Origin of the sequence: Labilithrix sp. (assembly GCA_019637155.1) — a bacterium.
Classification (GTDB): domain Bacteria; phylum Myxococcota_A; class Polyangia; order Polyangiales; family Polyangiaceae; genus Labilithrix.
Genome location: JAHBWE010000002.1, coordinates 169340 through 226654 on the forward strand (window position 1 = coordinate 169340; position 57315 = coordinate 226654).

51 protein-coding genes (2 of these 51 only partly in view) are annotated in these 57315 nt (G+C 71.0%); 17 read left to right on the forward strand and 34 right to left on the reverse strand.

Annotation, left to right across the window (positions count from 1 at the left end):
- The 3 genes from KF837_04555 to KF837_04565 form a co-directional block, all read left to right on the forward strand.
- Window positions 1-837, forward strand: partial view of an AraC family transcriptional regulator gene (locus KF837_04555; protein MBX3226556.1) — the 3' portion only. It extends 81 nt beyond the left edge of the window; 837 of the gene's 918 nt are visible here — the last part of the coding sequence; its start codon lies off the left edge, out of view; it ends in the stop codon at window positions 835-837.
- A gap of 24 nt (window positions 838-861) precedes the next feature.
- The gene (locus tag KF837_04560; GenBank protein ID MBX3226557.1) at window positions 862-1308 is read left to right on the forward strand and encodes a hypothetical protein; all 447 of its coding nucleotides are present in this window, start codon (window positions 862-864) and stop codon (window positions 1306-1308) included.
- A gap of 752 nt (window positions 1309-2060) precedes the next feature.
- On the forward strand, window positions 2061-2507 hold the full coding sequence (locus tag KF837_04565) for an ATP-binding protein (protein MBX3226558.1): 447 nt from the start codon (window positions 2061-2063) through the stop codon (window positions 2505-2507).
- A gap of 184 nt (window positions 2508-2691) precedes the next feature.
- On the opposite strand, the gene KF837_04570 is transcribed toward KF837_04565, so the two are convergent.
- Genes KF837_04570 through acs form a run of 8 tightly spaced genes read right to left on the reverse strand, consistent with a single transcriptional unit; the run spans window position 2692 to window position 12880 of the window.
- Complete coding sequence (locus KF837_04570; protein ID MBX3226559.1) at window positions 2692-4440, reverse strand: hypothetical protein; 1749 nt, start codon at window positions 4438-4440, stop codon at window positions 2692-2694.
- On the reverse strand, window positions 4437-5483 hold the full coding sequence (locus KF837_04575) for a hypothetical protein (protein ID MBX3226560.1): 1047 nt from the start codon (window positions 5481-5483) through the stop codon (window positions 4437-4439). Before KF837_04575 ends, KF837_04570 begins: the two co-directional genes overlap by 4 nt.
- Complete coding sequence (locus KF837_04580) at window positions 5480-7315, reverse strand: hypothetical protein (protein ID MBX3226561.1); 1836 nt, start codon at window positions 7313-7315, stop codon at window positions 5480-5482. The genes KF837_04575 and KF837_04580 overlap by 4 nt, the downstream gene beginning before the upstream one ends.
- Window positions 7312-8190, reverse strand: coding sequence for a hypothetical protein (locus KF837_04585; GenBank protein ID MBX3226562.1), 879 nt, complete (start codon window positions 8188-8190; stop codon window positions 7312-7314). The genes KF837_04580 and KF837_04585 overlap by 4 nt, the downstream gene beginning before the upstream one ends.
- A 9-nt stretch (window positions 8191-8199) precedes the next feature.
- Window positions 8200-8808: a hypothetical protein gene (locus tag KF837_04590; protein ID MBX3226563.1), complete on the reverse strand. Its 609-nt coding sequence runs from the start codon at window positions 8806-8808 to the stop codon at window positions 8200-8202.
- Window positions 8809-10137, reverse strand: a complete 1329-nt coding sequence (locus KF837_04595) for an NAD(P)-binding domain-containing protein (GenBank protein MBX3226564.1) — start codon at window positions 10135-10137, stop codon at window positions 8809-8811. It lies immediately after the preceding gene.
- 2 nt (window positions 10138-10139) lie between these two features.
- Window positions 10140-10889, reverse strand: coding sequence for a hypothetical protein (locus KF837_04600; protein MBX3226565.1), 750 nt, complete (start codon window positions 10887-10889; stop codon window positions 10140-10142).
- Between the two features lie 14 nt (window positions 10890-10903).
- Window positions 10904-12880, reverse strand: a complete 1977-nt coding sequence (gene acs / locus KF837_04605) for an acetate--CoA ligase (GenBank protein MBX3226566.1) — start codon at window positions 12878-12880, stop codon at window positions 10904-10906.
- 125 nt (window positions 12881-13005) lie between these two features.
- Here acs and KF837_04610 point away from each other — a divergent pair, with 125 nt between their 5' ends.
- From KF837_04610 to KF837_04620, 3 genes are read left to right on the forward strand one after another with little or no spacing between them, the layout of a single operon-like run.
- Window positions 13006-14277, forward strand: a complete 1272-nt coding sequence (locus KF837_04610; GenBank protein ID MBX3226567.1) for an SGNH/GDSL hydrolase family protein — start codon at window positions 13006-13008, stop codon at window positions 14275-14277.
- 27 nt (window positions 14278-14304) lie between these two features.
- A complete protein-coding gene (locus KF837_04615) occupies window positions 14305-14979 on the forward strand; it encodes a DUF2490 domain-containing protein (protein ID MBX3226568.1) in 675 nt (224 codons plus the stop codon).
- Between the two features lie 45 nt (window positions 14980-15024).
- Window positions 15025-15888: a hypothetical protein gene (locus tag KF837_04620; protein ID MBX3226569.1), complete on the forward strand. Its 864-nt coding sequence runs from the start codon at window positions 15025-15027 to the stop codon at window positions 15886-15888.
- Here the strand turns inward: KF837_04620 and KF837_04625 are convergent, their stop codons facing one another.
- The 3 genes from KF837_04625 to KF837_04635 form a co-directional block, all read right to left on the reverse strand.
- Window positions 15889-17583, reverse strand: a complete 1695-nt coding sequence (locus KF837_04625; GenBank protein ID MBX3226570.1) for a hypothetical protein — start codon at window positions 17581-17583, stop codon at window positions 15889-15891.
- 288 nt (window positions 17584-17871) lie between these two features.
- Complete coding sequence (locus tag KF837_04630; protein ID MBX3226571.1) at window positions 17872-18540, reverse strand: Uma2 family endonuclease; 669 nt, start codon at window positions 18538-18540, stop codon at window positions 17872-17874.
- Between the two features lie 19 nt (window positions 18541-18559).
- On the reverse strand, window positions 18560-19168 hold the full coding sequence (locus KF837_04635) for a hypothetical protein (GenBank protein MBX3226572.1): 609 nt from the start codon (window positions 19166-19168) through the stop codon (window positions 18560-18562).
- Between the two features lie 147 nt (window positions 19169-19315).
- Here KF837_04635 and hrpA point away from each other — a divergent pair, with 147 nt between their 5' ends.
- Window positions 19316-22963: an ATP-dependent RNA helicase HrpA gene (hrpA, locus tag KF837_04640; protein MBX3226573.1), complete on the forward strand. Its 3648-nt coding sequence runs from the start codon at window positions 19316-19318 to the stop codon at window positions 22961-22963.
- Window positions 22964-22996: 33 nt separating this feature from the next.
- Here the strand turns inward: hrpA and KF837_04645 are convergent, their stop codons facing one another.
- The 3 genes from KF837_04645 to KF837_04655 form a co-directional block, all read right to left on the reverse strand.
- Entirely contained in the window at window positions 22997-24190 is a 1194-nt protein-coding gene (locus KF837_04645; GenBank protein MBX3226574.1) for a hypothetical protein, read from the reverse strand.
- A 453-nt stretch (window positions 24191-24643) separates the two neighbouring features.
- The gene (locus KF837_04650) at window positions 24644-25444 is read right to left on the reverse strand and encodes a hypothetical protein (GenBank protein MBX3226575.1); all 801 of its coding nucleotides are present in this window, start codon (window positions 25442-25444) and stop codon (window positions 24644-24646) included.
- Window positions 25445-25457: 13 nt separating this feature from the next.
- Window positions 25458-27428 (reverse strand): hypothetical protein, encoded by a 1971-nt coding sequence (locus KF837_04655; GenBank protein ID MBX3226576.1) that lies wholly within the window; start codon window positions 27426-27428, stop codon window positions 25458-25460.
- A gap of 99 nt (window positions 27429-27527) precedes the next feature.
- Between KF837_04655 and KF837_04660 the strand changes: the two genes are divergently transcribed.
- Complete coding sequence (locus KF837_04660) at window positions 27528-28811, forward strand: DUF1704 domain-containing protein (protein ID MBX3226577.1); 1284 nt, start codon at window positions 27528-27530, stop codon at window positions 28809-28811.
- Here KF837_04660 and KF837_04665 read toward each other — a convergent pair.
- A complete protein-coding gene (locus KF837_04665; protein ID MBX3226578.1) occupies window positions 28808-29098 on the reverse strand; it encodes a DUF4333 domain-containing protein in 291 nt (96 codons plus the stop codon). The genes KF837_04660 and KF837_04665 overlap by 4 nt on opposite strands.
- A 98-nt stretch (window positions 29099-29196) precedes the next feature.
- Here KF837_04665 and KF837_04670 point away from each other — a divergent pair, with 98 nt between their 5' ends.
- Window positions 29197-30123 (forward strand): hypothetical protein, encoded by a 927-nt coding sequence (locus tag KF837_04670; protein MBX3226579.1) that lies wholly within the window; start codon window positions 29197-29199, stop codon window positions 30121-30123.
- Here the strand turns inward: KF837_04670 and KF837_04675 are convergent, their stop codons facing one another.
- Together KF837_04675 and KF837_04680 are read right to left on the reverse strand one after the other, a co-directional pair.
- Window positions 30124-30435: a DUF4333 domain-containing protein gene (locus KF837_04675; GenBank protein MBX3226580.1), complete on the reverse strand. Its 312-nt coding sequence runs from the start codon at window positions 30433-30435 to the stop codon at window positions 30124-30126.
- A complete protein-coding gene (locus KF837_04680; protein MBX3226581.1) occupies window positions 30432-31763 on the reverse strand; it encodes a hypothetical protein in 1332 nt (443 codons plus the stop codon). Before KF837_04680 ends, KF837_04675 begins: the two co-directional genes overlap by 4 nt.
- Window positions 31764-31786: 23 nt before the next feature.
- Between KF837_04680 and KF837_04685 the strand changes: the two genes are divergently transcribed.
- Window positions 31787-32449, forward strand: a complete 663-nt coding sequence (locus tag KF837_04685) for a ferritin-like domain-containing protein (GenBank protein MBX3226582.1) — start codon at window positions 31787-31789, stop codon at window positions 32447-32449.
- A gap of 18 nt (window positions 32450-32467) precedes the next feature.
- Here the strand turns inward: KF837_04685 and KF837_04690 are convergent, their stop codons facing one another.
- Window positions 32468-34297 carry a phosphoenolpyruvate carboxykinase (GTP) gene (locus KF837_04690; GenBank protein MBX3226583.1) on the reverse strand — a complete coding sequence of 610 codons (1830 nt, stop codon included), beginning with the start codon at window positions 34295-34297 and terminating at the stop codon, window positions 32468-32470.
- A gap of 156 nt (window positions 34298-34453) precedes the next feature.
- Between KF837_04690 and KF837_04695 the strand changes: the two genes are divergently transcribed.
- Window positions 34454-35161 (forward strand): enoyl-CoA hydratase/isomerase family protein, encoded by a 708-nt coding sequence (locus tag KF837_04695; protein ID MBX3226584.1) that lies wholly within the window; start codon window positions 34454-34456, stop codon window positions 35159-35161.
- A gap of 143 nt (window positions 35162-35304) precedes the next feature.
- On the opposite strand, the gene KF837_04700 is transcribed toward KF837_04695, so the two are convergent.
- The 4 genes from KF837_04700 to KF837_04715 all read right to left on the reverse strand — a co-directional run bounded on the left by KF837_04700 (window position 35305) and on the right by KF837_04715 (window position 39717).
- Window positions 35305-35760 (reverse strand): family 14 glycosylhydrolase, encoded by a 456-nt coding sequence (locus tag KF837_04700; GenBank protein ID MBX3226585.1) that lies wholly within the window; start codon window positions 35758-35760, stop codon window positions 35305-35307.
- A 107-nt stretch (window positions 35761-35867) separates the two neighbouring features.
- Complete coding sequence (locus tag KF837_04705) at window positions 35868-37523, reverse strand: transglutaminase domain-containing protein (GenBank protein ID MBX3226586.1); 1656 nt, start codon at window positions 37521-37523, stop codon at window positions 35868-35870.
- Window positions 37520-38785 carry a DUF58 domain-containing protein gene (locus KF837_04710; protein ID MBX3226587.1) on the reverse strand — a complete coding sequence of 422 codons (1266 nt, stop codon included), beginning with the start codon at window positions 38783-38785 and terminating at the stop codon, window positions 37520-37522. The genes KF837_04705 and KF837_04710 overlap by 4 nt, the downstream gene beginning before the upstream one ends.
- Window positions 38782-39717 carry a MoxR family ATPase gene (locus KF837_04715; GenBank protein MBX3226588.1) on the reverse strand — a complete coding sequence of 312 codons (936 nt, stop codon included), beginning with the start codon at window positions 39715-39717 and terminating at the stop codon, window positions 38782-38784. Before KF837_04715 ends, KF837_04710 begins: the two co-directional genes overlap by 4 nt.
- A 126-nt stretch (window positions 39718-39843) precedes the next feature.
- Between KF837_04715 and KF837_04720 the strand changes: the two genes are divergently transcribed.
- From KF837_04720 to KF837_04730, 3 genes are all read left to right on the forward strand, one after another.
- Window positions 39844-41340, forward strand: coding sequence for a hypothetical protein (locus KF837_04720; protein MBX3226589.1), 1497 nt, complete (start codon window positions 39844-39846; stop codon window positions 41338-41340).
- Between the two features lie 72 nt (window positions 41341-41412).
- Window positions 41413-42153: a hypothetical protein gene (locus KF837_04725; GenBank protein ID MBX3226590.1), complete on the forward strand. Its 741-nt coding sequence runs from the start codon at window positions 41413-41415 to the stop codon at window positions 42151-42153.
- 69 nt (window positions 42154-42222) lie between these two features.
- Entirely contained in the window at window positions 42223-43140 is a 918-nt protein-coding gene (locus KF837_04730; GenBank protein ID MBX3226591.1) for a DMT family transporter, read from the forward strand.
- On the opposite strand, the gene KF837_04735 is transcribed toward KF837_04730, so the two are convergent.
- Entirely contained in the window at window positions 43119-43994 is an 876-nt protein-coding gene (locus tag KF837_04735) for a hypothetical protein (GenBank protein ID MBX3226592.1), read from the reverse strand. The two genes, KF837_04730 and KF837_04735, sit on opposite strands and share 22 nt — an antisense overlap.
- 59 nt (window positions 43995-44053) lie before the next feature.
- Window positions 44054-45058 (reverse strand): NAD-dependent isocitrate dehydrogenase, encoded by a 1005-nt coding sequence (locus tag KF837_04740; protein MBX3226593.1) that lies wholly within the window; start codon window positions 45056-45058, stop codon window positions 44054-44056.
- A 77-nt stretch (window positions 45059-45135) separates the two neighbouring features.
- Between KF837_04740 and KF837_04745 the strand changes: the two genes are divergently transcribed.
- Window positions 45136-45948 (forward strand): alpha/beta hydrolase, encoded by an 813-nt coding sequence (locus KF837_04745; GenBank protein ID MBX3226594.1) that lies wholly within the window; start codon window positions 45136-45138, stop codon window positions 45946-45948.
- On the opposite strand, the gene KF837_04750 is transcribed toward KF837_04745, so the two are convergent.
- Entirely contained in the window at window positions 45925-46473 is a 549-nt protein-coding gene (locus KF837_04750; protein ID MBX3226595.1) for a hypothetical protein, read from the reverse strand. The two genes, KF837_04745 and KF837_04750, sit on opposite strands and share 24 nt — an antisense overlap.
- 106 nt (window positions 46474-46579) lie before the next feature.
- Between KF837_04750 and KF837_04755 the strand changes: the two genes are divergently transcribed.
- Window positions 46580-48283, forward strand: coding sequence for an NAD-binding protein (locus KF837_04755; GenBank protein MBX3226596.1), 1704 nt, complete (start codon window positions 46580-46582; stop codon window positions 48281-48283).
- Between the two features lie 193 nt (window positions 48284-48476).
- On the opposite strand, the gene KF837_04760 is transcribed toward KF837_04755, so the two are convergent.
- The gene (locus KF837_04760) at window positions 48477-51236 is read right to left on the reverse strand and encodes a DEAD/DEAH box helicase (GenBank protein ID MBX3226597.1); all 2760 of its coding nucleotides are present in this window, start codon (window positions 51234-51236) and stop codon (window positions 48477-48479) included.
- 159 nt (window positions 51237-51395) lie between these two features.
- Here KF837_04760 and KF837_04765 point away from each other — a divergent pair, with 159 nt between their 5' ends.
- Entirely contained in the window at window positions 51396-51974 is a 579-nt protein-coding gene (locus tag KF837_04765; GenBank protein MBX3226598.1) for a Uma2 family endonuclease, read from the forward strand.
- 8 nt (window positions 51975-51982) lie between these two features.
- Here KF837_04765 and KF837_04770 read toward each other — a convergent pair whose 3' ends face one another.
- From KF837_04770 to KF837_04805, 8 genes are all read right to left on the reverse strand, one after another.
- Window positions 51983-52270 (reverse strand): cytochrome C oxidase subunit IV family protein, encoded by a 288-nt coding sequence (locus KF837_04770; GenBank protein MBX3226599.1) that lies wholly within the window; start codon window positions 52268-52270, stop codon window positions 51983-51985.
- Window positions 52267-52827 carry a cytochrome c oxidase subunit 3 gene (locus KF837_04775; GenBank protein MBX3226600.1) on the reverse strand — a complete coding sequence of 187 codons (561 nt, stop codon included), beginning with the start codon at window positions 52825-52827 and terminating at the stop codon, window positions 52267-52269. The genes KF837_04770 and KF837_04775 overlap by 4 nt, the downstream gene beginning before the upstream one ends.
- Window positions 52824-54431 carry a cbb3-type cytochrome c oxidase subunit I gene (locus tag KF837_04780; protein ID MBX3226601.1) on the reverse strand — a complete coding sequence of 536 codons (1608 nt, stop codon included), beginning with the start codon at window positions 54429-54431 and terminating at the stop codon, window positions 52824-52826. The genes KF837_04775 and KF837_04780 overlap by 4 nt, the downstream gene beginning before the upstream one ends.
- Window positions 54428-55363, reverse strand: a complete 936-nt coding sequence (gene coxB, locus KF837_04785; protein ID MBX3226602.1) for a cytochrome c oxidase subunit II — start codon at window positions 55361-55363, stop codon at window positions 54428-54430. The genes KF837_04780 and coxB overlap by 4 nt, the downstream gene beginning before the upstream one ends.
- Window positions 55360-55695, reverse strand: coding sequence for a hypothetical protein (locus tag KF837_04790; protein MBX3226603.1), 336 nt, complete (start codon window positions 55693-55695; stop codon window positions 55360-55362). Before KF837_04790 ends, coxB begins: the two co-directional genes overlap by 4 nt.
- On the reverse strand, window positions 55692-56675 hold the full coding sequence (locus KF837_04795) for a hypothetical protein (GenBank protein ID MBX3226604.1): 984 nt from the start codon (window positions 56673-56675) through the stop codon (window positions 55692-55694). The genes KF837_04790 and KF837_04795 overlap by 4 nt, the downstream gene beginning before the upstream one ends.
- 73 nt (window positions 56676-56748) lie before the next feature.
- Window positions 56749-57279, reverse strand: coding sequence for a cytochrome c (locus KF837_04800; GenBank protein ID MBX3226605.1), 531 nt, complete (start codon window positions 57277-57279; stop codon window positions 56749-56751).
- Window positions 57276-57315 carry the end of a DUF3341 domain-containing protein gene (locus tag KF837_04805; GenBank protein MBX3226606.1) on the reverse strand. The gene runs 500 nt beyond the window's last position, so the window shows 40 of its 540 coding nt (coding positions 501-540); the start codon falls outside the window, past its right edge; the stop codon is at window positions 57276-57278. The genes KF837_04800 and KF837_04805 overlap by 4 nt, the downstream gene beginning before the upstream one ends.

The following is a 57315-nucleotide window of genomic DNA, read 5'->3' on the forward strand; positions in this document are numbered from 1 at the left end:
GCGGAGCCGCTCAAGCTCGAGGAGGTCGCGAAGGTCGCCTGCTTCTCCCCGTACCATTTCCACCGCGTCTTCCGGGCGGTGGTCGGCGAGACGCTCCATGACTTCGTCAAGCGCGTGCGGCTCGAGCGCGCGCTCCACCTCGTCGCCCACGGCGAGGGGTCGCTGACCGAGATCGCGCTCGCGTGCGGGTTCGGCTCGAGCTCCGACTTCTCGCGCAGCTTTCGGAAGCGCTTCGGCGTGTCGCCGCGCGCCTTCGACCTCGACGCGCTCCGGCGCGAACGTCGCGACGAGCTCCTCGGCACGCTCCCCGAGGGGCATCGCGTCGCGCGGCTGCCTGAAGGAGCGAGCCCCGATCGCTTCAAGGTGCGTCTGCGCGACTTGCCCGCGCGCCGCGTCGCCTACCGGCGCGTGTTTCGCCCCTACGAAGGGAACGGCGTCGCCGCGGCGACGGAGCAGATGTTGACCTGGGCGCGCGCGCGCGGGCTCGCGGGAGGGCAGTGGCTCGGGTACCAGTGGGAGGATCCGGAGATCGTCCCGCTCGATCGCTGTCGCTACGACGTCGGGGTCGAGATCGCGGACGACGTCGCGCTCGACGGCGAGGTGAGCGAGGCGAGCTTCCCTCCGATGAAGGTCGCCGAGATCGACGTCGCCGGCTCGATCGACCTGGAGGTTCGCGCGCTGGAGTGGCTCTACGCGACGTGGCTCCCGCGGAGCGGCTTCGTGCCCGACCATCAACCCGGCTTCGAGGCTTGGGTCGGCGAGCCGTTCGCGCACGGCACCGAGCACTTCGAGCTGCGCGTCCAGCTCGCGGTGACGCCGTCCCGCGGAGGGGGATGAGGTGCGGTACGATCGCGCGTCCGGATGGAGGGTGACCGCGAGGAGCCGCCGAACGAGAAGAGGCTCTCGCTCTGCGAGAAGCACGGGCTTCACTTCGATCCGTCCGTGCACGCGGGCTGCACGCTCTGCCGTCGCGACGTCGCGCCGGCGCCCGCCGTTCACGACGGCGCCGCGCGTCGCGTCGTCGTCGCCGGAGCGGTGCTCGTCGTCGTCACGTTCGGCGGCCTGCTCGGGTATCGGCAGTGGACGAGGTCGAAGGCGACGCCGGTCGGGAGCGCCTGCACGATCGACGAGGTCTGCGAGGACGGCGCCGAGTGCGTGCAGCTGATCGGCCGGAGCCCGACGTGCATGCGGTCGTGCCGGATCGCGGCGAGCGGCGAGGACGACTGCGCGTCCGGCTCCATCTGCACGCTCGTCTCGAACAGCGCCAACCCCGACCTCGCCGGGAACTACTGCATCATCGTGCAGTGATCGCGGCTACTCGGGGCAGGACGGGTCGTGCGATCTTCGTCTTTTCGTGTCATCGCTCGTCGAAGGCTAGCGTCGCGCGAGGTACTTCGCGATCAGCTTCGGTCCGTTGCCCTGGAACAAGATGCGTCAGGCGTATGCGCTCATCGCGCTCTGCGAGAAGTACGGTGACGGTCGCGTCGAGGCGGTTTGCCAGAGCGCGCTCGCCTTCGATGTCATCAGCGTGAGCCGTGTCGCGAAGATGTTGAAGGCCGCTTCGAAGCCGGTGCGCCCCGACGCTGGTGGACGTGTCGTGCAGCTTCCGCTGCCTCGCTTCGTTCGACCGGTTGAGCACTTCGAAACGCGTGGTTCGAGCAAGAAGGAGGTGAAGGGATGAGCACGATCGCCTCTCTCAATCCCGAGCTCGTCGACGCGCTGAAGCGCCTTCGCCTCGGACGGATCGCGAAGAGCCTGCCCGAGCGACTCGTCCTTGCCGACAGACAGGAGATGGGGTTTGAGGATCTCTTGCTCATGCTCCTCACCGACGAGATCGCACGTCGTGACAACGCGGCCGCCGACAATCGCGCCGACGACGCCGGGCTCGATCCGACGATGCGCCTCGAGCACTGGGACAAGACCGCGAAGGTCAGCTTCGACAAGCGCGTGCTCGCGGAGCTCGCGAGTCTGCGCTTCCTCGAGACACATCGTCACGTCTGCATCCTTGATCCCGTCGGCGTCGGGAAGACCTTCGTCGCGAACGCTCTCGGTCATCTCGCGTGTCGTCACGGGTACAACGTGACGTTTGCGCGCGCGGACGAGACGCTGCGCCGGCTACGGCAGAGTCGCTTCGACAATTCGCGGGACGCCGAGATGATCGCGCTCACGACGGTCGATCTCCTCATCCTCGACGACTTCGCCCTCGAGCCGATGTCGAAGGAAGAGAGCAAGACGTCTATCAACTCTTCCTCGAACGCACCGGTCGCGCGTCGATGATCATCACCTCGAATCGAGACACCGCCGAGTGGCTCGCGATGTTCGACGACGTCCTACTCGCGCAGAGCGCCGTCGACCGCTTCAAGAACACGGCGTACGACTTCGTCATCGAAGGCGAGTCCTATCGCGCTCGCCTCAAGCCGACGATCGACGCGGCGGCGACCGTGCCCGATACGCCGGCGATGAAGCAGAAGCTCCATCCTCGCGCGCGCTCTCGTCGTCGTCGCTGATCGCTCCCTCGTCGGGCGCCGCGACAACCGCGGCTGCCCCGACGGGGGCGGTGGCCCCATGACCCTGCGAAAATCTCTCGGGACGACCTTTCCGGAACCGCGGATCCCGCCCGTGGACCGTTCGGATTTGCACACGGAACGCGGCCCCGCCCGCGGAACGCGACCCCGCCCGCGTGTGGGCGTGTCAGAGGGCGGGGCGGTACATGGCGCTTACGAACGCGATGAGCGCGTCGACGTCGGTGCCGCGGATGGCTTCGGCTTGGAGGGAGATCGAGAAGATGCGGGAAGGGATGAACGTGCTCACCGCGCCGAAGCCGTTCTGTGTCGGGGAGGCGCCGCCGGCCGAGTAGGTCACCGACGCGAAGCGGTAGTACGCGCCGACGTCGAGCATGTCGGCGAGGAGGGTCGCGCCCGGGCCCGCCGTGAAGCCGAGCATCTTGAAGTACGACGCCGTCGAGTAGCTCACGCCTGCGTCGGCGCGGAAGTACTTCGCGAGACGGTACACGCGGCCGTTCGCGAAGCCGCCGATCATCGAGGGGAGACCGCCGACCACGACGTCGCGCGCCGTCGTCGCGCCCGCGGCGATGATCACGTTGTCGAGCGAGACCGTGGCGTCGAGCGCGCCCTCGACGCGGGTCGGCGTGCGGCCGTCGCATAGCTCCGGTGGGATGCGCTCGCCCGGGACGACGACCGCGTCCGCCGGCTCCGGCGGCGCGGTGAGACAGAAGAAAGAGAGCGGCAGGTAGGACGCGAGCCAGAGCGAGCGCTCCGGCTTGCGGACGTCGACGCGCGCGCCGATCTGCAGCGCGCCGAGGAGGAGCGAGGCGTCGAGGCCCGCGTTGTTGAGGTCGATGCCCGGCGCCGCGAACAGGTTGTCCGAGGGATAGCTGCCGACCTCGAAGTGCGCCCCGACGCGGTGATGGCCCGGGTAGATGCCGACGAGCCCGCCGAAGCGCCGCTCGTCGATCCTGCCGTCGAACATCGAGCCGTTGAGGACGATCGCGGCCTCGGGATGAAGCGACGAGCTCGCGTCGGAGTAGCTCGCCTCGACGCCGAAGCGCTGCGCGTCGAGCGACGGCGTCGACGAGAGCGGGTCGGGGAGGAGACCGCCGAAGGCCGCGACCGCGAAGCCGCTGTCGCCGATGGTGGAGCGGAGGCGGATGCCGTCGAGCGTGCCGAGCGTCGCCGCCGCGTAGCGCATGCGCCCGATGTTGGCGGAGAAGCCCTGCTGCGAGCCGTACGCGAGCATGAGCTCGCGCGCGCGGAGGATCGGCGCGCGGGCGGGGGCGCCGGCGCGGGCGCCGATCCCGGGGCCGAACCAGTTCTGGAGCGAGGCGTCGAGGAGGAACGCGAGCGGCACCGTGAACGGCTCCGCCCGCACGCGCGCGTTGAGCTCCGCGCGCGCCGCCGCCCCGCCGCGATCGGCGAGCGGGAACACGCCGCCGCCGAGCGCGGTGATGCGGATGTCGGTCTTCTTGCTCGCGTCCATGTCGCCGAGCGGCACGAAGCGAACGGCCTTGCCCTGCGCCGGCGGCACCGCCTCCGGCCACTGGCCCTCGAAGGCGCTGTCGGGGCGTGGCTTCTTCAGCTTCGCCTCGTCCTCCTCCTTCTCGTCCGGCGCGAGCGCCTTGCCCTTCGCCCCCTCCTTCAACGTCTCCTCGCCGAGCGACACGATCGCGAACGACGACGTCGCCTGCGTCACGGTGAAGATCTTGTCGTTGATGAGGACCTTCGCGCCGCGACGGAGCCCGCCCGCGAGCCCCGGCTTCAGGTACGCGTGACCGGCCGCGATCTCCGCGACCGTGACGTCGATGAGCGTCCCCTTCGGCACCGGCTTCTTCGGCGGCGCCGCGAGCGCCGTCGACGCCGTCGACGCCGCGAGCGCCATCGACGAGAGCAGGAGCGCCGCCGCCGCGACCAGAGCGCGCCTCATCGACGGATGCCTCCCGGGTGGCAGGAGAGGCACGCGCTCGCGAGCGGCGACACGCTGTTCTTGTGCTGCGCCGCGAGGCGCACCGGCTCGTGCGCGTGGCAGCTCGTGCAGCGGACCGCGCGCGGCGTCGCCGTGTTCGTGTGGCAGTCGTCGCAGCTCGCGGTGCGGTGCACGCCGAAGTTGATCGGGAACTTCATGTCGTGCGTCGGCGGCGCGGCTTGCTTGAGCGGGATCGCCGAGCTGTCGGTGATGAACTGCGAGTCGAAGCGCGCCGGCGCCCACGCGGTCGCGCGATGGCAGATCGAGCAGTCGCGCGGGAACGCGTTCTGACCCGCGACGGCGCCGTTGTGGATCGGGCGCAGGTCGGAGCGGCGGTAGTCCTTCTCGTGGCACGCGAAGCACTCGATCGGGACGCCGGTCCATTGATGCTCGCTCGCGCGGCGGTGGCACTCGGTGCAGTCGCGCAGCACGTGCATGCCCGTGAGCGGGAAGCGGGTGAGGCGATGCATGTCGAGCGAGCGCGTGTTCCGCCAGTCCGCCGGCGTGTGGCAGCGCTCGCAGACCATGCCGAGCCGCGCGCGGTGGGCGTCGTTGTGGCACGAGCTGCACGCGCGCTTCACCGTGCGCTTGCCGTCGTGGCAGCCGACGCACGCCGTCTTCACGTGCTGGCCGGTGAGGGGGAAGCCCGTCTTCGAGTGATCGAACTTCGGCGCGCCGTCGCTCCCGGTGTTGTCGGCGTCGGTCGCCTTCCAGCCCGACGTCGTGTGGCACGCGGAGCAGGGGATCGTCGCCGTGATCGACGGCTGATCGCCCTCCGCCGCCTTCGGCTCCGGCTTCTTGGGCTCCTCCTCGTCCTTCTTCTCGTCGGACTTGTCCTCGCTCTTCTCTTCCTTCTTGGGCTCCTCCTCTTCCTCCTCCTTCTTCTCCTCCGGCTCCTCGGTCGGAGGCGGCTTCGGCTTCGGCTTCCTCTTCGACTGCGCGAACGCGTAGCTGCCCGCGAAGAGCATCGCGACCGCGAGGACGAGCGACCAGAAGCGGGTCATTGCGACGCCACCTTCTTCGTGTGCGGGTCGGCGTGGCAGAAGGCGCACTCGGTCGACGGCAGGCGGTAGCGCACCGCCTCGGTGCCGTCCTTCAGCTTCGTCGGGAAGTGGCAGCGCTCGCAGCCGATCCGCTGGTGCTCGCCCGTGAGCGGGTAGCGCGTCAGCTTGTCGTGATCGAACTTCGGGATCTTGTACGTCGCGGTCGTGTGGCACGTCGCGCAGTCGGAGACCTTCGGCTCGCTCTGGCGGAACTGACCGGCGTGCACGTCGTCGTGGCAGCCGGCGCACTCGCGCGGCGCGCCCTTCCACGAAGGTCCGGCCGCCCTCTTCCGGTCCTCCGGCGTCGGCGAGTGGCAGCCCTCGCAGCGCGCGCTCGCGTGCGCGCCGGTGAGCGGCCACATCGCGTGCTCGAACTTCGTCTGGTCCCACCCCGTCGGCTGGTGGCAGTGCGCGCAGCCGCCGTCCTTCATCTCGGTCGCGAACTGATCGCCGTGCGGGTTGGCGTGGCAGTCCGCGCACACCTTCTTCGAGACGCGGAGGTTCAGGCGCGGGCGCGCGTTCTGGTGGCAGCCCGAGCACGCCGCGGCGACGTGTTTGCCCTCGAGCGGGAACGACGCCTTCTGATGGAGCTGGGTGCCGAAGAGCGTGGGCCGGAAGCCCTTCGTCTCGTGGCACGTCTTGCACTCGGAGCCGAACTCGCCCTTCGCGAACTCGCCGCTGTGTTTGTCGCCGTGGCAGTCCATGCAGCGACCGAACTTGAGGCCGCGGTAGCGCTGCCCGCGCGGGACGCTCGGCTTGTGACAGCCGCTGCACTCGACCTGGTTGTGTCGGCCCGTCAGCGGGTAGGCCGTGCGCGGATGCGAGTTGTAGCCGATCGACGCGGGGAGCCCGACCCAGAGGATGCTCGCGTGGCAGCTCCCGCAGCCGTTGCCGAACGGCGCCTTGTGGACCGCCTTGTGACACGAGACGCACTCGGTGCCCTTCGACGGCGACGCGAGCACGCCGCGATCGTGGCAGCCCTTGCAGCCGACCGACGAGTGACCGTTGCCGAGGCTGACGCCGGGGTGGGTGCCGGGCTTGAGGATCGCGGGGCGCCACGCGGTCTCGTTGTGGCAGCCGGTGCAGTTCGGGCCGAGGCGGCCTTTGTGGAAGTCCTTGTGGCAGTCGGTGCACGCGCCGAAGCGGAGGCCGACGTACTTCGGCGGCTCGCCGTGGCACTGCGCGCAGGAGACCCGCTGGTGCGCGCCGCGCAGCTTGAAGCGCGCGAGGTCGTGGTTGAAGTTCGATTGCACCTTCGCGTCGCGCCACGCGGTCTCGTTGTGGCACTGGGCGCAGCTCGTGCCGAAGCGCCCTTCGTGGAAGTCCTTGTGGCACGAGGTGCAGGCCTGCGAGAGGCCGAGGAACGTCGGTGCGCCGCGGCCGTTCACGCGGTTGTGGCACTTGTTGCAGGCCGCCGCCTTGTGCGCGCCGCCGAACGCCCAGCCGCCCTCGGCGTGGTTGAACTGCGCCTGGTTCCCGCCCGGCCAGCGGATGAGCCGGTTGTTCACGCCGTGGTGCTCGACGTGGCACTGCTCGCACGGACGCCCGCGGTAGGTGCGGCCGTGGAGGCCGGCGCCGGCCGCGATCTTCTGACCGAGGTCGTTGTGGCACGTGAGGCAGAGCGACTGCTCGACGCGCTTGCCGGACGAGTGGCAGCGCGTGCAGTTCTGGTCGCCTTCGAGCGGCGCGTGCCCGCGCGAGAGCGGACCCGGCGAGAGGAGCTGCGCCGAGGCGGTGCTCGTGACGAAGAAGATCGCGAGCGCGAGGAGGACACGGAAGATCCCCCTCGTCATGAGAAGATCCAGCGGTAGCCGTAGGCCCACGCGACCCAGATGTGGACGGTGACGCTGAGCACCATCAGGATCGCCATGAAGCCGTGCACGGAGCGCCACGAGCGCATCAGCGCCGCGCCGGCGTTGGAGTCGATCTCGGACGCGGCGAGGTCGCCGAGCTCCGCGACGAGATCGACGACGCGCTCGCGCTCGATCTGGATGAGCATCTGGATCGCGGGATCGCGCGCGGCGGCGCGCTCGACCACGAGCCGGCGCGCCTTCGCCTCCTGCGTCCAGCGCGGCACCGTGATGAGCGCCTGGAAGAGCGACGCGCTCGGCGGCAGGCGCGTGCACGGCACCTTGCCGACCGCCTCGCGCACCTCGCGCGAGAAGTCGGGGAGCACCTTCTCCACCTCGCCGATGCGCTGCTGGAACGCGATGCCGCCCGCCTTCGGGACGAGGCGATAGATGTAGAGGCCGACCGCGCCGGTCGCGACGAGGACGGCGAGGCTGATCGAGGTCGTCGTCGCGATCGGCGTGCGGAGCTGGAAGGTGGAGTGGAACGCGACGAGCACCGCGCCGACGAGGCCGGCGAGGACGTGCATGTCGAGCCAGGTGCTGAGGCGCCCGAAGTTGAACTTCGCGAAGCGACGGCGCACGAGGTAGAGCAGGTTCGCGATGATGAGCGCGGTGCCGACGATGCCGTAGCCGTGGCCGAGGAGCCCGGACGGCTTCAGCGTCTTGAAGTCGGGGTGATCGAAGCGCTCGTGCGTCGAGAGCAGGTAGTAGCCGCGGCCCTCGAGGTAGAGCCACACCGTGAGGAGGACGAGGCCGCCGAGCGTGAGCCACGGCGCGAGGCGCGTCTTCTTCTTTGCGGGCTGGGCAGTCGCCGACACGTCGTCTCCTCAGCTCTTGAGGGGAAGCCACGCCTTGACCGTGGGCGATCCGACGTTGTGGCAACCCGGCGCGACCGCGCAATTCTTTGGCTTCTGATCGCCTTTGTGGGTGGGGTTGTTGTCGTACTGCTCCTTGTGGCAGGTGTAACAGGAGTCCGCGGCGGCGCTGATCTTCGCGAACGACGCCGTCGTGTGGATGTCCTTCGGGAGCGGCTTGTAGGTCTCGGTGCTGTGGCAGTCCGCGCAGTCGGTCGGGAACATGCCCTCGTGCTTCGGCTTCGTCGTCGCGTCGTAGTCGTCCTTGTGACAGCCCTCGCACTTGACCTTGTTCGACGTGACGATCTCGAGCGCGTGGATCGTCTTCGCGTCGGCCTGCTTCGAGAGCGGCGACCAGAGCTCGGTGCTGTGGCAGTCGTCGCACGTGTCGGGGATCGATCCTTCGTGCCGCGGGCTCAGCGCCGCGACGTAGGCCGCCTTGTGGCAGACGATGCAGTCGTTCTCGAGCGCGAGCTTGGTCTCGTGGACGTCGGGCTCGGAGCCGCACGCGGCGGGCCCGCCGCCGAAGACGGCGACGAGGAACGCGAGGCCGATGAAGACGACCAGGATTCGGTTCGTCATTCAGGTCCTCCAGGCCTCGCCGAACTTCTTCACCACCTCGACGCCGAACTTCGCGAGGAGCTCGGCGGGGGCGGTGCCGCCGATCTGCACGATGACGGAGTCGTTCTGGAGGCGGATCTCCTCGCCGGGACGATCGGTCTTGAGGAAGACCGCGTCGTCCTCGATGCGCGCGATCTCGCTCGGCATGAGCGCCTGCACGACGCCCTGACCGATCGCCTGATCGATGCGGCGGCGGTTGTCGGCGCGGCAGCGCGCGAAGGCGCCCTTGCGGTAGCTGATCGACACCGACGCGCAGCAGCGCGCGTCGGCGAGGGAGAGCGCGCTCTCGACGGCGGAGTTTCCGCCGCCGACGACGAGGACGTGTTTGCCCGCGAACTCGCGCGGCTCGAGGAGGCGGTAGTGGACCTTCGGCGTCTCCTCGCCCGGGACCTCGAGCTTGCGCGGAGAGCCGCGGCGGCCGAGGCCGAGGAACACGTTCGCGGCGCGGATCGGGCCGGTGCTCGTCTTGAGGCGCCACATGCCGTCGGGATCGGCCTCGACGCCCTCGACGAGGGTGCCGACCTGCACCGGCAGCTTCACCTCGCGCATGATGCGCTCCCACAGCTCGACGAGCTCCTCCTTGCTCATCTTCGCGGCCTTCACCTTGCCGACGATCGCGAAGTCGAGCGCGCCGGTCATGACGACCTTGGCGCGCGGGTAGTGCATGATCGTGCCGCCGAACTGCTCGCGCTCGAGCATGATGACCTTGAGGTTGGCCTCGAGGAACCGGAGCGTCGCGCTGATGCCGGCCGGACCCGCGCCGACGACCGCGACGTCGTAGGCGTCGCCGCGGCCGCGCCGCTGGCTCTGCTTGATGACGTGGTCCGCCGCCTGCCGCCCTTGCGACACCGCGTTGCGGATGAGCCCCATCCCGCCGAGCTCGCCGACGATGTAGACGCCGGGGCGCGTCGTCTGGAAGTTCTGGTCGATCTTCGGGAGCTCGACGCCCTTGTTGGCGGTGCCGAAGACCATCGCGACCGCGTCGACGGGACAGGCGTCGACGCAGGCGGAGTGACCGACGCAGGCGAGGGGGTTGACGAGCACCGCTTGCCCGCGCACCACCGCGAGGACGTCCTTCTCCGGGCAGGCGAAGACGCAGGCGCCGGAGCCGATGCAGCGATCGAGATCGATGCGCGGATGGATCGTGTCGGGGACGATCTCGCCGAGCGCGGCCATGTCCTCGAGCGTGGCGATCGCCTTCTCCTCGGTGCCCTTCCCGATCTGGCTGAAGAGCCAGTACAGGATGGAGGAGATGACGACGCCGAGCGCGATCCAGCCGTAGGTCGACATGGCTACTTCTGCTTCACCGAGTCGAGGAGGGAATCGAGCTCCGCGCGCGCGGACTGCACCGTCTTCTTGGGCCCCGTGATCTTGAAGAAGTGCGGCTGGTCCGGGGTCTCGACGATCGCGCCGAGCAGCGCCGCGTTCTCCTGCGGCTTGTCGCCTCCCATTCCGCCGCCGTAGGTCCCCTCCGCTTCGACGACGGTCACCTTCAGGCCCGCGACCGTCTTCGTGCTGCGCTTCGCCTTCGCCTTCGCCTCGGGACCGAACTGACCGATCCAGCGATCGATGTTCGCGTCGAGCGAGCCGCCGGCCTGGGTGACGGAGACGTCCGCGTCCGCAGCGTCGCCCTCCGCGCGCGGGACGCGGTACGTCGCGATGCGCATCGAGCTCGTGTTCGGCATTTGCTGCCAGCGTGGCGGCACCGTCCAGGCGAGGCCGGTCGCGGCGAGGTTGCCGTGATCGCCGTGCCCCGCGCCGAGCCCCGAGTTGCCGGGCGCGACCTCGGGGTGACCGGGCGGAAGATCGCCGGTCATGTCGCTCCCGCCCATGCCGCCGCCGACCGGCGGATGGTTCGGCGGGAGCTCCTGACCTTCGTCCTCGTGATCGTGATCGTGCGGGCTCACCGGCGCCGGATCGGCGTGCACGGTCGTCGTCGAGACCGCTGCCGGGCTCGTCGAGCGACCCGCGGCGAAGGCGCCGGCGGACGCGATGATCGTGACGGCGATCGTCGTGGTGAGGCGAACCTGGATGTCCTTCATGGGTCACTGCGCGATCAGTCCTCGTCCTTCTGGAGCTTCGCGAGCACGCTGAAGTCCTCGAGCGTCGACGTGTCGCCCTTGGTCTCCGTGTTGCCGGCCGCGACCTCCTTCAGGAGTCGTCTCATGATCTTGCCGGAGCGCGTCTTCGGAAGCGAGTCCGTGAAGCGGATCGCGTCCGGCCGCGCGAATTTCCCGATCTCCTTGTCGATGTGCTCCGCGAGCTTCGATTTCAGGTCCTTGTTCGCGATATGCCCCGATTTCAGGGTCACGAACACGACGAGGGCCTGGCCCTTGAGCTCGTCGGGGCGGCCCACCGCGGCCGCCTCGGCGACGGCGGGGTGGCTGACGAGGGCGCTCTCGATCTCGGCCGTGCCGATGCGGTGTCCTGCAACGTTGAGGACGTCGTCGATGCGGCCGACGACCCAGAAGTAGCCGTCCTCGTCGCGGCGCGCGCCGTCGCCGGTGAAGTACACGTCGGGGAGCACGTCCCAGTACGTCTTGTGGTAGCGCTCGTCCTCGCCCCAGAGCGTGCGCGCCATCGAGGGCCACGGCCGGCGGATGACGAGCTTGCCGCCCTCGTTCGCCTGGCACTCGACCCCGTTGTCTTTGACGACCGCGATGTCGACGCCGAACATCGGGAGGCCGGTCGATCCCGGCTTCGAGTAGCAGGCGCCGGGGAGCGTGGTCAGCATGATCGACCCGGTCTCGGTCTGCCACCACGTGTCGACGATGGGGCAGCGGCCGCCGCCGATCGTCTTGTGGTACCAGATCCACGCCTCGGGGTTGATCGGCTCGCCGACGGAGCCGAGGAGGCGGAGCGACGAGAGGTCGTGCTTCGCGGGCCACTCGTCGCCGGCGCGGATGAAGGCGCGGATCGCCGTCGGCGCGGTGTAGAGGATGGTGACGCCGTGGCGCTCGATGATGCTCCAGAAGCGCGACCAGTCCGGCGCGTTGGGCGCGCCTTCGTACATCATCACGCTCGCGCCGCACGAGAGCGGCCCGTACACGAGGTAGCTGTGGCCGGTGACCCAGCCGACGTCGGCGGTGCACCAGTAGAGATCGCCCGGCTTGAGGTCGAAGACGTATTTCGTCGTGACGTGCGCGCCGGCGAGGTACCCCGCCGACGTGTGCATGACGCCCTTCGGCTTCCCGGTCGAGCCCGACGTGTAGAGGATGAAGAGCGGGTGCTCGGCGTCGAAGGCGCTGGGGTGCTTCGCGAGCTTCAGCGCGGCCTCGGAGGGCTTGCGGTTCTCGAGGTCCTCCCACCAGACGTCGCGGCCCTCCTTCATGTCGACGGGGCAGCGCTCGCCGCCGACGCGGCGGAGGACGATCGTCTTCTCGATCGTCTTCGTCTGCTCGAGCGCGACGTCGACCATCTTCTTGAGCGGGACGACGTTGCCGCGGCGCCAGGCGCCGTCCTGCGTGAGGAGCACCTTCGCACCGCAGTCGTTGATGCGGTCGCGCAGCGCGTCCGAGCTGAAGCCGCCGAAGATGACCGAGTGCGTGGCGCCGAGGCGCGCGCAGGCGAGCATCGCGATCGCCGTCTCGGGCACCATGCCCATGTAGATCGCGACGCGATCGCCGGGCTTCACGCCCATGTCGACGAGCGCTGCGGCGAGGCGGACGACCTCGCGATGGAGCTCGAAGTACGTGAGCGTGCGCGTGTCGCCGGGCTCGCCCTCGAAGACGATCGCGGCGCGCGTGCGCACGTCGGTCCCGAGGTGGCGATCGAGGCAGCTCTCGGTGACGTTGAGCTCCGCGCCGGCGAAGAACTTCGCCTTCGGCAGGCTCCACTCCGAGAACGAGGACCAGACCTTGCGAAAGACGAGGTCAGTGGTGTGCTCGTGCCAGAATGCCTCAGGTTCGTCGAGCGAGCGCCGGTACATCGACGTGTACTCGGCGTGCGACTGGACGCGGGCGGTCTTCGAGAACTCGGCCGACGGCGGGAACCGCCGATCTTCCTTGAGATGCGATTGGATGCTGTCGGTCATGGGAAGCTCCGCCGGCCCGCATACCGCGGCGGCGGGGCGGCGCCAAGAAGCGGAGAGCTGTCGCAGAACGCCGCTGGCACGGCTCGCGCTTTCGGCCCGGCATGGCGCTCGGCAAGCCTCGCTTCATGGTGTGTTCCTTCGTCACGCTGCTCGCGGTAGCGAACTGTGGTCCCCAGGGCTCGGGCGACGATGATCCCGCGTCTTCGTCGAGCGGCGGCGTGGCGGCGGCGCCGGTCACGAAGCACGACATCAATCAGGTCCTCTCCACGGGGCAGTCGCTCTCGGTCGGCATCGACGGGGGCGACGCGATCTCGACGAGCCAGCCGTACTCGAACCTGATGTTCAAGTCGGGCGTCATCGCGGGCGGCGCACCTCCGCGCGAGCTCGTCCCGCTCGTCGAAGGGAAGGCGACGAACCCCGCCCACCCGAACACGGAGACGATGTCCTCCGGCCTCGCGAACCTCGTCGCGAAGATGGCGGCCGATCGCGGCGAGCGCCACGACGTCCTGATGAGCGTCCACGGCGTGAGCCACTATGTCTACGCGAAGCTGAAGAAGGGCACGCCGCCCTACCAGAGCGGCCTCGCGCAGGCGAAGGCGGGCCACGACGCCGCCCTCGCGATGGGCAAGGACCACGTCGTCCGCGCGGTCACGGTCGTGCACGGCGAGTCGGACGATCACGATCACAACCCCGACTACCAGGCCGACATCCGGCATTGGCAGGCCGACTACGAGGCGGACATCCGCGCGGTGACGGGGCAGAGCGAGCCGATCCCGCTCCTTCACTCGCAGCTCTCGTCGTTCGTGAAGACGAACCTCACGAGCCGGATCCCGATCGCGCAGCTCGCGGAGCACGTGGAGAGCGGCGGCAAGACGGTGCTCGTCGGTCCGAAGTACCAGCTGTCGTACGCGGTCGACGGCGTGCACCTCACGAACGACGGCTACCGCCGCATGGGGGAGGAGTACGCGAAGGCCTATCGCAAGATCGTGCTCGAGGGGCAGCGCTGGGAGCCGCTCCGCCCGAGCGCGGTCACGAGGAGCGGTAACGTCATTACAGTGAAATTCGTCGTACCTGTCCCGCCGCTCGTCCTCGACGAGAGCGCGGTGAAGAACCCGGGCGCCTTCGGCTTCGAGATCGCGCAAGACGGTCCGCCCGCGCCCGCGATCCAGTCCGTGCGCGTGACGGGGCCCGACACGGTGGAGCTCACGCTCGCGAGCGAGCCCACCGGCGGAAACCGCCGCCTCCGCTACGCGTACACCGCGAGCGCGCTCGGGGTCTCGGCGGGGCCGGTGACGGGACCGCGCGGCAACCTCCGCGACTCGGATCCGACGCAGTCGCGCACGGGCGGCAACCCGCTCTGGAACTGGTGCGTGCACTTCGACGAAGCGCTCCCGTGACGGCATGAGGTAGGGTGGCGCGTTTCGATGCGCCGCCGCATTGCTGTGCTTGTCTGCTCGTCTCTGCTCGCCGTCCCACGTCCCGCCCGCGCCGACGGCGAGCTCTGGGTCTGGGTCGAGAACCGCGTCCCGGTCCTTCGCGCCGAGAGGCCGACCTTCCCGCGCATCGACTGGCGCTTCGTCGGCGACTTCCGCGTCAACAAGCGCTCCGAGGGGCTGAACCAGGCGTTCCTCCGGACGGGCCCGCTCTTCTTCGTCACGGACTGGCTCTTCGTCGCGACGCAGGGCACGGTCTACGCCGACCGCGTCAAGGACGGCGTGCACCAGACGGAGGCGCGCACGGAGCTCGAGCCGAACCTGTTCGGCCGCATCGGCGACTTCACGTTCAACGATCGCAGCCGCTTCGAGTCGCGGTGGCGCACCGACAGCGAGCATCGCTGGCGCTACCGAAACCAGCTCCGCATCAACTACGCGCCCGTCGGCGCGAAGTGGATCCCGTACGCGTGGAACGAGGTGCTGTGGGACCTCTCCGGCCTCGGCGTGAACCAGAACCGCCTCCAGTTCGGCCTCGCCCGCATGCTGAACACCACGACCCGCCTCGACGTCGGCTACATGATCCGCAGCCGCGAAGACGCGATGGGCAACTGGGCCCACGACCACATCCTGAACCTCTACTTGTTCCTCGACCCTCCTCCGCGGTGATATCCGGGAGCGGATAATTTGGCGTTTCGGGCGTACGATGGATTCATGCCCAACGTCGTTCGCCTCGTGGGGAGCTTCGCTGTCCTGGCCTCGGTGGGGCTCGGCGCGCTCATGGTCCAGTGCACGAACCGCAGGGACGACGACGCGATCGATCCCGCCGCGGTCTACGCGAAGGACGGCACGGCGTGCGCGCAGGACTCCGAGTGCCGCGACGGAGGGGCGTGCTTCCACGGGATGTGCGTCGGGCCGCCGTGCTCGTGCGGCACCGAGTCGGTCAACAAGGTGATCGGAATACCCGGCTTCGACGGGACGAAGAAGTATGTCTGCCGTGGTCCCTGCGCGCCTGATTGGGAGTGCGGCGTCCCAGTGGGGTTCCTGCCGGAGGCGGACGCCGGCGTGTCGATCGTCAACCGGTGCATGCCGCCGTGCACCGCCGCGTATCCGGACGACGCGGCCGCGGGCTGTCCGGCGGGGTTCGTGTGCCGCGTCACCTCGAAGGCCGGGAGGTCGAGCTTCGAGCCGGCGTGTGTGCTCGCGCCGCCGACCGTCACGATCGACGGACCGCCGGGGCCGCTGCCGGAAGAGACGAAGGTCACGCTCACTGCACGCGACACGTCCACGCACGGGCGCGTCGCCGAGTATCGCTGGACGCAGAACAGCGGCGGCGGGCTCGAGGTGGGGGGACAGACCATGACGTTCGAGATCCTCGCGGACACCGTCTCGTTCCAGGCGTCCGTCTTCGTGCGGAGCGAGCTCGGCGTGCTCGGCGTCGGGAACTACAGCGTCCCGGTGTGCAAGCCCGCGGGACGGTCGTGCGCGGGGTACGCGGAGACGGACGATCCCTGCTGTCCGGACGCGCCGTGCCGGCCCGACGACGCCGGCTCCCGTTCCTGCACCGCGAGCCCGTGATCAGCGATCGAGGCGCGGCCCGTCGACGCGCGCCTGGAAGATGAAGTAGGGCGGGACGCACGCGCCGGTGCCCTTCGGCGCGCCGGCGACGCGCGCGCACCCGTAGTCGGGGCGGCAGAGGTGATCGGCGTCGCAGGTCTGCACCCACGCGGTGACGAGGTGGCGGGAGAGGCAGCGCTCGATCGGCTCGTTCGAGAAGAAGCAGTCCGCCTCGTAGCCGGCGGAGGGGAGCGCGGCGCAGATCGCGTCGCCGCGGCGCTCGCCCACCTTCTTGCAGCGCTCGCTGCACATGCCGCCGGTGAAGCCGAGCCAGTTCGGGGCACAGAACGCGCCGCTCTTCTGCGCGCCGGTCGGGGCGGGGCACGCGGCGTCGGGCTTCTTCGCGGTGACGACGGGACCCTCGGGGCGCGGGTCGGGCACGAACGACACGTCCTCGCACGTCGCGCCGGGCAGCGTGCTCCCCGCGCGCGCGCAGAGGCCGAGCGCGCCGTGATGCACGTCGCGACACACGAGGCCGGGCTCGCAGCCCCAGGCCTCGTAGCCGCGCGCGAGACCGCAGTCGGAGTCGATCTTCCCGTCCGGGAACGACGCGAAGGGGCGCGCCTCCACCGGCTCGCCGCGCGCGGCGCGGAGGAGGTCGGAGCGGCGCCAGCGGAGGTCCTTCGCGAAGTGAGGTGAAGGTCCGAGCGCGATCGCGTTGAAGGTCGAGGTGCCGCGGTCCTCGCCGAGGAGATGGAAGCCCGCGACGCCGCGTGTCTGATGACACCCCGCGCACGTCGCCTCGTCGAGCCGGCGCAGGAGGAGCTCGGGCGTCTTCGCGTGCGCCAGCGACGCGAGCGGCAACGCGCGGAGCGCCTCGGCGTCGACGAGCGAGGCCCACGGTCGGTTCTGCGTCCGCTCGAGGCCGCGCGGCGAGACCGTGTCCACACGCTCGGCGAGGAGCTCCGGCGGCAGCGTGAACGTGCCGGCGTCGATCTCTTCGAGGTGCGACGCGATCCAGCGCACGAGCGCGGCGGGATCGGCGTCGGGCCGCGGCGTGTCGAAGAGACCGTCCGGCGTGAGCCTGCCGTTCCTCACGACGAACGAGCGCATCACGTACTCCGCGCTGTCATCCATGTCGGTGCGGAACGCGGGGGTGTGCGTCGACTGGTAGTTGATCTCGATCTGCGCCGGCGGCGGCAGCGCCGCGACGAGGGCGGCGGCGTCGGGACGCGCGAGCCAGCGCTCCGCCACCGTCTTGCAGTCGCGCTCGCCGCGATCGCGGGGCTGCGGGACGCGGACGTTCACCGTCATCGGGAGGCGCGTCGTCGCGCGGCCTTCGTTCGTGAGCGCGAGGCGATAGACGAGCCGCACCTCGCCGCACGCCGCCGGCTCGAAGCGCCGGCGATCGATCCGGTTCACGACGCCGGTGAGCTCGAACGCGCCGCGGGCGAGCCACTCCGCCCTGAACGCGCGCCGCGGATCGTTCGGCGGTGGATTGGCGGTCAGCTCGGCGATGTCCTTCTCGATCGTGCGCTGCAGCTCCGCGCGCGCGGCCTCGCCGACGACGTGCATGAAGTCGAGGCCGCGCGCCTCGAGCGCGACGAGCGCCGCGGGGTCACCGATGAACAGCGCGTCGTCGCCGACCTCGACCGAACGCTCCGGCCGCGCCACGAACGCGATCCCGAGCGTCAGGAGGACCGAGGTGAGCCGCACGTCGTGACGAGTCTACCTGCGTTGGCAGCTGACCTGTCCAGGCGAGGACGCGAGACCGATACAGATCGTCCCCGCCGGACACGTGACGACGGAGCACTCGGCGTCGATCGTGACGCACCTCCCTCCGACGATCTCGGCGTCGACCAAGCGCATCGCAGTCCCATGGGTTCGGCTGCGAAGCATCTCCATCAACGCAACGCTCGATGGACCGCGATCCGTTCGTGGCCGATCCCCCGCAACTCGCGAGCAGTCCCAGAACGAGCGCAGCCCCCGCTCGCGGCGGCGACATCAGGTCTTCTTTTTCTTCAGCGCGGCGAGCTCGGCGCGGAGACGCGCGAGCTCGCGCTCGGCGGCCGCTGCTTTGCGCTTGGCGGTGGCGGCGGTGGCCGTCGCCGCTTTCGCGAGCTCCCTCTCGGTCGGGAGCAGTGAGCCGTCCTCGCGCGCAAGGCGAGGCCCCACGCCGACGCCGAGGATGGGAGCGACCACCCAGCGAAGGCCGGAGAGGACCTTGCTCGGCGCCGTCTCGCCCTTGAGGGTCCGCGGAACGAGCTTCCCTCGAACGCGGTTCCACACGGCGAAGCGCTTACCGGCGGGCTGGTCGGGATCGAACCGCACCAGCTCCCGGACGCCGAGCTCCTGATACTTCGCGAGCTTCTCGTTCCAAGGATCGTCGACGTCGCTGATGACCTCGACCGCCACCTCCGGCGGCCCTCCGCGTTCCCACGTCTTCCATGACCGAAAGAGCTGATCGGGCTGGTCGAGCTTCAGGAACGCGTCGGGCGCGAGGCATCGCTTGGGGTTCCGCGGGTCCCAGTACACGAACTGGTCACACCCCACGGAGTGGGCCTTCGCGAAGGCGAGCTTGAGGATCAAATAGAGCGCGGTGCGCAACTCGAGATGGAGCTTGTTCTCAGGTACGAGGAGGCTGTCGGGAAAGTGAAGGGCCTCCGCGTGCATCGACGTCGCCGCGTCTACGTCAGGGCAGGATCGGGAGGCCGACGGCGCCGGGCGGGGGGCCGCCGCTCGAGCTCGAGCCGGTCGTCTCGGCGCACTTGCCCTGGCGGAAGACGGGCATGCCCACGGCGCCGGGCGGGAAGGAGTGCCCTTCGCCGGCGGGGATCGGGAGGCCGACGGCGCCGGGCGGCGGGCCGCCGGTGGAGCTGCCGTGACCGTCGTCGAACGAGCACTCGAGGCCCGCGTTGCAGTCGTCGGTCGAGTAGCACGTGCTGCCCTTCTCGCCCTCCGCCGGCTCCTGGCACGTGTTCGGCGGAAGCGGGAGGCCGACCGCGCCGGGCGGCGGACCGCTCGGACGTCCACGCGCGCTCTCGTCGTCGGACGGGATCGGGAGACCGACCGCGCCGGGAGGCGGACCGCTCGGGCGCTTCTTGCAGAGGAGGCCGTCGGCGCACTCGTCGTCCGACCAGCAGTAGTCACCTTCTTCGCCGCCCTCGGGCGCGGGCCGTCCGCGGTTGATCTCGCTCTCCGACGAGGACGTCTCCTCCTTCTGATCGCCACTGCAGGCGACGAGAGCCGCAGGCGCGGCGACCATGAGAGCAAGGACCGAAAAGAAGAGGGTGGGACGCATGATGTCCGCGACCTCTGCAATAGCGGTGCCGTAGGTGAGTGTGGGATAAGTGCGCAGACTCTCGCACGGAGTGTGCTGCTGCCAACCCTCGGATGGGGCAGACTTTTACCACCCCCACGGGCTCGTCGGCCGCCGCGTGCGCTATGCGTGGACTCCGTGTCGATCGAGTTTCCGCCCGAGCTGCCGATCACGGCGAAGGTCGCCGACATCGCGAAGGCGATCGACGCGAGCCAGGTCGTCATCGTCGCGGGGGCGACGGGGTCGGGGAAGACGACGCAGCTCCCGAAGATCGCGCTCGCGATGGGGCGGGGGCTCGAGAAGCTGATCGGCGTGACGCAGCCGCGGCGCATCGCGGCCACGAGCGTCGCCGCGCGCGTCGCCGAGGAGCTCGGGTCGCCGCTCGGCTCCGACGTCGGCTACCAGATCCGCTTCGACGATCGGACGAGCCCGCGCACGTACGTGAAGTTCATGACGGACGGGATCCTCCTCGCCGAGATCGAGGGCGACCCGCTCCTCCAGCGCTACGACACCCTCGTCATCGACGAGGCGCACGAGCGGAGCCTCACGATCGATTTCCTCCTCGGCTGGCTGAAGCGCATCCTCCCCGAGCGCCCCGACCTCAAGGTCGTCATCAGCTCCGCCACGATCGAGACGGAGCGCTTCTCCGAGCTCTTCGGCGGCGCGCCCGTCATCCAGGTCGAGGGCCGCACGTTCCCGGTCGAGGTCCTCTACGAGCCGCCGGAGGGCGACGCCGACCTCGTCGACGCCGTCGCGAGCGCGGTCGAGAACGTCACCTCGCTCGATCCGCGCGGCGACATCCTCGTGTTCCTCCCCGGCGAGCGCGAGATCAAGGACTGCGAGAACGAGCTGAACGCGCGGCGCCTCAAGCACACCGTGGTGCAGCCGCTCTACGCGCGCCTCTCCGCCGGCGAGCAGCAGAAGGTCTGGAAGACGATCTCCGAGCGCCGCGTGATCCTCGCGACCAACGTCGCCGAGACGTCGGTCACGATCCCCGGCATCGTCTACGTCGTCGACCCCGGCCTCGCGCGCCTCTCGCGCTACGATCCGCGCTCCGGCACGACGCGCCTCCACGTCGAGGGGATCTCGCAGGCGAGCGCGGAGCAGCGGAAGGGCCGCTGCGGCCGCGTGCGCGACGGGATCTGCGTCCGCCTCTACGACGAGCAGAGCTTCACGTCGCGATCGGCCTTCACCGATCCCGAGATCAAGCGGACCGGCCTCGCCGGCGTCATCCTCCGCATGAAGTCGCTCGGCCTCGGCGAGGTCGATCGGTTCCCGTTCCTCGATCCACCGTCGTCGCGCGCGATCCAGGAGGGCTACCGCGTGCTCGAGGAGCTCGGCGCGCTCGACGACGCGCGCGAGCTCACGCCGCTCGGCCGCCGCCTCGCGCGCTTCCCGGTCGACCCGCGCATCGGCCGCATGATCTTCGCCGGCGCGGAGCTCGGCGTGCTGCGCGAGGTCCTCGTCGTCGCCGCCGCGCTGAACGTGCAGGACCCGCGCGAGCGCCCGCGCGAGCAGCAGCAGAAGGCCGACGACGCGCACCGCCGCTTCAAGGACGACAAGTCCGACTTCGCCGCGCTGCTCCGGCTCTGGGACTTCGTCCGCGACGCGGAGAAGAAGGGGCGCGGCAACCTGCGCCGCGTCTGCAAGGAGGGCTTCCTCTCGTACCTGCGCGTCCGCGAGTGGACCGAGATCCATCGCCAGCTCGAGGAGATCACGCGCGAGCTGAAGATCGGCGAAGCGAAGCGCGGCGGCGACGAGGACGCGCTCCACCGCGCGCTGCTCACCGGCCTCCTCTCCAAGATCGGGCAGTGGAGCCAGGAGGCCCGCATGTACGTGGGGGCGAAGCAGACGCGCTTCGCGATCCACCCGTCGTCCGCGCTCGCGAAGAAGCCGCCCGCGTGGGTGATGGCGTTCGAGCTGGTCGAGACCTCGCAGCTCTTCGCGCGCATGGTCGCGCGGATCGATCCGCACTGGCTCGCCGACGCCGCCCCGCATCTCCTGAAGCGCAGCTACTCCGATCCGCACTGGTCGGAGAAGTCCGCGCGCGCGGTCGTGAAGGAGCACGCGACGCTCTTCGGCCTCACCGTCGCGAAGGACCGCACCGTCGACTACGCCTCCGTCGCGCCGCTCGAGGCGCGCCGCATCTTCATCGACCACGCGCTCGTGCGCGGCGAGTACAAGACGAAGGGCGCCTTCTCGCAGAAGAACGGCGAGCTGCTGCTCGAGCTCGCGCGCCTCCGCGACAAGGCGCGGAAGAGCGACATGCTCGCCGACGACGACGCGCTCTTCGCGTTCTTCGACGCGCGCGTGCCGGAGTCCGTCGCCTTTGGCCGCACGTTCGAGGAGTGGCGCGAGCAGGCGGAGAAGAAGGACGAGCAGCTCCTCGTGCTCTCGCTCGAGGACGTCCTCGTCACGCAGCCCGACCTCGTCCCCGCGGACTACCCCGACACGCTCACGCTCCACGGCACGAAGCTCCCGCTCGCGTACACGTTCGATCCCGCCGCGGACGACGACGGCGTCACCCTCACGGTGCCGCTCGTGCTCGTCCCGCAGCTCGATCCGGGCGAGCTCGATTGGACGATCCCGGGCTGGCACCGCGAGAAGATCGAGGCGCTCCTCTACGAGCTGCCGAAGGCGGAGCGCCGCGCGCTCGGCGGCGACATCCCCTCGCTCGCGCGCGCGATCGCGCCGAAGCTCACGCCGTTCGAGGGGCCCATGCTCCCCGCGCTCGCGGAGCTCGCGGGCGTCCCCGCCTCCGCGTTCCGCCCCGACGCGGTCGCGCGTCATCTCCGCCTCTTCGTCCGCGTCGTGGACGCGCAGGGCAGGGAGCTCGCGCGCGGCCGCGACGCGGGGGCGCTCGTGAAGCAATACGGCGCGCGGGCCCGCGCCGAGCTCCGCGAAGCGGCGGCGCCCGCGAAGCCGCGCACCGGCTTCACGTCGTGGACGTTCGGCGATCTCGAGCCGTACGTGGTGCGCCGCGTCGGCGGCGTCGACGTGCGCAGCTACCCCGCGATCGTCGACAAGGGCGCGACCGTCGACGTCGAGCTCCTCGAGTCGTCCGCCGCGGCGGAGGAGGCGACGCACGCGGGCCTCCGCCGCCTCTTCGCGATCGCGTCGCGCCAGACGCTCTCGCAGCTGACGCCGCGCCTCCCGTCCGCGTTCGCGCGCCCGAACGGCGCCGGCCCCGACCGCGCCGAGACGGACGCGTTCCGCGCCCACGTCGTGAGCCGCATCGTCGATCTCGCGTTCGACCTCGAAGGCGCGACCCCGATCCCGCGCACGGCCGCTGCGTTCGACGCACGCCTGAAGCAGGGTCTTCCACGCCTGGCGGCGGCGGCGAAGGTGCTCACCGACGCGCTCGCGCCGATCCACGCCGAGCTGAACGAGACGCTCGCGGCGATCCGCAGCGCGTCGCGCCACCCGAGCGGCCGCCTCGCGCTCCTCGACATCGAGAAGCAGCTCGAGCACCTCTTCCCGCCGGACCTCGCCCTTCACGTGCCGATCCCGCGCCTCGGTCACTACCCGCGCTACCTGAAGGCCGCGCGCGCCCGCCTCCAGCGCGCGATCGCCGACCCGCGCAAGGACGCCGACAAACACGCCCCGTTCGCCCCGCTCTGGACCACCTTCCTCGCGCGAAAGGACCGCGCCACGCAGCCGGACCTCCGCTGGATGTTCGAGGAGCTCCGCGTCGCCATCTTCGCGCCGGAGCTGAAGACCCCGTCACCGGTCTCCGTCGCGAAGGTGAAGGAGGCCCTTGCCTCGCGCGCGGGGTGACCTGCGGTCTCTCGGGAGGAGCTCCGGCGCGGGCTAACGAGCAACTGTTCGGTTGCCGTTCACGCCCCAGCAGCGCACGGAGCCGTCGCGTAGGCCGGCGCATGTCTCGTCGGCGCCGGCGGCGAGCAGCTCCGCGTTCGCGATGTCCGGTACCGCCTTCGCCTCGGGGCAGAACGACGGACGGCCTTCGCGCGTCGGGTGCTTCGCCGGTCGATCGCAGGCCGACTTCTGCCCGAGCTGCCCGTGCGTGTTGTCGCCCCAGCACCACACCGCGCCGTCCCTCGTGATCGCGCATGTATGGCTCTGACCGGCGGAGAGCGCGACGACGTCGGCGAGATCAGGGACGCGCTTCCATGAATACGCGTTGGTCGTGCCTCCGTCGCCGAGCTGACCGAGCAGGTTCGATCCCCAGCACGAGACGGCGCCGTCCTTCGTCCGCGCGCAGCTGTGAGCGCCGCCGACCGAGAGCTCGGCGACGTTCGCGAGCCCCTTCACGGGTTCCGGCAGGGGACGACTCTTCGTCGTTCCGTCACCGAGCTGTCCCGCGTCATTGCCGCCCCAGCAGAGCACCGTCCCGACCGTCGTCCGCGCGCACGAGTGCTCGACGCCGAGCGCGAGCGCGGCGACACCGGAGAGCCCGCTCACCGCGACCGGTGCGTAGCGGCGCTCGGTCGTGCCGTCACCGAGCTGACCAGACTTGTTGTAGCCCCAGCACCGAACGTCGCTCTCGCTCTGGACCGCGCAGACGTGCGCCCATCCGCCAGCGAGCGAGGTCGTGCCGCTCACGCCGCTGACCGGGCCGGGAGAGGGGCGTTCGCCGGTCGTCGTTCCGTCGCCGAGCGTGCCGGCGCTGCCCGTGCCCCAGCAGCGCACCGCGCCGTCCTTCGTGCGAGCGCACGTATACGCGAAGCCCGCCGCGAGCTCGACGGCGTCGCGCAGACCGAGCACGGGTACGGGCGCGGGGCTCGGCTCCTTGGTCCCGTCGCCGAGCTCACCGGACGCGTTCCCGCCCCAGCAGCGCACGTTGCCGTTCGATGCGCGCCCGCAGCCGTGACCGCCGCCGAGCGTGATCTCGGCGAGGCGCGGACGACCAGCATCGACCGTCGATGCGAGCGGAGCGACGGATGATGCGGATGACGCGATCGGCGAGCCCGCATCGGCGCTCGTGCTCGCGCCCGGCTTGCACGCCGAGAGCCCGACGGCGCAGGCCAGCAGGAGACGTCGCATTCGGCCGATTCTCGCACGGCCCGACCGCGAAGCATCCAAGCGATCCTCTCGGCGTAAGAACATGTTGCGGTCGCCAGCCGGTTCAGTGAACGCAGCGGCCGAACGCCTACTCCCGCGTCGCTGCCGAGCTTCATCGGCTTCATCGCTCTCACCGTCGCCGTCCTGCGGACCGCGGGCGGTCCTCTCGACAACGCGGCGCTCACCACGGTGAACGGCCGCGTGGCCTCTGTCCGCCCCTCGAAGAGAGCGCGAATCGGGTCGACGTTCCCGACGCGATCGCCGAAGAGCTCCGGCGCCTGCACGACGAGCTCCTCGCGCGTCGTCTCGTGCGTCCAGCGGAAGAGCTGGATGTGTACTAAGCACGTTTCGAGAGCGGTTCGGACCGCTTCGGCAGCCCGACGTGCTCGCGAGCATCGCGCGACGGATCGCGCTCGGGGTCGCCGTCCCCCCGCGCTAAGGGAGCGCCAGCGCCTCTTCGTCGGTGAGTGGGCGGTCGAAGAGGCGGACGTCGTCGATCGCGCCGATGAGGCGGGTGCCGAGGCGGACGCGCTGTTCGCGGGGCGTGAAGGCGGCCTTGTACTGATCGCGACTGATCTTCCCGCCCTGGTAGGCCGACAAGCGGCCTGCGTCGGCGTCCCACGTGATGACGAGGTGGTGCCAGGTCTTTTCGCTCAACACGAAGTAGATCTCCGCGACGTACGGGCCGCTCCGCGGCATGAGCGCGAGTTGGATCTCGTTCGCGGGGTCGTTGTCCGCGTGCCGGAGCATCAGGTGGTGGCGGTTCCGGTCCCAGTCGTCGAAGAGGACCTGCTCGACGTCGACCGCGATCTCCTCGTAGCGGAACCAGATCGAGAGCGTGCCGCTGGGCGGGAACGCCGCGCCGTCGAGCGCCGTCACGCGCATCGCGCCGCCGCCGTCGAGGACGAGCGCCTTGCCGCGATCGGTGTCGCCGACCTTCGCCGAGCCGGTCAACGTGCCATGATGGCCCTTCTCGCTCGCGTCGCTCGCGGTGCCGTCGTCGAAGGTCCACTTGCCGATCAGCCCCGGCGGCTCCGTCGGTCCCGCGTCGACGCCCGCCTCCACGCTCGGCGTGGCGTCGTCGGCGCCGGCGTCCTCGGGGCTCGGGACGTCGGCGATGTCGAGCGCGCCGGCCTCCGGGCCCACGGCGGCGGGGCCGTCACGCAGGCCGTCCGTCGAGACGAGCAGCGAGCAGCCCGCCGTGATTGCCGCCACTGCGATCGCGAGCCAGCGCATCGCCGCGATCCTATCAGCCCTCCGGCTTCGGATGACCGTCGACGCGCATCTGGAAGATGAAGTACGTCGGGTTGCAGAAGCCCTTCGTCGCCGGCGTCGTCGAGATCGGCGCCTTGCCCTCGATCGGCTCGAGGCGCTGGCACATGTAGTCCTCGCGGCAGGGGTTGTCCTCGTCGCACGCCTGCCGCGGCGCGGGGCGCACCGCGCCGCCGATGCACGCCTGGAAGTTGCCGCTCGCCGCGCACTGATCGAACTTCGCGCCGCCGCCGTACGCGCAGATCTCGTTCGCCCCCGCCATCTCGCCGAGCTTGCCCTTGCAGCGCGCGACGCACATGCCGCCGGGCGTCCCTTCCTCCGGCTTGAGGCACGAGTAGCTGCCGCCGCAGCCGAGGTTCTTCGTCGCGAGCTTGTCGGCGTGCGGATCGCTCGCGTCGCTCATCGCGCCGCCGATGCACGGGAGGCCCGCGAAGCCGCCGCTCTTCGGGAGGCACTGCCCGAGCTCGATCGCGGCCTTCGCGTTCGTCGCGAGCGGCTTGCACTCGAGGCCGGCGGCGCAGCTCCACGTCTGCTTCAGCTTCGACGCGTCGGCCGGGAGCACGCAGTGCGTGCCCGCCGGGGCGAGGACGCCCGGCGGCGGATCGAACGACGTCGCGCGCTGCGGATCGGCCGCGCCTTCGAGGAGGCCGCGGATCCACGCCTCGCGCCGCGGCTGCTCCGCGAGGAAGTGCGGCGACGCGTGGGTGCGGAGCGCGTTGAGCGGGTTCGTCCGCGTGCCGCGCTCCGCGCCGAGGAGGTGGAAGCCCGCGACCGAGCGGCCCTGGTGGCAGCCGGCGCACGTCATGTCGTCGAGGCGGAAGAGCACCGACTCCGGCGACGCGAGGAGCTTCGTCTCCGAGAAGTCGAGGCCCTCCAGATCGGCGCGCGTGAAGAGCTGGCTGAACAGCTTGTTCGCGAGGCGCGTCGAGCCGAAGGTGGTGAACGACTGCGCGCGCGTCGCGGCGAACTTCGCCGGCATCACCGCGGTGCCCTCGTCGATGCCCTTCACGTTGTCCTTGATCCACGCGAGGAGCTCGGCCTTCAGCGCCGGATCGGCGGCGAGCTTCGCGACGTCGGGCGTGTTCTCGAGCGGCTTCGCCGAGAGCGCGCCGTCCTTCATGTCGTAGACGCGCAAGAAGTAGAACGCGAGCCCGCCCATGTCGCGCTTGCTCTCGGAGGGCGTGCGCATCACCTGCGCGTTGAGCTCGATCTGCTTGAACTTCAGCCCCGCGAGCGAGAGCGCGCCGTCCTCGAGCCACTTCGTGTAGGCGTCGGGGGAGAGCCCGGCCGGGACCTGCCAGGAGCGAGCGCGCGCGGCGCAGTCGCCGCCGGGGTTGTCGAACACGACGTTGAAGAAGAAGGGCAGGCGCGAGAACGTCGGCGCGTTGCGGATCGTCCGCACGTAGGAGAGGCGATAGACGAAGCGCGTCTCGCCGCAGGTGTCGGGCGCGAAGTCCTTCCGGTCGATGCGGTTGACGACGCTGACGAGATCGAAGGTGGCGTTCTTGGACTTGAGCCAGCCCGCGTCGAAGAGGCGGTCCTTGCCGTACTCGACCTTCACGGTGGCCGTCTTGTTCGCCTGCGCGAGCCCCTCGAGGTCCGCGCCGATCGAGGCGACGAGCTTCGCGTAGAAGTCCGAGCTCCCGAGCAGCGTCGCGTTGTCGAGACGCCCCTCTCCATCCATCATGTTGGTGAAGTGGAAGCCGTCTTTCTCGAGCTGGAAGAGGAGCTCCGGCTGCGCGATCTCGGTGACGAGCGTGCCCGCGGCCGGGACCGCGATCGGCTCGTCCTTGCCGTTCGCGACGAGCGGGGTCTCGTCGAAGACGGAGCGCTCCGCCGTGACCGCGTCGTCGGTGCCGTCGGTGTCTTCTTCCGTCGCCGCGGAGCAGGCGGCGAGCACGCCGGCGAGGAGGGTCGACGCGAGAAGGAGGGAGCCGAAGCGAGCCACGGCGGGGTATGCTGCAAGGTGCGAACCGCCTGAAGGCGCGATCCATGCGCGAGGCGTATCGCACACTTACCCCATCGGCTTGGCTCGATCTGGATCCCGATGACCCCACGCCGCGCGCGCGAGCTCCTCGAACGTGTCTCCCCCGCGCTGGGGTCGTTGAAGTCGAAGGGAAATCTCCTCGACGAGATCGCGTGGCCGCGCGCGGTGGAGGAGGAGTTCTTCGCCTCGAAGTGCACGCGCCTGCCGCGGCCGAAGTACGCGGTCGACCGCGACGCGCTCGAAGACGAGGACCGCCGCCTCGGCGCGCTCGCGGGCTCGATCGAGGGCGACGAGCCGATCCCGGCCTTCCTCCGCAGCGCGGTTCGCTCCGCCGTCGATCGCAACCGCCTCCTCCTCGCGATCGGGACGAAGGCGTTCGGCGACGTCTCGCGCGAGATCTACGGCGGCGCGCGGACCGCGTTCTGGGACGGACCGACCAACCTCGATCTCGCGAACCACCTCCTCGATCGGCTGAAGGTCACGGGCTGGGACGAGGCGAAGGACCGCGCCGCGAAGAAGATGGGCGCGGAGGAGCTCGCGGCGTACCTCGGCGCGCGCATCGCGCAGCATCGACCGAAGATCGACGTCGACGTGCTCCTCGACGAGCGCTGCACCTCGAAGGCGATCGCGGGGATGACGCGCGTGCGCATCCGTCCCGACGCGACGTTCGAGCCGTGGGAGGCGGAGGCCCTCTACGTCCACGAGGTCGAGACGCACGCCTTCACCGCGCAGAACGGCGCCGCGCAGGAGCTCGCTCCGTTCCTCCGCGCCGGCGGCCCGCGCACGACGCCGACGCAGGAGGGCCTCGCCGTGTTCGCGGAGCTGCACCATCACGCGCTCGCGATCCCGCGCCTCGAGCGCCTCGCGCAGCGCGTGAAGATGGTGGAGATGGCGGAGGACGGCGCGAGCTTCATCGATCTCCATCGCTGGCTCGTCGATCGCGGCGCGACCCCGCGCGACGCGTACCTCGACGCGGTCCGCATCTGTCGCGGCGGCCTCCCCGAGGGCGGCGCGCCGTTCACGAAGGACGCGTGTTACGTCGCCGGCTTGCTCCAGGTCTACGCGTTCCTCGCCTCGTTCGTGCGCGGCGGCTTCCGCGACGAGATCGAGATGCTCGTCGCCGGCCGCATCGCGCTCGACGACGTCGTCGCGCTGGTGGAGCTCCGCGCGCACGGGCTCCTCGCGCGCCCGCGCCACCGCCCGACGTGGCTCACGCGCTGGTCGACGCTCCTGCCCTACTTCGCGTTCACGTCGTTCCTCGAGTCGGTCGGCCTCGGCGCGGTGGAGAAGCACTACGAGGAGCTCATCGCCCTCGCCCGCGCGGCGCGCCCGGCTCGCGCTTAACGCGGCTCGTCGGCGATCTCGATGTCGAAGTGCACGGAGCCGCCGTCGACGGTCGTGACCACGACGTTCACGTCGTGGGTCTTGCCTTCGAAGGGGACCGCGCACGTCATCGTCGCGCCGACCTTCGCCTCGAGCGCGCGGGGGCACGTGATCGCCGGCGACGGCTTGCCGGTCTGCTTCGCGAGCTCTCCCATCGAGATCTTCTCGACGTCTTCCTTCTTCACCTTCGCGTCACCGCAGGCGACGAGGAGGGCGCCGAGCACCGGCCCCGCGAGGCGGAACGACATGGGAGGAGCGTAGCCCGTGGTAACGTCGAGACCGTGGGCTTTCTCTTGCGATCGTCGACCGCCGCGTTCGGCGGCGCGGGGCTCGTCCTCGCGTACGCGTGCAGCAACGGCTCGCCCGCGAGCGCGCCGAACGACGACCCATCGGCGTCGAGCACGAGACGAGCTCGGGCGGCGCGGGATCGGGCGACGCCGCGATCGACTTCACGGCCGCCGACGATCTCGCGCGCGCGAACTGCGATCGCGTCCTCGCGTGCGCGCCCGGCGCGTTCCGCAACCGCTACAACTCGCGCGAGCGCTGCTTCGACGACACGAGCACGTCGTATCGCGCCGTCCTCGGCTGGCCGAAGGTGGGCGACGTCGCGAGCCAGCTGTCGCGCTGCGCCGACGCGATTCGCCGCGTCCAGTGCGACTACGACCCCGCGATGCCGGAGTGCACCTTCACCGGCGAGCTCGACGACGGCGCGCCGTGCGGGAACGGCGCGCAGTGCCGGAGCGGCGTGTGCAAGCGCGCGATCGGCCAGTGCGGGACCTGCGCGCAGCCGGCGCAGGCGGGCGAGAGCTGCGACGACGAGCGGCCCTGCACGCGCGGGCTCGTCGCCCAGCGCGCGGGAGACGGCGGGACCGGCGCGTGCACGTGTGTGGTGCCGCCGCGCGAGGACCAACCCTGCACGACCACGTGCGCGGTCGGGCTGCGGTGCGCGAACCGCGTCTGCAAGAAGCCGCTGCCGAAGGGCTCGCCGTGCACGACGTCGAACGCGTGCGACGTCGACAAGGACCAGTACTGCAGGAGCGGGCTCTGCTCCGACGTGCCGCGCGTCCCGCTCGGCCAGGCCTGTCACGGCGACGCGGGGTGCCTCGACTCGCAGTGCGAGAGCGGGACCTGCGTCGCGTGGGGCGTCGCGGGCGACGGCTGCAGCGACGACATCGGGTGCCGCTTCGGCCTCGACTGCGTGCCGACCGGCGCGACGACGGGCGTGACCGGGATCTGCACGAAGCGCGATCCCGGTCGCTGCGTCACGCCGTAGTCACTCCTCGTCGCGCGGCGGCGTGCGGGGCTCGGCCGCGACCTCGATGTCGAAGCTCGTGTCGGAGCCGTCGACCTCGGTGACCGTCATCGTGACGTCGTGCGGCTTGCCGTCGATGAGGATCCAGCACACCGCTTGCGCGCCGACGCGGGCGTCGAGCGCTTCGTAACAATGCACGGCCGGGGCGCGCTTGCCCTTCGTCGAGAGCTGCTTCTGCGCGATCTTCTCGAGGTCCCACGACGGCACCTCGCGCTCGCGCTTCGATCCGCACGCGGCGAGCACGAAGAAGAGGAGGAGCGCGGCGCGCTTCACGGCAGGGCTTCGTCGAAGTGAACGCACCAGTTCCACAGGTTGTATCCTGCCCGCGACTTCGTCGCATCCGAGTCGCGCAGGTTGCCGCGCGCGCCGGTGGTGGGGCCGCCGTTCGCGGCCGGCGTGCCGGTGAACGCGTAGCGGAGGCGGCGGTTCTGGCCGGTCGGCTCCGCGGCGAGGAGGAGCGTCACCGTGTCGGGCGCGGTCACGTCGACGCTCTCGATGTTGGGCGGCGGCGCGCCGTCCTGCGCGATCTCGAAGCCGTAGTCGGCGGGGTTCTGCACCGTCACGTCGTCGAGGACGAGCGGCGGCGAGGGCACGAGGAACTTCACCGTGATCGTCTTGCCAGCGCGCGTGACCGCGATCGGCCGCAGCGGCTCCCACCTCTTTCCTTCGAGGACGATGCGGCGATAGACCTTCGCGTAGTCCTCGCCCATGTGGCGGTAGCCCTCGTTCGTGAGGTGCACGCCGTCGCTCACGTAGGGGAGGTGGTACTTGGGGCCGACGAGCACGCTCTTGCCGTTGCTCGCGACGTGGACCGCGAGCTGATCGATCGGGATGCGCGACACCGCCGAGCCGCCGGCGCCGCCGAGCTTCGTGAAGCTGCTCATCTGCGTGTGGAGCATCGGGATCGGCTCGGACTGACCCGTGATCGCCTTCACGTCGGCCTCGTAGTCGGCCTGCCACTCCGTGATGTCCGCCTGGTAGGTGAGGCTCTTCAGGTTGTGATCCGTCTCGCCGTGCACGTTCGTGACCGCGCGCACGACGTGCGTCTTGCCGAGGCTCTTCGCGAGGTCGGCGGCGATCTTCACCTGCGCGACGCCGTTCGCGTACGGCGTCGTGCCCTTCTTGAGCTGCGCGTACGAGAAGCCGCCGACGCCGTGGACGGTGACGAGGAGGTCGTGGTCGCCGAGCTTCGCCTCGTCCGCCGCGATCTGCGTGACGAGGTTCGCGAACGCGGAGGACATCGTCTCGACCGTGGTCTCCACCAGCGGCGCGAACGCGTCGGCCTCGAGCTTCAGGTTCGCGAACGGCTGCGTGGTCGAGAGCGGCGGCGTTCCGCGCGCGCCGACGGAGAGGCTCTGTCCGGTGGAGAGCACGTGGTTGACGTCGTACGCCTTGAACGGCACGCCGGCGTCGATGGGTCCGGCGTCGGACGGCTCGCCGTCGTCGTCGTCGTCCGCGGGAGGCGTGAGGTCTCCGCTCGAGGAGCTCGAGGAGCTGGCGTTGCCGCCGTCGGGTTGCGCGGCGGGCGGCGATTCGTCCTCCGTGCATGCGAAGAACATGGCGAGGCCGAGGACCGCCGCCGACGCGAGCCCATAGCGCATGGTCTTCAGGATACCATCGCGCGATGCCGCTCTCGCCCGAAGCCTTCGTCGCCGAGCTCGACGCCCAGAACCAGGCCGCGCTGGCGCGGATCGGCGCGGCCGCAGCGGCGGGGGAGGCGGGGCCGGAGCTCACGGTGGCGAAGCTCCTCGGGCTCGCGCTGAAGAACGAGCTCGAGGCGACGGAGTGCGCGGCGGCGTGGATCCCGTCGACGCCGGAGGTCTCGGTGAAGCTCGCCCTCGCGCGCCAGGCCGGCGACGAGGCGAAGCACTATCGCCTGATCGAGAAGCGGCTCGCGGCGCTCGGCGTCGACACGTCGAAGATCGATCCGCTCGCGAGCGGCCGGAGCCCGCTCCTGACGTGGCTCGTCGGCCTCGAGGGCACCGTCGCGCGCGTCGCGGCGGGCCAGTTCACGCGCGAGGCCCTCGCGCTGGTGCGGAACGCGGAGTTCATCCGCTTCTGCTACGCCGAGGGCGACTCCGAGACGGCGCGCCTCTACGAAGGCACGATCCAGCCCGACGAGGAGCACCACCATCAGCTCGGCCGCAAGCTCCTCCTCGAGCTCGCGACGACGGACGACGCCCAAGCCGCCGCCCGCGCCGCGAGCACCAAGGTCCTCGCGATGGCGGAGGAGCTGCAGGAGATCGCGCGCCTGAAGCTCGGGATCACGCGCGCGCCGGGGTGTTGAGCGCGCCGTCGTGGCCCCTCAGCCGTGGCCGCCCTTGACCGCTTCGATGCGGGCGAGGAGGAGCTCCTGGTGGAGCTTCAGCGCGCGGGGCATCGCGGCGCCGATGTTCTCGAAGAACTCGCCGTACGATTTCACCTCGCCCTCCCACTCGTCGAGATCGATGTGCGTCGCCTCGTCGACCTTCTCGTGCGGGATGTCGAGGCCGGAGAGATCGAGGTCGCCTGCCTTCGGGACCCAGCCGAAGATCGTCTCCTGGCCGCCGACGCGGAGGCGCGCGCGGTCGACGATCCACTTCAGCACGCGCATGTTCTCGCCGAAGCCCGGCCAGAGGAACTTGCCGTCCTTGCCCTTGCGGAACCAGTTCACGAGGAAGAACTTCGGCGGCTGCGTCAGCGCGGACTGCATCCGCAGCCAGTGCTGGAAGTACTCGCCCATGTTGTAGCCGCAGAAGGGGAGCATCGCGAACGGGTCGCGCCGCACGACGCCGACCTTGCCCGTCGCCGCGGCGGTGGTCTCGGAGCCGAGCGTCGCGCCCATGAATACGCCGTGCATCCAGGAGAACGCCTGCATGACGAGCGGGATCGTCGTCGCGCGGCGGCCGCCCATGATGATCGCGCTGATCGGGACGCCGGCGGGATCGTCGTAGAAGCGCGAGAGGCACGGGTTGTTCGTCGCCGGCGCGGTGAAGCGCGAGTTCGGGTGCGCCGCCTTCTCCGTCGACTTCGGGCTCCACGGGTTGCCCTTCCAGTCGATGAGCTCCGGCGGAACGGGGCCGTCCTTGCCCTCCCACCAGACGTCGCCGTCCGGCGTGCGCGCGACGTTCGTGAAGATCGTGTCCTTCATGATCGTCTTCATCGCGTTCGGGTTCGAGTCGTAGCTCGTGCCCGGCGCGACGCCGAAGTACCCGAACTCGGGGTTCACGGCGTAGAGGCGGCCGTCCTCGCCGACGCGCATCCACGCGATGTCGTCGCCGACGGTCCAGATCTTCCAGCCCTTGAAGCGCTTGGGCGGGATCATCATCGCGAAGTTCGTCTTGCCGCACGCGCTCGGGAACGCGGCCGCGACGTACGTCATCTCGCCCTCGGGCGACTCGACGCCGAGGATGAGCATGTGCTCCGCGAGCCAGCCCTCCTGCTTGCCGAGGTAGCTGCCGATGCGGAGCGCGAGGCACTTCTTGCCGAGGAGCACGTTGCCGCCGTAGCCCGAGCCGACCGACCAGATCGTGTTGTCCTGCGGGAAGTGGCAGATGAAGCGGCGCTCCGGGTTGCAGTCGAGCACCGAGTGGAGGCCCCGGTTGAAGTCCTCGCTCTTGGGGCCGAGCATGTCCATCGCCGCTTTGCCCATCCGCGTCATGATCCGCATGTTGAGCGCGACGTAGATGCTGTCGGTCAGCTCGACGCCGATCTTCGACATCGGCGAGCCGATCGGGCCCATGCAGTACGGGATGACGTACATCGTGCGGCCCTTCATCGAGCCGTCGAAGAGACCGCCGAGCTTCTTGTACGCCTCGTCCGGCGCCATCCAGTTGTTGGTCGGGCCGGCCTCGTCCTTCGTCGGCGTGCAGATGAAGGTGAGCTGCTCGACGCGCGCGACGTCGTTCGGGTTCGAGCGGTGGAGGTAGCAGCCGGGGAGCTTGTCGTGGTTGAGCGGCTCGATGATCTTCTGCTCGACCGCCTCCGCCGTGAGGCGCTCCTTCTCGGCCTCGGAGCCGTCGCACCACACGATGCGGTCCGGCTTCGTCATCGCGGCCATGTCGGCGACCCACTTGAGGACGTGCGGGTTCTTCGTGAGAGGCTTGCCGGTCGTATCGATCGGCGGACGCGATGGGGTGGCGGTGCTGACGCTCATACCGCCGTCCTTACCGCAGGTTGGCGTGTTTGTCATCGCTGCGAGGACCTGCGTCAATCGTCGCGGCGGTCCTCGCGGTCGAGCCTTGCTCCTCCTCCTCTTCCTCCACGTCCGCGCCGCCATGCGGGCGCGTCTTTGCGCTATGACGGAGCGCTCATGGACGCGACGACGATCATCCTCTCGGGCCCCGGCAAGAACTCGCTCTCGACCGCGCTGATGCAGCGCGCGCTCGAGCAGGTCCGCGCGGCGAAGGACGCGCCGATCTTCCTGACCGGCGACGGCGACGCGTTCTCGGCCGGCCTGAACTTGAAGGAGGTCTCGACCCTCGACGTGGCGGGGATGACGACGTTCCTCACCGCGCTCGAGGAGCTCGTGAAGGCGCTCTACGAGCACCCCGCGCCGGTGGTGGCGTGGGTGAACGGCCACGCGATCGCGGGCGGCTGCGTCCTCGCGCTCTGCTGCGACGTGCGCGTGATGACGGCGCGGGAGGACGCGCGCATCGGGCTCAACGAGGTCGCGCTCGGGCTCCGCTTCCCGCCGCTCACGTTCGCGATGGCGCGCGCGCGCCTCACCGCCCCGAACCTCGAGCGCGTGCTCCTCGAGTCGGCGCTGTATCCGGCGAGCGAGGCGCGCCACCTCGGCCTCGTCGACGTGATCGGCGAGGAGGCGCAGGCGCGCGCGATCCTGGCGACGATGGCCTCGCACCCGCGCGACATCTACGCCGCGACGAAGCTGCTCCTCCGGCCGCGCCTCGACGTCTCGGACGCCGACCGCCGCCGCTTCGCCGACGACACGATCCCGTACTGGGCGAGCCCCGAGCGCCGCGCCGCGATGCTCGCCGTCCTCGAGAAGCGCAAGGCCTGAGAGGCTGCGCCGCCCGCGGCGCCGTCGGCGGCGGCGAAGCGCGAGCCCTTCGATCGGGCGCCGCTGACGTCGTTCTGGGAGCAGACCGCCTTCCACGTGCCGCGGCCGAACGCGGCCGCCGGGCGCTTCGAGCTCGCGCCGGATTAGCGCGCCAGCCGCTGGACGCGCGCGCGCGCGATCGGGCTCGAGACGATGTCGTGGAGGCGCAGGAACGTGAGCTCGTCGTAGTGGCTCCAGCGCGCGGCGTTCTCGATGCGGTCCCAACCCTCGTGCCCGTGGAGGCCGCCGGCGAGCGCGTTCTCGCCGCCGATCGGGACGCCGCGGCGATGGGCGAGGTCGGCGACCCAGAACACGAGCGCCTCCGCCATCGACGCGACGGCGGGGCCGCCCTCGCCGTTGCCCTTCTCGAGGCAGGTGTACTCGAGCGCGACGTTCGGACGATCGGGGCGCGCGCGCAGCGCGGCGAGCATCTCGACGAGCGGCGCGTAGCCGTGGCCGCGCTCGTCGCTCGTCCAGTCCGCGGCGTCGCCGGTCGAGACGAGCCCCGCCGCGAGCTCCGCCCGGCGATCGCTCCCCGCGCGCCAGTGGACGCCGGGCACGCGCGGAGAGCCGCGTCCCGCGGAACGGCGAGGACTGGAACACGTCCGCCGCCGCGCCGAGCACGAGGCGACCGTGCTCGAGCAGGCTCGCGCGGTACCAGCGTTCCTCAAATAGCGGCCCGCGTCTCGCGCGCCGCGATCTCGACCTCCTGCACCACCGCGCGCTCGTCGCCGACGCCGCCGTAGCGGAAGGCGGCGTAGGCGGCGACCGCGGCGGCGGCGACGGGAGGGACGCGCGCGGCGAAGGACTCGAGCGGCTCGGAGGGATCGCGCGCGAACCCCGCCTCTTCGAGCGCGCGGAGGAGCGTCTCGAAGCACGGGAGCGGCCGCTCCATCGCGCGCGCGGCGCGCACGCGGCGCGGGCGACGCAACCAATTGGTTGCCTGTCGAATCGCGAGGAGCACGACGACGAGCGCGCCGAGCCCGGCGGCGTATCCGAGCGGTCCGATCTCGGCGAGGCGATCGAGGGCGAGGTCCCAGAGGTCGCCGGCGTGATCGAGGAAGCCCCGGCGCAGGGGCGCGTCGCTCCCCGGCGTCGGATCGAAGGCGTGCCACGCGCCGTCGTACCAGGCCTCCACCCACGCGTGCGCGTTGCGATCGCGCACGACGGTCTGCCCCGTGATCGGGTTGACCTCCGAGGCGCGGTAGCCGCCGACGACGCGCGCCGGGATCCCCTGCGTGCGCGCCATCAGCACCATCGCCGACGCGAACATCTCGCAGTGACCGGCGCGGTGCACCGTCATGAAGTCGGCGATCGGGTCGACCCCCGGATCGCGCTCCACCGCGAGCGAATACTCGAACCCGCGGAACGGCTCGCGGCTCAGGGCGAGGAGCTTGTCGTGCGGCGTCGCCGCGCGCGCCGTCGCGGCGGCGGCGAGCGGCTCGATCCGATCGCGCACGTCACGCAGGACCTCGAGGTCCCGCTCGGTCGGCGGACGCGCGGCGATGGGGGCGCACCCCGCCGTCGCGAACCCGAGGCGCTGCGGGTTCGGGGCCGACCCGCGCCGGACGACGCCGAACGCGTCGACCTCCACGTCGCGATCGAAGCCGCACGCGCCGGGCGGGAGGAACCAGCGCATGTCGGCCCCGGCCGGCGCGTTGCGATCGAGCGTGATGCGCGCCGGCGCGCCGGGACGCGCGGCGCTCGTGGTGCGCTTGCCGCCTTCGCTGCTCGTGATCCAGTACGCGCCGTTGTACGTGTCGTAGACCGCGCCGCGGAGGTACTCGACGCCGGGGGCGCCCTCGATCCGCGCGACGATCGCGTTGCTCTGCAGCATCCCGCGCGTCGCGCCGAGGCGCATCGTGGTCGAGAACGCGGTCGTCTCGTCCCCGTCGACGCCGAGGATCCCGTTCACGAAGCGCTCGACGCGGAGGGCGATCGGCGTGAGGAGGAGGAGCGCGAGGACGACGATCGCTCCCGTGACGCCCCCGATCTTCACGAGCGCCGCGGCCGAGGGCGCGGGGCGCGGCTGCCCGCTCGCGCGCGCGGCCCGCAGCGAGAGGAGCGCCGCGGTGAAGAACGCCGCGACGCACGCGCCGTAGAGCCACCCGCCGGCGACCTGTCCCGCCGCCGTCACCGCCGCGATCCCGGCGACGACGCTCGCGTGCGCGCGCACGTCCCGCCGCCGGAGCGCGGCGGCGGCGACGAGCGCAGCGGCGGCGCACGCGATCGCGATCCCGCGCGAGATCGGCCCGAGCCCGCGGAGCGCGCTCATCAGCGCGACGACGGCGGCGGCGACGCTGGCGGGCAAGAAGCGCATCACCACGCGAGCGGCTCCTTCGCCACGATCGCGCGCGCGAGCTCGGCGTCGACCGGGATCGTGGTGCAGGCGAGGCCCTTGTCGTGGAGGCGCTGAGCGAGCGCGTCCTTCTGCGCCGCCTCCGGCGAGACGATCGCGAAGACGGTGGAGAGCTGGGCGAGGTGCGGCTCGAGCCGCGTGACGAGCGTGGCCGCGGAGAGCTCGGGGCCGCGCTCCACCGCGGAGAGCAGCTCGAGCGCCTGGTCGAGCCAGCCGAGGCTGCGCCCGACGGTGAGGTCGTGCACGGCGTCGCCGACGACGAGCACGTCGATGAGCGACTCGCCGCGCGACAGGTGCGCGATCACGCCGGCGGCGAGCTCGATCGCGGCCTCGAGCCGGTCCTCGTCCGCGAACCCGGTGTCGAGGACGACGCCGACGCGCGTGAAGTACTCCTGCTGGTACTCGCGCACCGCGGGGGCGCCCGTTCGCGCCCACGTGCGCGCGTGGAGATCGCGCACCGGATCGCCGGGTCGGTACGGCCGCACGCCGAGGAGGTCCATCGACTCGCCCGCCTTCGACGCGAGCGCCACGCCGCCGGGCTGATGTCGCGTCGCGATCGCGAGCGGGAGCCGCGTGACGTTCGCGATGCGGGGGACGATCCACACCTTCGCGCCGTCGCTCTCGCGCCGCGGCCCACACGCGAGCCCGAGCGGCGCGATCGCGGCGGCGGTGAACGGATCGAGGTGATGCACGCCGCGCGCGACGAACCGCGCCTGCATCGTCGCGGTGGCGCTCTCGCCGTCGCGGAGCACCATCTCCTCCGGCGGAGGTCCGGTCCACGTGCCGTCCCAGGGCAAGAACGGCCCGCGCACGCGCGCCGCGACGGCGGCGCCGGCCTCGCGGCGGCAGGTCACGGTGAAGACGACCTCCTCGCCGATCGTGACGCGGCGCGGAGCGGAGACGTGGACGGTGGTGCGATCGAGGACGAGCGCGCGCGCGGCGACGAGCGAGCCGGCGAGCAACCCGAAGAGGACGGCCGCGACGAAGTACGCCGTGGTCCGCTGCACGTCGATCGCGACCGCGGCCGCGAGCGGGAGCACGACGAAGAGCGTGCGGCCCTCGTCCGTGAGCGAGCCCCAGACCCAGAACGCCGGCGCGAGCACGCGGCCGAGGAGCGAGGCGCGGACGCGATCGCGCGCGCCCTTCGTCTTCGGGATCAGGATGTGATTGAGCCGCGCCCACTTGACCGAGCTCGGCAGGACGCGATCGGCCGGCCGCGCGCTCACGTCGGCACGCGGACCTCGCGCGTGACCTTCGCGAGGACCTCCTCCGCCGACGCGCCGCCGTAGCGCGCCTCGGTCGTGAGCTGGACGCGATGCGCGAGGACGGGACCGGCGAGGGCGTGCACGTCGTCGGGGCTCACGTAGCTCCGGCCGCGCAGGTACGCGCGCGCCTGCGACGCGCGGAAGAACGCGAGCGCGCCGCGCGGGCTGATCCCGCGCTCGATCGGGGTCGCCTTCCGCGTCTGCGCGACGATCTCGAGGAGGTACTTCGCGACCGCCTCCTTCACCTCGACCTCGCGGACCGCGGTCTGGAGAAGGACGATCGCCGCTTCGTCGCAGACCGGCTCGACGGCCGCGAGCGGGTCCGCGGTGCGCCGCGCGTAGAGCATCGCCAGCTCCGCCTCCGCCGACGGGTACCCGACCCCGATCCGGAGGAGGAAGCGATCGAGCTGCGCTTCGGGGAGGGGATACGTGCCCTGGTAGTCGGAGGGGTTCTGCGTCGCGATGACGAAGAAGGGCCGCGGCAGCGGACGCGTGACGCCGTCCACCGTCGCGGTCGCTTCGTTCATCGCCTCGAGGAGCGCCGACTGCGTGCGCGGCGACGCGCGGTTGATCTCGTCGGCGAGGAGGACGTTCGTGAAGACGGGCCCGGGATGGAAGGAGAGCGAGCCGTCCTTCGGGTTCAGGATCTGCGAGCCGAGGATGTCGGTCGGGAGCAGATCGGGCGTGAACTGCACGCGCGTGAACTCGGCCTTCACCGCCTTCGCGAGCGCCTTCGCGAGCGTGGTCTTTCCGACGCCGGGCACGTCTTCGACGAGGACGTGCCCCGCGCCGAGGAGGCCGACGAGCAGCAGATCGATCACGTCGTCCTTTCCTGAAAGGACCCCCTGCATCGCGGCGCGGAGCCGCTCGACGACGTTTCGGTCGGCGCTCATGGGCGCCAGTAAAGCGTGGAAATGACGTGAAAAGAACGGGGAAGTTCCGAGCGCCTTGCGGTCCGCCGAGGATCGAGGGAAGGTGCGGGCGCCTATTTCCGTACATGGACCGAGGCCACTGATCCCATGCTGAGATCGACGTTCGGAATCGCGGGTGTTTTCGCAGCTTTCGCGCTCGCGGCGTGCGCGCCCGAGGGCGAGGCGCCGGCGGCCGCGGCGTCGAACGGCGTCAGCGTGGTGCCCGGGACGAGCATCGAGTCGCCGAACGCGAGCCCGGGCGCGTCCTACCTCAGCTCCCGCAACATCGAGAACCTCCGCCGGCTCGGCGCGCTCCCCGGCGTGCTCACGCAGCTCGCGCGGCGGACCGACGGCGTCCTCGGCACGAGCGAGGCCGACGGCCGGGTGAGCATCGAGGAGCTCGTCGCGCTCGAGCAGCCGGGCATGATCGAGCAGCTCGTCCACGCGGAGCGGCAGGCGCTGCCCGCGCTGTGGCGCCTCCTCGAGGTGTCGCGCGAGGCGCCGAGCGACGTGACGGTCCCCGCGCCCGACACGATCGTCGCGACCGAGGTCTCGGACGCCGCGACGGAGCCGCTCGAGCCGGCGACGATCACGATCGCGTCGCTCTCGACCGTGCTCCATCGCACTGCCGCGCGCCTCCAGTCCATCCACGACAGCGACGGCGACAAGAAGACGATCGCGAAGGCCGACGTGCAGGCCGCGCTCGCGAACCCGGCCGGCTTCCAGCCGTGGGAGATCCAGCAGCTCGAGGAGATCGAGCCGCTCTTCCTCGATCGCGCGGGGACGAAGCTCGGCGCGCGCGTCCACGTGACCGACGCGGCCCCGGTCCCGACGTTCAACTACCCGATCGTCGTGAGCTTCGGCGGCGCCTCGCTCGGGCTCGCGAAGGGCATCGAGTACGTCGAGAAGCGCGTGAAGGACACGACGAAGGGCGACCTCACGGTGTCGATCACCGGTCACGTCATCCAGCGCGTGATGGTCACGCTCACGACGCCGAACCAGATGCTCATCCTCGAGGACGGCTCCGATCGTGAGGCCTTCGTCTCCGCCGGCGTCTTCGAGACGGGCGCGGGCACGAAGACGATCGAGATCTGGGCGAACGGCGCGCGCGTCGGCAGCTACCGCGCGAAGCTCCCCGCGATCACGCCGGTCGACGCCACGATCGATCTCACGCGCTTCGCCGACTACACCTTCGTGTTCGGTCCGAACGCGACGCCGCTCAAGCGGAACAACCGCGAGACCTCGACGAGCGACGGCGGCACGAAGCTCCACGCGACCTTCACGCATACGAAGGACACCGCGTGGTATTCGGTCGACGAGAGCATCATCCGCGAGTGCGCGACGCCTCCGCTCACCGTCGCGCCCGGCCGCTACGCGCTCGGCGACGATCTCAGCCTCGATCTCTACCCGCAAGGGGTGATCACGCTCGTGCGCGCGGACGGCTGGGCGGAGCGCGCGATCTTCCGCGGCAACCAGTGGGTCCTGCCGAGCTCGTCGAACCTGCGGTTCAGCTACGACCCGAAGACGAACCAGCTCACGATCAAGTCCGCCGAGGGCGCGCCGATTTTCGCCGGCCCCCTCAAGGGCTCGATGCGCACCGGCTGAGCCCTATCCGGGCAGAGCCCCCTGCGTTGAAGACTGGATCTCGTGGCCGATCCGTCCAACACTTGCGTGTGGATGGCTCGGCTCGCGGTACTGCTCTTGCTTGGATGTGCGGCGTGCTCCGCCGCGAACGCCGCGCCGGTCCCCGCGCCCGCGTCGCCGCGTCCGGTCGCGCCCGCTCCTCCGCCGAAGGACGACGGTAAGGCGGCGCAAGGCGGCGCCGGGGGCGACGGCCACGCGGCCGCGCTCGAGCAGCTCAAGGTTGGGCCCATCGTCACCAAGCCCGACAAGCAGAGCTCGGTCCTCGTGCCGCTGCCGGACGGAGACCACTGGACGCGCGTGCGCTTCCTCACGCTGAAGAGTCTCGTCGGCTTCCGTTACGGCAAGGACCACCACGCGATCTTCGGCGGCTTCGTCACGCACGTGGACGACAACTCCGTGCAGGGTGCATGCAACAAGAGCTTCGAGCACTGGGCGCAGCCCTACATCGACGCGTTCGAGGTGGAGCTCACGCACGAGGCGCCGGTCGCGTTCGCGTGGAGCCCCGCCGCGCCGCCGAAGACGCCGAAGCAGGTCGCGATCGTCGACGTCGATCCGGTGCACGCGAAGACCGCGACCGTGCTCGCGCGCGAGTCCTACGAGGCGGCGTGGGCGGCGTACCCGGCGTGGGGGACGAGGTCGTGCCTCGTCGTCGGCGTCGCGATCCCGTCGCGCGACGAGCCCCAGCGCGCGAAGGAGGTCCGCGATCGCTTCGTCCGCGAGGTCTTCCCGAAGCTGGTGACCCCCGGCACCGAGGAGCCGAAGGACTCGTTCTGACGCCACGCGTCCCGCGGCCGGCGCCCCATTCGTTCCGCCCGCACGCGCGGGCGAACTAAGCTGCGAGGCGTGGCGGACGACGACGACGCGCGGGCGAACGGGGGGCGCGGCGTCGCGGACGGGCGGACGATCGCGCTCGTCGTCGTGGCGTCGCTCGCGTTCGCGACGAGCGGGCCGCTCGGGAAGGTCGCGGCGCCGATCGCGGCGATCGCGGTCGCGGCGCTGCGCACCGGGCTCGCCGCGATCGTCCTCGCGCTCGTCGACGTGAACGGGCTCCGCGCCTCCTTGCGGAAGCTCACGCGGCGGCAGCGCGCCGGCGTCGTCGTCGCGGGCGTGCTCCTCGGCGCCCACTTCGCGTTCTTCCTCGCCGGGCTCGCGTCGACCTCGCTCGCGGCCGCGGTCGCGCTCGTGTCGCTCGAGCCGCTCGCGGTCGTCCTCGCCGCGTTCCTCGCGTTTCGCTTGCGGCCGACGCGCCTCGAGCTGATCGGCCTCGTCGTCGCGACGCTCGGCGCGATCGTCGTCGCGTCGGGCGCCGGCGCGGGGGAGCATCGCATCGCGGGCGACCTCCTCGTCCTCGTCGCGGTCGTGCTGTTCGGCGCGTACGTCGCGTCGGCGCGCGGCCTGCGCGACGCGATGCCGGCGACGCCGTACGCGGCCGCCGTCTACGGCACGTCGTCGATCGTGCTCCTCCCGTTCGCGTTGCCGCTCCTCGTGCGCGCCGGCGTCCCCGACGCGAAGCCCGCGCTCGCGGTGCTCGGCCTCGCGCTCGTGCCCACCCTCGTCGGCCACACGATCGTGCAGCGCGCCGCGCGCACGGCGCCGCCCGCGCTCGTCGCGCTCGTGTGCCCGGGCGAGACGCTGGGCGCGATCGCGATCGGCGCGATCGTGATGGGCGCGGCGCCGAGCCCGCGTGAAGCCCTCGGCGCCGCGATCGTCCTCGCCGGCGCGACGCTCGCGATCGCGGGTCAGCGCCCGCCGCCGCGCTGACGGCCGCCGAACATGCTCGGGTCGATCTCGCCGGCGCGCAGCATGCGGCGCTCGGCGCAGAGCTCCGGCGCGTTCGCGAGGCGGTGCGCCTCTTCGGGGCCGAGCTTCTGCGCGAGGTCGTTCTCGAACGTCTTCTGCTCCGTCGCGAGCAAGAGCCCGAGCTGCTCCACCGCCGGCGTGCTGGCGCCCGCCTTCGGCGCCTCGCGCTTGCCCGCTTGCACCTCCGCGACGCGGGAGAGGGCGGCCTTCGTGTCGTCCGCGTTCGTCTTCCGCGCGGTGTTGTTGATCACGTCGATGCACTGGCTCGCGCCGACCTTCTCCGCCGCCTCCGGGCTCCCGAGCGCTTGCGCGCAGAGCGGGCGGATCGCCTCCTGCATCCGCTTGTTCGACGCGGCGTAGGCGTCCTTCAGCACGTCGACGTCGGACGGCGCGAGGCCGAGCCGATCGACCGCGCGCTCCGACGGCGTCCACGGCGTGTCGCGGATGCACGGGATGCGGACCGGCACGACGCCGCTCTCCGCCATGCGCTCCCAGTCCTCCTTCGTCATCTCGCGCCGCTCGCGCGGACCGCGGCGCCGCTCGCTTTCGCCCGCGCTCGCGGTCGCCGACGCGGTCGGCGCGGGCTGCACGCCGACGGGGCGCTCGCCGAGCTCCGCGAGGCGGCGATCGCACTCGTGGAGCGACGCGGTGAGGTTCGCGTTCGCCTTCAGGAGATCGTCGTCCTTCGCGTCCTTCTCGACCGGCTCCGCCTTCGCCGGCAAGGGCGCCTTCGGCGGGAACGCGCTCCACGCGCCGCTCGCCGCGACCCCACCCGAAAGGAACGCGACCAACCCGATCACCCACGGCTTCGCCATGGGCGGGACGATAGCGCCGGCGTCCGGTCGGCTGCGGCGGATCGGACGAGCCGCGCGACTCAGGCGCGGCCGACCGCTTCGCACAGAGCTCGGGTGTACTCCTCGGTGCCGGCGGCGCCGCCGAGATCGGCGGTGCGGACGCCGGCCTCGAAGGTCTTGAGGAGCCCCCGCTCGATCTTCTGCGCCGCGACGTGCTCGTCGATGTGATGCAGCATCATCACCGCGCTCTGGATCAGCGCGGTGGGGTTCGCGAGGCCTCGGCCCGCGATGTCGGGCGCGGTGCCGTGGACCGCCTCGAACACCGCCGCCTCGAGGCCGATGTTCGCGCCGGGCACGATGCCGAGCCCGCCGACGAGGCCCGCGCCGAGGTCGCTCAGGATGTCGCCGTAGAGGTTCTCGGTGACGATGACGTCGAGCTTGTTCGCGTTCTTCACCATCTGCATCGCGCACGCGTCGACGATGACCTCCATCGGCTCGATGCGCGGGTGCTTCATCGCGACCTTGCGGAAGCTCTCGAGCAGGAGGCCGTCGGAGAGCTTCATGATGTTGGCCTTGTGCACCACCGTGACGCGCTTCCGCCCGAGCCGCTCGGCGTAGTCGAACGCGTACTCGCAGATGCGCGTGCACGCCTTCTCGGTGATGAGCTTCAGCGACTGCGCGACGCCGGGCATGATCATCAGCTCGAGGCCGGCGTAGAGGTCCTCCGTGTTCTCGCGGACGATGACGATGTCGGTCCCCTCGAAGCGAGGCTCGATGCCGGGGAGCGAGCGGACGGGGCGGACGTTCGCGTAGAGGTCGAGCGCCTGCCGGAGCGTGACGTTGACGGAGCGGAAGCCCTTTCCGATCGGCGTGCCGATCGGGCCCTTGAGCGCGACCTTGTTGCGGCGGACCGAGTCGAGGACCTCGTCCGGCAGCGTCGTCCCGCGCTTCTCGGCGACGGCGGCGCCGGCCTCCTGCACCTCCCATTCGATCTTCACGCCGGAGGCGGCGAGGACGCGCCGCGTCGCGTCGGCGACCTCCGGCCCGATACCGTCCCCCGGAATGAGCGTGATCGTGTGCGTCATCGAGGCGACCCAGCGTACTCTCTTTCGCGCTCATGACGGAAGCGCGCGTGACCGCGAACGGGCTCGAGCATCGAGTCTTGACTTGGGGACAACCTGCCGCGGCGTCCAGCGTCTTCCTCGTTCATGGCTTCATGGATGCGGCGGGCACGTGGGATCGCGTCGCGCCTCTGCTCGCGGCGGCGGGGCATCACGTGATCGCGCCGGACATGCGCGGCTTCGGCGACGGGGCCCGCGCGCCGAGCGGTGCGTATTACCACTTCCCGGACTACGTCGCGGACGTCGACGCGCTGACCCGCGAGCTCGTCCCCGACGGCGCGCCGCTCTCGCTCGTCGGCCACTCGATGGGCGGCACGGTGGTGACGCTCTACGCGGGCGCGCACCCGGAGCGCGTCCGCCGCCTCGTCTCGATCGAGGGCCTCGGCCCGCCCGACAACGGCTTCGACATGGGCCCGATCCGGATGCGGCGCTGGCTCGACGACCTCGCCGCGGTGCGCCCCGCGGCGCCGATCCCGCGCGCCGACGCCCGCCGCCGCTTCGGCGTCGCGCATCCGCACGTGCCGGCGGAGGTGCTCGATCATCGCTTCCCGCACCTCGTCCACGACGCCGGCGACGGCACGGTGACGTGGCGCTACGACCCGCTCCATCGCACGACGAGCCCGATGCCGTTCTTCGCCCCGCTCTTCAAGGAGTACGCGCGCCGCGTGACGTGCCCCGTCACCTTCGTCTCCGGCGGCCCGCGCGGCTTCCACCCGCCCGACGAAGCAGACCGCCTCGCGGCCTTCGCGCAGTGCGAGACCGTCACGCTCGAAGACGCGGGCCACATGGTGCACTGGACGAAGCCAGACGAGCTCGCGAGGATCCTCGTGTCACGGCTTGGGCAGGGGGAGTAGCTCGCCGTTCTTGTAGTTCCCCATCACCTTCCGGATCGGTCCCTCGCGGAGGATGTACGTCCAGTCGTCTTGCTCGACCTGGTTGTCGAGGAGCAGGCCGAGGTGGAGATGTGGAACCCCGTTGCCGATCCCGGATACCGCGATCTTCTCGCCCGCGTCGACGTGCTTGCGCGTCGCCGCGCCCTCCGGCTGGTTCGTCTCCACCTTCGACAGATGAGTGTAATATACATGTGTAATCCTGTGCCCGTCGCCCCACGGGATCGGCGCGTCGAGCGCGATGCGCACGCTGTAGGGCGTGTCCTTGCCGCTCTTCCAGAGGGTGTGGCCCCACTCGGAGTAGTCGAGCGTGCCGGCCGCGATCGCGTACACGTCGAGCCGGTTGCCGGCGATGTCGAGCCCGGTGTCGCCGTCCCAGCCGCCGAGGGAGCCGCCGGGCATCGGGCTGTGGAGCGTGCCGCTGCGGAGGAGCGGGGATCGCACCGCGCCGGCGTCGGCGACCGGCGCGGCACCGACGACAAAGGTCAACGAGATCATGAACGAGGCGAGAAAGGGCCGGCGCACGTAGTCCCCGTCGGGCGGCCCCCGCGGACTGTGACACGCCCTCGTGCTCCGGGTAGAGTCGCGGTGCTCGATGAGGGCGCTCACTCCGCTCGTCGCATTCCTGCTCGGGGACAAGACCGTCCGCCGGAACCTGCGCGCGTTCGCGAAGGTGCTCCTCCTGACCGCGGCGACGGTCACCTTCTTCTCGATCGTGTTCCACTTCCTGATGCTCTACGTCGAGCATCGCGAGTACTCGTGGGTCACGAGCTTCTACTGGACGCTCACCGTGATGAGCACGCTCGGCTTCGGAGACATCACGTTCCACACCGACGTGGGGCGGCTCTTCAGCGTCTTCGTGCTGCTCACCGGCCTCGTGATGTTCGTGATCGTCCTGCCGTTCGCGTTCATCCGGTTCTTCTACGCGCCGTGGCTCGAGGCGCAGCTCCGGCTCCGCGTGCCGCGCGAGCTGCCGCGGACGACATCGTCGCACGTCATCATCTGCCGCTACGACACGATCGCGCGCGACCTCGTCGAGCGGCTCGCGGCGAGCCAGATCCCCTACGTCGTCATCGAGTCCGATCCGGCCGCCGCCGCGGTGCTGCAGTCGGACGGGGTCTGCGTCGTCCTCGGCGAGTACGACAGCCGCGCCTCCTACGTCGCGGTCGGCGCCGAGCGCGCGCGCCTCGTCTTCGCCAACCTCGACGACGCGACGAACACGAACATCGCGCTCACGGTGCGGGAGCAGGCCGCGGCGGTGCCGATCGCGGCGCTCGCCGAGAGCGACGACGCGGTCGACGTCCTCGAGCTGAGCGGCGCGAGCACGGCGCTGCCGCTGAAGCGCCGCCTCGGCGAGCACCTCGCCGCGCGCGTCAACGCCGGGCACACGCGCGCGCACGTCGTCGGCCGCTTCCGCGATCTCGTCATCGCGGAGCTCCCCGTCCACGGCACCGGCCTCGCCGGCCGCGCGATCCGCGACACGTCGCTGCGCGCGCTCACGGGGCTCACGATCGTCGCGTTCTGGGAGGGCGGCGTGCTCCGCCCCGCCCACGCCGACGCGGTGATCGGGGAGTACGGCGTCATCGTCGTCGTCGGGTCGGAGGAGCAGGTGACGCTGCTCGACTCGATGTTCGTGATCTACACGCCGAACGAGAACCCGGTCGTCGTCATCGGCGGAGGCCGCGTCGGCGTCGCGGCGGCGGCGGCGCTGCGCGAGCGCTCCGTCGCGGTGCATTTGATCGAGAAGGACGCCGCCGCGAAGGCGACGCTGGAGGAGTTCGCGGACGAGGTGTTCATCGGCGACGCGTCGGACCGCGCGATGCTCATGGCGGCCGGCCTCGCGAGCGCGCCGTCCGTCGTCCTCACGACGAACGACGACGCGACGAACATCTTCCTCGCGATCTACTGCCGGCGCCTCAACCCGCACATCCGCATCGTGAGCCGCATCACGCACGAGCGGAACCTCGAGGCGATCCATCGCGCGGGCGCGGACTCGGTGCTGAGCTACAGCTCGCTCGGAGTAAAATCGCTCCTCGCGCTCCTGCGCGGACACGAGCTCGTCCTCCTCGAGGAGGGCGCCGACGTCATCGTCGTGCCGGTCCCGCCGTCGCTCGCCGACAAGACGCTCGGCGCGGTCGACGTCCGCGCGCGCACGGGCCTGAACGTGATCGCCCTGCAGGACGGCGACGAGGTCGTCACCAACCCGACCGCCGCGACGCGCCTCCCGCGCGACGGCGAGATCATCGCGATCGGCTCGGTGGAGCAACGCGCGGCCTTCGTCCGCGAGTTCGCGCGCTGAGCTTGTCTCGTTCGAGAGGGGCGCTGCCCCTCTCGAGCTCTCCCCGCCGGGGGTTTCTCCGCGCGCGGGGCGCGCTCCGACGCCCCCGGACCCCCGCAGATGTTCATCGCCGACCTCCTGGGGGGAGCTTGGGCGGGGCGCGCTTCGACGCCCCGGACTTCCCGCAGTCGATTCGAAGGGGCGCTGTTTCGCTTCAGTTCATGTTGCGGTGACGTGTTGTCGGGGCGGGCTGTGTGATGGCGGCGATGGCCTGCGTGGGCGGCGGCGGGGTGCCGCCGAGGAGGAGGCGCGCGACGCCCTGGAAGAGGCGGCCGAGGTCCTCGCGCGACGGCATCGCGATCGAGAGGCGTGGCGTGCCGTGCTCGTCGGGGGTGACCTTGACGTCGAAGCCTTTGCGGACGTCTGCGAGGAGCGCGTCCGCGCCGGCGCCGGATGGGGCGCCGGTGAGCTCGCCGAGGAGATCGAGCGCCGCGCGGACGAACGCGCCGCCCGTCGTCGCGATGCGGTCGGCCGCGACGGCGCCGGCCGCGCTCGCCTTCACCGTCTCGTCGACGGGCGCTTCGGGCTTCGCGCCGAGGAGGACCTCGAGCTTCTCCTTGAGGTCGTCGGCCTGGCGGCGAACGTCGACGTCCGTGATCGCCGAGTCCGCGTCGAGCGCGGCGAGGGCGAGCTCGCGCTTCGACGACAGCGTCGTGAGGAGGTTCTCCTCGATCGTCTGCTCGGTGACGAGGACGAAGACGGCGACGGGGCGGGACTGGCCCATGCGGTGCGCGCGCGCGATGCGCTGCTCGAGCACGGCGGGGTTCCAGGGGAGATCGACGTTGATCACGGTGTTCGCCGCCTGGAGGTTCAAGCCGCTGCTGCCGGCGTTCGTCGTCAGGAACACGCGCGTCTTCGCGTCGGACTGGAACGCGGCGACGATCTCCTGCCGCTTCCGCTGCGGGACCGAGCCGTCGAGGCGCACGAAGCGCAGCTTGCGCTTCGCGAGGAGCGGCTCGATGAGATCGAGCATCGTGGTCCACTCCGAGAAGAGGACGACCTTCCGGTCGGGCTCCGCCGCCACCGCGTCGAACAGCTCGCCGAGCCGCTCCAGCTTCGTCGACCAGCCCGGCGGCTCCTTGTCGACGAGGAAGGTGCTGTTCGCGGCCATACGGCACATCAGGAGCGCGGAGCGGAGCCGGAGGAGGTCCATCTCGGTGAGGTACGGCTTCCGCACGATCTGGGCGACGACGCGGAGGTGCGCGTCGTGGAGCTCCGCTTGCTCGGCGGTCGGCGGGACGCGCACGATCTCGACCGTCCGCGGCGGGAGCTCGAGGCGCACCGACTCGCGCGTGCGGCGGAGGAGGATCGGCGCGATCCGCGCGCGGAGGTCGTCGAGGTTCTTGAAGCCGACGAGCTTCCCCTCCTCGTCGCGCCGGTGATGGCGGTGGAGGAAGCGGAAGGCGGGCCCGAGACGGTGCGGATCGACGAAAGCGGCGACAGAGTGCAAATCGTCGAGGCGGTTCTCGAGCGGCGTACCGGAGAGCACGAGCGCGAAGCGGGAGGTGAGGCCCTTGATGACGCGGCTCGTCTTTGCCTCCCAGTTCTTGATGCGTTGTCCCTCGTCGAGCACGATGAGGTCCCAGCGCGATTTCTCGATATGGAGAATGTCCTTCAGGACCTGCTCGTAATTGCATATCGTGAAGAACTGCGAACCGGCATATGCGGCGGCGCGCTCCTTCGCCGGCCCGGTGACGAGCGCCGCGCTCCGCCCCGAAAAGCGCTCGATCTCGCTCCGCCATTGCGATTTGAGCGAGGCGGGACACACGATCAGCACCTTCGATATACCCGCTTCGCGCGCGAGGAGCTCGGCGACCCCGACGCCCTGAATCGTCTTTCCGAGGCCCATCTCGTCGGCCAGGATCGCGCGCCCGGCGCCGGCCGCGAACGCGATGCCGTCGAGCTGATAGGGCAGCAGCGTCTCCTTCAGGAGCGTCTTCCGGAGCGGGTGCTCGGCCGGCGCGCGGCGGATCTCGGCGATGAGCTGCGCCATGCGCGCCGCGAGGAGGCGCCGCTGGACGAGCTCCTCGGCGTCGGGGGTGACGAAGAACGCCACCCCGGCGGCCTCGAGGCGCGCGAGGCAGCGGACGAGGGCCTGCGCGTCGATCGCGCCGTTTGCGCTCCCGTTCCCGTTGGGCCGGCGGCGGAGGAGCGGCTGCAGGATCGCGCTCGCCTCGTCCGAGAGCTTCTTCGGCAGAGCGATCGCGAGCTCGGCGCCGTCGTCGTAGCGGAGGTGGACGGTGATGCGGCGCCGGACGTAGGGCTTCGCGCGCACGGAGGGGTCGAACCGCTTCGTCGCGTGGGCGAGCACCTTCATGACGTGCTTGCACGTGCCGAGCGTGTTGATCTTGAAGTCGGGGCACGAGCAGTACGACTCGCCGCGCGAAGTCCCGCGGAGCGCGACGCGGTACGTCTTCCCGCTGACTGCGCTCGTGACCTCGTAGTCGGTCCACGGCGCGCCGGCGTCGGCGGACCGGATCCGCATCCGCTCCTTCTTCGCGCGCTCGGCGCGCTCGGCGAGCTCCGCCGCGATCACCTTCTCTTCGGATCCGTGTCGCACCGGCTCCGGCGGCGGCGCGGCGAGCCCGAGGTCGCTCTTCTGCTCGAGCAGGGTGGAGAGCATCCCGCCGCCGTGGGCGCAGGGCTTCCGGCAGCGGCTGCAGGCGAGGCGGAGCCGCCCCTTCGACGCCGGATCGAGGTGCAGCGACGTGATCACGCCGCGGGGCTCGGGCTCCCAGACGAGCCGCGCCTCGGCGTCGCCGATCGTGAGCGCCTCGGGCGGCGGTGCCGCGAGCGCGCCTCCGGCGAGGATGAGCCGCTTCCCCTCGGGGCCGAGGAGCCTCCGTGCTTCGTCGAAGGAGAGATGCGAGAGCCGATCGCGCATCGACAGCGCGTGAGAGGGAAGAGCGGTCACGCCGCACCGCTACTCGACGCCTCTCGACCGAGCAAGCCACGAAGGCGCGTCGCCGCCCGCATTCGCGCTGTCTTCACAAGTTGTCCCCGCCTCTCCACAGCGCCCTCACAGGACATCCCCAGCTCTTCCACCCTTGGGCACCGGTGCTACGCTCCGGATGTGGAGCCGCGCGCCAGCAGAGGGATGACGGTCGAGGAGTACATCGCGCTCGATCGCTCGAGCGAAGACCGGTGGGAGTACGTCGACGGCGAGGCGTACGCGATGGCGGGAGGGTCGACCCCGCACGCCTTGGTCACCGGTAATCTCTTCTATGAGCTCCGACGGGCGCTCGAAGGAAAGAACTGCGTTCCGTTCAATCAGGCGCAGAAGATCGCGACCGTACGAACGAGCGCGTTCCACTACCCCGACGCGAGCGTCGTCTGCCCGCCGTTCGCCAAGGACGCGCGCGATGAGAACGCGTTCACGAGCCCGGTCGCGCTCTTCGAGGTCCTCTCGCCGACGACCGCCGACTACGATCGCGGTGAGAAGTTCGAGGTGCACTACCGCTCGATCGACACGCTGCGCGAATACGTGCTCGTCAACCCCGAGCGCCGCCGCGTCGAATACCGACGGGTGCTCGACGCGGAGCGCTTCTCGTCGCTCTTCATCGTCGCGGGAGCGCTGCGGATGGAGGTGCTCGGGATCGAGATCCCATTGGACCGCCTCTGGACGGACCTCGATCGCGTTCGCGCTCCCTGATTCGCGGGTCAGCGGCCCGGGACCACGAGGGGCGCGGGCTCCCGCAGCTCGACGTCGGCGATGACGAGCCCGACGAGGATCGCCGCGAGCGCCCCCGCGGCGGCGACGGCGAGGCGGATCGACGCACGCGCGCGCGTGAGCTCCATGAAGACCGCGCCGACGAGGGCGGCCTTCACCGCTGCGATGACGAGGGCGATCGGGAGCGCCGCGCGCCCGAGGTCGACGTAGGACAGCGCGAGGCTCACCGCCCAGAGGACGCCGAGAGCGAGGGCCGTGCGCGCGATCGAGGAGGTCATGCGAGGTAGAACAGCGGCCAGAGGAAGATCCAGACGACGTCGACGAAGTGCCAATAGAGGCCGACGTTCTCGAGGACGTGCGCGCGCTCGCTGCGGGACGCGAGCACGAGCGCGACGACGCCGGCGAGGACGTGGAGCGAGTGGAGCCCCGTCATCGTGTAGTAGAGGCTCCAGAACGGCGCGCTGCCCGGCACGAGCCCCTCCCGCGCGTGCGCGAGGTACTCCGTGCCCTTGAGCGCGAGGAACACGGCGCCGAGGAGCGCGCTCGCGAGGGCGAGGAGGATCGCGCGCGCGCGCCGCTCCTCGCGCGCGGCGTGCACCGCGACGGCGACGAGGGTGCTGCTCGCGAGGAGGACGGCGGTGTTGATCGATCCGAGCAGCTTGTCGGCGTGCTCGTGGATCGCGGTGTGGAACGCGGCCGGATGGTGCACGCGCGCGCCGGCGTAGAGCGTGAAGAGCACGGCGAAGAACAGGACCTCGCTCGCGAGGAACACCCACATCCCGAGCCGCGCCGGATGCGCGGCGTCGTCGTGGAGATGCGTCTCCGGGGCGCTCATTCGTCCTCCCCCTCGAGCGGACGGGTGTAGTCGTAGGCGCCGACGTCGAAGCGCGGCGGGCGTACGAAGTTCTCCTTCGGCGGCGGCGACGGCGTGCGCCACTCGAACGAGCGCGAGCGCCACGGGTTGTCGCCCGCGCGCGCGCCGCGGAAGAGCGACCACGCGAGGTAGGCGGCGATGAGGAGCATCCCGGCGCCGAGGACCCACGAGCCCACGGTCGAGATGCGCTGGAGCCCCTGGAAGGCAGGGTCGTACGTCGCGTAGCGGCGCGGCATGCCGGCGTTGCCGAGGAGGAACTGGGGCACGAACGTGAGGAGGAAACCGGCGAAGACGAGGACGGCCGCGATCGCGCCGGGGCGCTCGGGATAGAGCCGCCCCGTCATCTTCGGGAACCAGTAGTGGAGCGCGGCGAGGAACGCGGTGAGGGTGCCGCCGACCATGACGAAGTGGAAGTGCGCGACGACGAAGGCGGTGTCGTGCCAGTGCACGTCGAGGCTCGTCGCCGCGACCGCGACGCCGGTCATCCCGCCGAAGAAGAAGAGGACGAGGAACGCGAAGACGTGGAGGAGCGGCGTCCCGAGCGCGATCGCGCCGCGCTTCAACGTGAAGACCCAGTTGAACACCTTGATCGCCGAGAACACGGCGACGAGCATCGAGAGGAGCCCGAACGCGCCCGCGTCGAAGCGGCTCAGCCCCGCGACGAACATGTGGTGGCCCCAGGTGAGGAAGCCGACGAAGGCGATGCCGAGCGAGGAGTAGACGATCGCGCCATAGGAGTACGGGTTCTTGCGCGCGAAGGTCGGGATCACCTCGCTCACGACGCCCATCGCGGGGAGCACCATGATGTAGACGGCGGGGTGGGAGTAGAACCAGAAGAGGTGCTGGTAGAGGAGCGGATCTCCGCCGTGGGCGGGATCGAAGAGGCCGAACGCCAACGCGTGGTCGAGGCCGACGAGCACGAGCACCATCCCGAGGACGGGCGTGGCGAGGACCTGGATGACGCTCGTCGCGTAGATCGCCCACACGAAGAGGGGGAGCTTCATCCAGCCGAGGCCGGGCGCGCGGAGGGAGTGGACCGTGACGATGAAGTTGATGCCGGTCATGATCGTCGAGACGCCGACGACGAAGATGCCAATGAGCGCGAGCGGGACCGCGGTCGGCGACGAGGCGGCATAAGGCACGTAGAAGGTCCAGCCCGTGTCGATGCCGCCCGCGAACATGGATACGAGCACGACGACGGAGCCCGCCGCGAATACCCAATAGCTGGCGAGGTTCAAACGGGGAAATGCGACGTCTTTTGCCCCGACCATGATCGGCAATAAGAAATTGCCAAAAGCGGACGGGATCGACGGAATGAGGAACAGCCAGACCATCGTCACGCCGTGGAGCGTGAAGAGGCGGTTGTACGTCATCGGGCTCATCAGCGTCTCGCCGGGGCCGAGGTGCTCGAGGCGGATCGCCATCGCGAAAGCGCCGCCGAGGGCGAGGAGGGCGAGGAGGGTGAAGAGGTAGAGAACGCCGACGCGTTTGTGATCGAGGGTGAAGACCCACGACGCGATCGAGGTCTCCTCCGCGACGAAGGTCTGGCTCGGGATCGCGGTCATCGGAGGCCTCGCATGAGCTCGACGAGGGCGCCGACCTCGGCCGGCTCGAGGATCCCGTGGTAGGTCGGCATCGTGGGTTGGAACCCGGCGACGACGTCGGCGTTCGGCTCGACGATCGCGCGCGCGAGGTACGCGTCGTCGGCGACGACGATGCGGCCGTCGGCGAGCGGGCGCGCGGCGCCGTAGAGGCCGCGGAGGGTGGGGCCCGCCGCCGGCCCGCCGTCGAGAGAGTGACACGCGACGCAGCCGCGCCGCGTCGCCACCTCGCGCCCGCGCGCGATCGCGTCTTCGCCCGGCCCGCTCCGCCGCCACGTGTCGTAGTCGGCGGTGGGGACGACGACGACGGAGCCGAACATCGCGGCGTGGCTGACGCCGCAGTACTCGGCGCACCAGATCGGGTACGTGCCGGGGGTCGTCGCGTTGAACCACGTCACGGTGAAGCGGCCGGGGAGCACGTCCTGCTTCGCGCGGAACGCGGGCACGTAGAACGAGTGGACGACGTCGCGCGACGTGAGCACGAGCTTGATCGGGCGTCCGGCGGGGACGGTGAGGACGTCGTTCGTCGAGCGGCCGTCGGCGTACGAGAACTTCCACATCCACTGCTTCGCCTCGACGTAGATCGTCTCCGCGTCGGCCGGCGGCGCCGTCATCGCGCCGTACTGCGCGAAGCCGACGATCCAGAACGCGACGAAGGCGACGGTGACGAACAAGGCGAGCGCGGCCTCGGCCCGGCGGCTCGACGCGACGCGCTCGGTGAGCGGCGCGTCGCTCTTCCGTCGATGACGGACGACGAAGCGCACCGTCACGACGAGCAAGAAGAGCCCGACGACGAGCGTGCTCGCGAGGAGCGCGGCGTGGAGCCGATCGACCCCGTCGGCGAAGCTCGACGCGCCGGGCGGGAGCCGGACGAGGCGGCGGAAGAGCTCGATCATGGCTCCGTCCCGCCGCCGTCGAGAAGACGATCGATCGCCCGCTCGATCGGCATCTCCGCGAGCCCCGCGTCACGATCGATCCAGCGCCAGCGATCGAGCTCCGCGCGCTGCGCCGACGCGATCTGCCGGCCGCGGTCGCCATCGAGGATCGGCGTCGTCTCGAGGCTCCCGATCGTCGCCGGCGCGGGTCGTGGTGTCTCCGCCGTCGCGCGCGGGAGGAGCGCCCACGCGACGCCGAGGGAGGCGAAGAACACGAGCGCGCTGCCGAGCGCGATCCTCGCGATCGGTCGCGTGGCGACGTGGTCGGGGTCGTGGGGCTCGTGCGTGCTCATGGCGCCTCGTAGCGGAGGGCGGCGGCGAGGCCGGCGGGAGCGGGGAGCGTGGCGGCGACGTTCGCGCCGTAGGCCCAGGCGAGCCCGCCCGCGGCGAGGAACGGGAACGCGTCGAGCCACGAGAGATCGCCGCCGGCGGAGGGGAGGATGAGCCACGCGAAGTCGAGCGCCTCGCCCGCGAGGACGAACGCGCCGACCGCGGCGAGGACGGCGCGCGAGCGCTTGGCCGCGCGTGGAAGGAGGGCGAGGAACGGCACGACGAAGCGCGCTCCGAGGATCGTGTCGGCCGCGGTCCAGGTCCCGCTCGCGCGCGCCCGATAGAAGCCGACCTCGCGCGGCAGGTTCGGGAGCCAGACGAGGAGGAGGTGGAAGAACGCGAGGTAGGCCCAGACGAGCAACGCGCAGAGGAGGAGGCGGCCGAGGGCGTGGTCGTGCTCGGCGGTGCCGCGCGCGGTGACGGCGGCGATCGCGAGGGCAGCGACGAGGCCGCCGGCGAAGACGTAGAGGCCGAACGCGTTCGAGATCCAGCCGGGCTCGAGCGCGTGAAAGAGCTCGAACGCCGCCGCCGTCAGGGTGAAGGCGAGGACGATGAGCCCGGGGGCCGCGATCTTGCTCGCGGCCGCGCGCGGGGCGATCGCGCCGAGGGCGGCCCAGGCGAGGATGCACGGCGCGACGCGGAGGACGACCAGCGGCGTGCCCCGCGCGACGGGAGCGAGGAGGATCGGCGCGAAGAAGAGCGGCGCGAGGACGAGCGTGCGCGCCGTCGCGACGAACGGCGCACGGACGGCGAGCCACCACCGCGCGTTCACGAGATGGAACGCGAAGACGAGGACGAGCGCGCCGATCCCGGTCGCGGCGACGAACGACGCCGCCGCGACCCACGCGAGCAGCGCCCGCCGCGCATCGTACGCGGCATACCCGACCGTCGCACCGACCGCGCCGAGCCCAACCACGAGCGCCACGACGACGTCGCGCCTCATCGCGACGCCTCCGGTGGCGGCGCGAGCGCGCTCGTGCGCCCGCGATGGAGCAGTTGCGCGAGGACGTCGTGCCTCATCGCGGCCCCGGAAGCGGCGCGAGGGCGCTGGCGTGTGTGCGGCGGAGTTGGAGCGCGTGTACGTAGGCTGCGATGGCCCAGCGTTCGCGGTGGGAGAGGTGGGCGGCGAGGGAGGGCATGAGGCCGTAGCCCGACGTGGTCACCTCGAAGACGCGCTCCTCCGTGAAGGTGGGATCGCCCACGAGCGAGGGCGGGCGCCGGAGCTCCATCTTCTCTGCGACGTAGCTTCGGCCGTCGCCCGCGACGCCGTGGCAGAGCGCGCACGCGACGTCGTAGCGCGCGCGGCCGAGGAGCACGAGCTCGCGATCGAGCGGCGGGCGCTCGTCGTCCGTGTCGTCGTCGCGTGGCACGGTGCCGGCGACGGGAGCGCGCATCACCTTGCCGTCCGGGAAGGCCGGCGTCGCCGCGAACGGATCCCCGCGCCGCTGCGCGAGCATGCGCGCGAGCGTCGGATCGGGCTCGCGCTCGCACGCGGCGAGCACGAAGGCGAGCGTGAGCATCGCGCTCCCCACGAGGAACCTCCTCACGATGCACCTCCGAGCCCATGAAGACCCACCGCTCCC

Excerpts from the sequence above, each read along its gene's own strand:
- KF837_04560 (MBX3226557.1), top strand. The coding sequence starts at position 862 with ATGGAGGGTGACCGCGAGGAGCCGCCGAACGAGAAGAGGCTCTCGCTC.
- KF837_04570 (MBX3226559.1), bottom strand. The coding sequence starts at position 4,440 with ATGAGGCGCGCTCTGGTCGCGGCGGCGGCGCTCCTGCTCTCGTCGATG.
- KF837_04575 (MBX3226560.1), bottom strand. The coding sequence starts at position 5,483 with ATGACCCGCTTCTGGTCGCTCGTCCTCGCGGTCGCGATGCTCTTCGCG.
- KF837_04580 (MBX3226561.1), bottom strand. The coding sequence starts at position 7,315 with ATGACGAGGGGGATCTTCCGTGTCCTCCTCGCGCTCGCGATCTTCTTC.
- KF837_04590 (MBX3226563.1), bottom strand. The coding sequence starts at position 8,808 with ATGACGAACCGAATCCTGGTCGTCTTCATCGGCCTCGCGTTCCTCGTC.
- KF837_04595 (MBX3226564.1), bottom strand. The coding sequence starts at position 10,137 with ATGTCGACCTACGGCTGGATCGCGCTCGGCGTCGTCATCTCCTCCATC.
- KF837_04600 (MBX3226565.1), bottom strand. The coding sequence starts at position 10,889 with ATGAAGGACATCCAGGTTCGCCTCACCACGACGATCGCCGTCACGATC.
- acs (MBX3226566.1), bottom strand. The coding sequence starts at position 12,880 with ATGACCGACAGCATCCAATCGCATCTCAAGGAAGATCGGCGGTTCCCG.
- KF837_04610 (MBX3226567.1), top strand. The coding sequence starts at position 13,006 with ATGGTGTGTTCCTTCGTCACGCTGCTCGCGGTAGCGAACTGTGGTCCC.
- KF837_04615 (MBX3226568.1), top strand. The coding sequence starts at position 14,305 with ATGCGCCGCCGCATTGCTGTGCTTGTCTGCTCGTCTCTGCTCGCCGTC.
- KF837_04620 (MBX3226569.1), top strand. The coding sequence starts at position 15,025 with ATGCCCAACGTCGTTCGCCTCGTGGGGAGCTTCGCTGTCCTGGCCTCG.
- KF837_04630 (MBX3226571.1), bottom strand. The coding sequence starts at position 18,540 with ATGCACGCGGAGGCCCTTCACTTTCCCGACAGCCTCCTCGTACCTGAG.
- KF837_04635 (MBX3226572.1), bottom strand. The coding sequence starts at position 19,168 with ATGCGTCCCACCCTCTTCTTTTCGGTCCTTGCTCTCATGGTCGCCGCG.
- KF837_04645 (MBX3226574.1), bottom strand. The coding sequence starts at position 24,190 with ATGCGACGTCTCCTGCTGGCCTGCGCCGTCGGGCTCTCGGCGTGCAAG.
- KF837_04650 (MBX3226575.1), bottom strand. The coding sequence starts at position 25,444 with ATGCGCTGGCTCGCGATCGCAGTGGCGGCAATCACGGCGGGCTGCTCG.
- KF837_04660 (MBX3226577.1), top strand. The coding sequence starts at position 27,528 with ATGACCCCACGCCGCGCGCGCGAGCTCCTCGAACGTGTCTCCCCCGCG.
- KF837_04665 (MBX3226578.1), bottom strand. The coding sequence starts at position 29,098 with ATGTCGTTCCGCCTCGCGGGGCCGGTGCTCGGCGCCCTCCTCGTCGCC.
- KF837_04680 (MBX3226581.1), bottom strand. The coding sequence starts at position 31,763 with ATGCGCTATGGGCTCGCGTCGGCGGCGGTCCTCGGCCTCGCCATGTTC.
- KF837_04685 (MBX3226582.1), top strand. The coding sequence starts at position 31,787 with ATGCCGCTCTCGCCCGAAGCCTTCGTCGCCGAGCTCGACGCCCAGAAC.
- KF837_04690 (MBX3226583.1), bottom strand. The coding sequence starts at position 34,297 with ATGAGCGTCAGCACCGCCACCCCATCGCGTCCGCCGATCGATACGACC.
- KF837_04695 (MBX3226584.1), top strand. The coding sequence starts at position 34,454 with ATGGACGCGACGACGATCATCCTCTCGGGCCCCGGCAAGAACTCGCTC.
- KF837_04715 (MBX3226588.1), bottom strand. The coding sequence starts at position 39,717 with ATGAGCGCCGACCGAAACGTCGTCGAGCGGCTCCGCGCCGCGATGCAG.
- KF837_04720 (MBX3226589.1), top strand. The coding sequence starts at position 39,844 with ATGCTGAGATCGACGTTCGGAATCGCGGGTGTTTTCGCAGCTTTCGCG.
- KF837_04725 (MBX3226590.1), top strand. The coding sequence starts at position 41,413 with ATGGCTCGGCTCGCGGTACTGCTCTTGCTTGGATGTGCGGCGTGCTCC.
- KF837_04735 (MBX3226592.1), bottom strand. The coding sequence starts at position 43,994 with ATGGCGAAGCCGTGGGTGATCGGGTTGGTCGCGTTCCTTTCGGGTGGG.
- KF837_04740 (MBX3226593.1), bottom strand. The coding sequence starts at position 45,058 with ATGACGCACACGATCACGCTCATTCCGGGGGACGGTATCGGGCCGGAG.
- KF837_04755 (MBX3226596.1), top strand. The coding sequence starts at position 46,580 with ATGAGGGCGCTCACTCCGCTCGTCGCATTCCTGCTCGGGGACAAGACC.
- KF837_04770 (MBX3226599.1), bottom strand. The coding sequence starts at position 52,270 with ATGACCTCCTCGATCGCGCGCACGGCCCTCGCTCTCGGCGTCCTCTGG.
- KF837_04775 (MBX3226600.1), bottom strand. The coding sequence starts at position 52,827 with ATGAGCGCCCCGGAGACGCATCTCCACGACGACGCCGCGCATCCGGCG.
- KF837_04780 (MBX3226601.1), bottom strand. The coding sequence starts at position 54,431 with ATGACCGCGATCCCGAGCCAGACCTTCGTCGCGGAGGAGACCTCGATC.
- coxB (MBX3226602.1), bottom strand. The coding sequence starts at position 55,363 with ATGATCGAGCTCTTCCGCCGCCTCGTCCGGCTCCCGCCCGGCGCGTCG.
- KF837_04790 (MBX3226603.1), bottom strand. The coding sequence starts at position 55,695 with ATGAGCACGCACGAGCCCCACGACCCCGACCACGTCGCCACGCGACCG.
- KF837_04795 (MBX3226604.1), bottom strand. The coding sequence starts at position 56,675 with ATGAGGCGCGACGTCGTCGTGGCGCTCGTGGTTGGGCTCGGCGCGGTC.